The sequence below is a fragment of the Thalassoglobus neptunius genome, assembly GCF_007859735.1.
GTDB classification, from domain to species: Bacteria; Planctomycetota; Planctomycetia; order Planctomycetales; family Planctomycetaceae; genus Thalassoglobus; species Thalassoglobus neptunius.
In genome coordinates this window covers 1-57,671 of sequence record NZ_SIHI01000012.1, presented here as the reverse complement: position 1 = coordinate 57,671, position 57,671 = coordinate 1, and the positions used below count along the sequence as shown (strand labels likewise).

The 57,671-nt window shown below is 52.8% G+C and carries 51 protein-coding genes (1 of these 51 running past the window's edge); 30 read left to right on the top strand and 21 right to left on the bottom strand.

What is annotated here, in order from left to right:
- On the bottom strand, positions 1 to 350 hold the 5' end (the start) of the coding sequence (gene ruvB, locus KOR42_RS16540; RefSeq protein ID WP_146510954.1) for a Holliday junction branch migration DNA helicase RuvB. Its footprint begins 724 nt before the window's first position; only the first 350 of its 1,074 coding nucleotides appear in the window; its start codon is at positions 348 to 350; its stop codon lies beyond the left edge, outside the window.
- Between the two features lie 276 nt (positions 351 to 626).
- Between ruvB and KOR42_RS16535 the strand changes: the two genes are divergently transcribed.
- The 3 genes from KOR42_RS16535 (at position 627) to dapF (ending at position 4,123) form a co-directional block, all read left to right on the top strand.
- Complete coding sequence (locus tag KOR42_RS16535; RefSeq protein WP_146510953.1) at positions 627 to 1,886, top strand: tetratricopeptide repeat protein; 1,260 nt, start codon at positions 627 to 629, stop codon at positions 1,884 to 1,886.
- A 253-nt stretch (positions 1,887 to 2,139) separates the two neighbouring features.
- Positions 2,140 to 3,093, top strand: coding sequence for a hydroxypyruvate isomerase family protein (locus tag KOR42_RS16530; RefSeq protein WP_146510952.1), 954 nt, complete (start codon positions 2,140 to 2,142; stop codon positions 3,091 to 3,093).
- A 190-nt stretch (positions 3,094 to 3,283) separates the two neighbouring features.
- Positions 3,284 to 4,123 carry a diaminopimelate epimerase gene (gene dapF / locus KOR42_RS16525; RefSeq protein ID WP_146510951.1) on the top strand — a complete coding sequence of 280 codons (840 nt, stop codon included), beginning with the start codon at positions 3,284 to 3,286 and terminating at the stop codon, positions 4,121 to 4,123.
- Positions 4,124 to 4,359: 236 nt separating this feature from the next.
- Here dapF and glmS read toward each other — a convergent pair whose 3' ends face one another.
- Positions 4,360 to 6,222: a glutamine--fructose-6-phosphate transaminase (isomerizing) gene (gene glmS / locus KOR42_RS16520; protein WP_146510950.1), complete on the bottom strand. Its 1,863-nt coding sequence runs from the start codon at positions 6,220 to 6,222 to the stop codon at positions 4,360 to 4,362.
- Between the two features lie 586 nt (positions 6,223 to 6,808).
- On the opposite strand from glmS, the gene KOR42_RS16515 reads away from it, so the two are divergent.
- A complete protein-coding gene (locus KOR42_RS16515) occupies positions 6,809 to 8,194 on the top strand; it encodes a hypothetical protein (RefSeq protein ID WP_146510949.1) in 1,386 nt (461 codons plus the stop codon).
- Between the two features lie 143 nt (positions 8,195 to 8,337).
- Here KOR42_RS16515 and scpB read toward each other — a convergent pair whose 3' ends face one another.
- Positions 8,338 to 9,147 carry an SMC-Scp complex subunit ScpB gene (gene scpB, locus KOR42_RS16510; protein ID WP_146510948.1) on the bottom strand — a complete coding sequence of 270 codons (810 nt, stop codon included), beginning with the start codon at positions 9,145 to 9,147 and terminating at the stop codon, positions 8,338 to 8,340.
- A gap of 32 nt (positions 9,148 to 9,179) precedes the next feature.
- The gene (locus KOR42_RS16505) at positions 9,180 to 10,421 is read right to left on the bottom strand and encodes an SGNH/GDSL hydrolase family protein (protein WP_146510947.1); all 1,242 of its coding nucleotides are present in this window, start codon (positions 10,419 to 10,421) and stop codon (positions 9,180 to 9,182) included.
- Between the two features lie 250 nt (positions 10,422 to 10,671).
- Here KOR42_RS16505 and KOR42_RS16500 point away from each other — a divergent pair, with 250 nt between their 5' ends.
- Positions 10,672 to 11,493 carry a hypothetical protein gene (locus tag KOR42_RS16500; protein ID WP_146510946.1) on the top strand — a complete coding sequence of 274 codons (822 nt, stop codon included), beginning with the start codon at positions 10,672 to 10,674 and terminating at the stop codon, positions 11,491 to 11,493.
- Positions 11,494 to 11,674: 181 nt separating this feature from the next.
- On the opposite strand, the gene KOR42_RS16495 is transcribed toward KOR42_RS16500, so the two are convergent.
- Positions 11,675 to 12,169 (bottom strand): hypothetical protein, encoded by a 495-nt coding sequence (locus KOR42_RS16495; RefSeq protein ID WP_146510945.1) that lies wholly within the window; start codon positions 12,167 to 12,169, stop codon positions 11,675 to 11,677.
- Between KOR42_RS16495 and KOR42_RS16490 the strand changes: the two genes are divergently transcribed.
- Complete coding sequence (locus KOR42_RS16490) at positions 12,168 to 12,413, top strand: hypothetical protein (RefSeq protein WP_146510944.1); 246 nt, start codon at positions 12,168 to 12,170, stop codon at positions 12,411 to 12,413. The genes KOR42_RS16495 and KOR42_RS16490 overlap by 2 nt on opposite strands.
- Before the next feature lie 61 nt (positions 12,414 to 12,474).
- Here the strand turns inward: KOR42_RS16490 and KOR42_RS16485 are convergent, their stop codons facing one another.
- Entirely contained in the window at positions 12,475 to 13,209 is a 735-nt protein-coding gene (locus KOR42_RS16485) for a hypothetical protein (protein ID WP_146510943.1), read from the bottom strand.
- Between the two features lie 364 nt (positions 13,210 to 13,573).
- On the opposite strand from KOR42_RS16485, the gene KOR42_RS16480 reads away from it, so the two are divergent.
- From KOR42_RS16480 to aroH, 11 genes are all read left to right on the top strand, one after another.
- Positions 13,574 to 14,380 carry a hypothetical protein gene (locus tag KOR42_RS16480; protein ID WP_146510942.1) on the top strand — a complete coding sequence of 269 codons (807 nt, stop codon included), beginning with the start codon at positions 13,574 to 13,576 and terminating at the stop codon, positions 14,378 to 14,380.
- A 378-nt stretch (positions 14,381 to 14,758) separates the two neighbouring features.
- Positions 14,759 to 15,511 carry a hypothetical protein gene (locus KOR42_RS16475; RefSeq protein ID WP_146510941.1) on the top strand — a complete coding sequence of 251 codons (753 nt, stop codon included), beginning with the start codon at positions 14,759 to 14,761 and terminating at the stop codon, positions 15,509 to 15,511.
- Between the two features lie 187 nt (positions 15,512 to 15,698).
- Positions 15,699 to 17,534: a serine/threonine protein kinase gene (locus tag KOR42_RS16470; RefSeq protein WP_197441276.1), complete on the top strand. Its 1,836-nt coding sequence runs from the start codon at positions 15,699 to 15,701 to the stop codon at positions 17,532 to 17,534.
- Between the two features lie 38 nt (positions 17,535 to 17,572).
- Positions 17,573 to 18,856 carry a hypothetical protein gene (locus KOR42_RS16465; RefSeq protein WP_146510939.1) on the top strand — a complete coding sequence of 428 codons (1,284 nt, stop codon included), beginning with the start codon at positions 17,573 to 17,575 and terminating at the stop codon, positions 18,854 to 18,856.
- Between the two features lie 274 nt (positions 18,857 to 19,130).
- Entirely contained in the window at positions 19,131 to 20,900 is a 1,770-nt protein-coding gene (gene aspS / locus KOR42_RS16460) for an aspartate--tRNA ligase (protein WP_146510938.1), read from the top strand.
- Between the two features lie 321 nt (positions 20,901 to 21,221).
- Positions 21,222 to 22,670, top strand: a complete 1,449-nt coding sequence (locus KOR42_RS16455; protein WP_197441275.1) for a serine/threonine protein kinase — start codon at positions 21,222 to 21,224, stop codon at positions 22,668 to 22,670.
- Positions 22,671 to 23,313: 643 nt separating this feature from the next.
- Positions 23,314 to 25,083 carry a tetratricopeptide repeat protein gene (locus tag KOR42_RS16450; RefSeq protein ID WP_146510936.1) on the top strand — a complete coding sequence of 590 codons (1,770 nt, stop codon included), beginning with the start codon at positions 23,314 to 23,316 and terminating at the stop codon, positions 25,081 to 25,083.
- A 182-nt stretch (positions 25,084 to 25,265) separates the two neighbouring features.
- On the top strand, positions 25,266 to 25,637 hold the full coding sequence (locus KOR42_RS16445; protein ID WP_146510935.1) for a hypothetical protein: 372 nt from the start codon (positions 25,266 to 25,268) through the stop codon (positions 25,635 to 25,637).
- Between the two features lie 230 nt (positions 25,638 to 25,867).
- Positions 25,868 to 26,515, top strand: a complete 648-nt coding sequence (def, locus tag KOR42_RS16440; protein WP_146510982.1) for a peptide deformylase — start codon at positions 25,868 to 25,870, stop codon at positions 26,513 to 26,515.
- A gap of 8 nt (positions 26,516 to 26,523) precedes the next feature.
- Positions 26,524 to 26,985, top strand: a complete 462-nt coding sequence (locus KOR42_RS16435) for a CYTH domain-containing protein (RefSeq protein WP_146510934.1) — start codon at positions 26,524 to 26,526, stop codon at positions 26,983 to 26,985.
- A gap of 216 nt (positions 26,986 to 27,201) precedes the next feature.
- Positions 27,202 to 27,573: a chorismate mutase gene (gene aroH / locus KOR42_RS16430; RefSeq protein ID WP_146510933.1), complete on the top strand. Its 372-nt coding sequence runs from the start codon at positions 27,202 to 27,204 to the stop codon at positions 27,571 to 27,573.
- A gap of 101 nt (positions 27,574 to 27,674) precedes the next feature.
- Here aroH and KOR42_RS16425 read toward each other — a convergent pair whose 3' ends face one another.
- Complete coding sequence (locus tag KOR42_RS16425) at positions 27,675 to 29,096, bottom strand: hypothetical protein (protein WP_146510932.1); 1,422 nt, start codon at positions 29,094 to 29,096, stop codon at positions 27,675 to 27,677.
- A gap of 193 nt (positions 29,097 to 29,289) precedes the next feature.
- Complete coding sequence (locus KOR42_RS16420; protein WP_146510931.1) at positions 29,290 to 30,744, bottom strand: sensor histidine kinase; 1,455 nt, start codon at positions 30,742 to 30,744, stop codon at positions 29,290 to 29,292.
- A gap of 472 nt (positions 30,745 to 31,216) precedes the next feature.
- On the opposite strand from KOR42_RS16420, the gene KOR42_RS16415 reads away from it, so the two are divergent.
- Positions 31,217 to 32,116, top strand: a complete 900-nt coding sequence (locus KOR42_RS16415) for a DUF58 domain-containing protein (RefSeq protein ID WP_146510930.1) — start codon at positions 31,217 to 31,219, stop codon at positions 32,114 to 32,116.
- Positions 32,117 to 32,197: 81 nt separating this feature from the next.
- Here the strand turns inward: KOR42_RS16415 and KOR42_RS16410 are convergent, their stop codons facing one another.
- Both KOR42_RS16410 and glgP read right to left on the bottom strand, forming a co-directional pair.
- A complete protein-coding gene (locus tag KOR42_RS16410; protein WP_197441273.1) occupies positions 32,198 to 33,472 on the bottom strand; it encodes a HEAT repeat domain-containing protein in 1,275 nt (424 codons plus the stop codon).
- 11 nt (positions 33,473 to 33,483) lie between these two features.
- Entirely contained in the window at positions 33,484 to 35,643 is a 2,160-nt protein-coding gene (gene glgP, locus KOR42_RS16405; protein ID WP_146510928.1) for an alpha-glucan family phosphorylase, read from the bottom strand.
- 403 nt (positions 35,644 to 36,046) lie between these two features.
- Between glgP and KOR42_RS16400 the strand changes: the two genes are divergently transcribed.
- Both KOR42_RS16400 and KOR42_RS16395 read left to right on the top strand, forming a co-directional pair.
- On the top strand, positions 36,047 to 37,321 hold the full coding sequence (locus tag KOR42_RS16400; RefSeq protein WP_146510927.1) for an ABC transporter permease: 1,275 nt from the start codon (positions 36,047 to 36,049) through the stop codon (positions 37,319 to 37,321).
- Positions 37,322 to 37,415: 94 nt separating this feature from the next.
- Positions 37,416 to 38,087 (top strand): ABC transporter ATP-binding protein, encoded by a 672-nt coding sequence (locus KOR42_RS16395; protein WP_146510926.1) that lies wholly within the window; start codon positions 37,416 to 37,418, stop codon positions 38,085 to 38,087.
- Positions 38,088 to 38,159: 72 nt separating this feature from the next.
- Here KOR42_RS16395 and KOR42_RS16390 read toward each other — a convergent pair whose 3' ends face one another.
- From KOR42_RS16390 to KOR42_RS16365, 6 genes are all read right to left on the bottom strand, one after another.
- Positions 38,160 to 39,671, bottom strand: coding sequence for a sulfatase-like hydrolase/transferase (locus KOR42_RS16390; RefSeq protein WP_146510925.1), 1,512 nt, complete (start codon positions 39,669 to 39,671; stop codon positions 38,160 to 38,162).
- Between the two features lie 137 nt (positions 39,672 to 39,808).
- Positions 39,809 to 40,501: a hypothetical protein gene (locus KOR42_RS16385; protein ID WP_146510924.1), complete on the bottom strand. Its 693-nt coding sequence runs from the start codon at positions 40,499 to 40,501 to the stop codon at positions 39,809 to 39,811.
- Positions 40,502 to 40,781: 280 nt separating this feature from the next.
- Positions 40,782 to 41,945: a hypothetical protein gene (locus KOR42_RS16380; RefSeq protein ID WP_146510923.1), complete on the bottom strand. Its 1,164-nt coding sequence runs from the start codon at positions 41,943 to 41,945 to the stop codon at positions 40,782 to 40,784.
- Positions 41,946 to 41,950: 5 nt separating this feature from the next.
- A complete protein-coding gene (locus KOR42_RS16375) occupies positions 41,951 to 42,394 on the bottom strand; it encodes an A24 family peptidase (RefSeq protein ID WP_197441272.1) in 444 nt (147 codons plus the stop codon).
- Between the two features lie 297 nt (positions 42,395 to 42,691).
- Positions 42,692 to 43,291 (bottom strand): TadE family protein, encoded by a 600-nt coding sequence (locus KOR42_RS16370; RefSeq protein WP_146510921.1) that lies wholly within the window; start codon positions 43,289 to 43,291, stop codon positions 42,692 to 42,694.
- A 50-nt stretch (positions 43,292 to 43,341) separates the two neighbouring features.
- Positions 43,342 to 43,542, bottom strand: a complete 201-nt coding sequence (locus KOR42_RS16365; protein WP_146510920.1) for a hypothetical protein — start codon at positions 43,540 to 43,542, stop codon at positions 43,342 to 43,344.
- Between the two features lie 699 nt (positions 43,543 to 44,241).
- Here KOR42_RS16365 and KOR42_RS16360 point away from each other — a divergent pair.
- From KOR42_RS16360 to KOR42_RS16350, 3 genes are all read left to right on the top strand, one after another.
- Positions 44,242 to 44,709, top strand: a complete 468-nt coding sequence (locus KOR42_RS16360; RefSeq protein ID WP_146510919.1) for a hypothetical protein — start codon at positions 44,242 to 44,244, stop codon at positions 44,707 to 44,709.
- A 354-nt stretch (positions 44,710 to 45,063) separates the two neighbouring features.
- On the top strand, positions 45,064 to 46,143 hold the full coding sequence (gene serC / locus KOR42_RS16355) for a 3-phosphoserine/phosphohydroxythreonine transaminase (protein WP_146510918.1): 1,080 nt from the start codon (positions 45,064 to 45,066) through the stop codon (positions 46,141 to 46,143).
- Positions 46,144 to 47,552: 1,409 nt separating this feature from the next.
- Positions 47,553 to 48,212 (top strand): PEP-CTERM sorting domain-containing protein, encoded by a 660-nt coding sequence (locus KOR42_RS16350; RefSeq protein WP_197441271.1) that lies wholly within the window; start codon positions 47,553 to 47,555, stop codon positions 48,210 to 48,212.
- On the opposite strand, the gene KOR42_RS26765 is transcribed toward KOR42_RS16350, so the two are convergent.
- Both KOR42_RS26765 and mutM read right to left on the bottom strand, forming a co-directional pair.
- Positions 48,209 to 48,346, bottom strand: a complete 138-nt coding sequence (locus tag KOR42_RS26765) for a hypothetical protein (RefSeq protein WP_197441270.1) — start codon at positions 48,344 to 48,346, stop codon at positions 48,209 to 48,211. The genes KOR42_RS16350 and KOR42_RS26765 overlap by 4 nt on opposite strands.
- A 302-nt stretch (positions 48,347 to 48,648) precedes the next feature.
- Positions 48,649 to 49,491 carry a DNA-formamidopyrimidine glycosylase gene (mutM, locus tag KOR42_RS16345; protein WP_146510916.1) on the bottom strand — a complete coding sequence of 281 codons (843 nt, stop codon included), beginning with the start codon at positions 49,489 to 49,491 and terminating at the stop codon, positions 48,649 to 48,651.
- Positions 49,492 to 49,910: 419 nt separating this feature from the next.
- Between mutM and KOR42_RS16340 the strand changes: the two genes are divergently transcribed.
- From KOR42_RS16340 to KOR42_RS16320, 5 genes are all read left to right on the top strand, one after another.
- Positions 49,911 to 51,536 (top strand): DUF1598 domain-containing protein, encoded by a 1,626-nt coding sequence (locus KOR42_RS16340; RefSeq protein ID WP_146510915.1) that lies wholly within the window; start codon positions 49,911 to 49,913, stop codon positions 51,534 to 51,536.
- Positions 51,537 to 51,560: 24 nt separating this feature from the next.
- Positions 51,561 to 52,394 (top strand): hypothetical protein, encoded by an 834-nt coding sequence (locus KOR42_RS16335; protein ID WP_146510914.1) that lies wholly within the window; start codon positions 51,561 to 51,563, stop codon positions 52,392 to 52,394.
- 245 nt (positions 52,395 to 52,639) lie between these two features.
- The gene (nrdR, locus tag KOR42_RS16330; RefSeq protein ID WP_146510913.1) at positions 52,640 to 53,107 is read left to right on the top strand and encodes a transcriptional regulator NrdR; all 468 of its coding nucleotides are present in this window, start codon (positions 52,640 to 52,642) and stop codon (positions 53,105 to 53,107) included.
- The gene (locus KOR42_RS16325; RefSeq protein WP_146510912.1) at positions 53,100 to 53,531 is read left to right on the top strand and encodes an RNA-binding protein; all 432 of its coding nucleotides are present in this window, start codon (positions 53,100 to 53,102) and stop codon (positions 53,529 to 53,531) included. The genes nrdR and KOR42_RS16325 overlap by 8 nt, the downstream gene beginning before the upstream one ends.
- Before the next feature lie 116 nt (positions 53,532 to 53,647).
- On the top strand, positions 53,648 to 54,412 hold the full coding sequence (locus tag KOR42_RS16320; RefSeq protein WP_146510911.1) for a (Fe-S)-binding protein: 765 nt from the start codon (positions 53,648 to 53,650) through the stop codon (positions 54,410 to 54,412).
- 81 nt (positions 54,413 to 54,493) lie between these two features.
- On the opposite strand, the gene KOR42_RS16315 is transcribed toward KOR42_RS16320, so the two are convergent.
- Positions 54,494 to 54,865, bottom strand: coding sequence for a hypothetical protein (locus tag KOR42_RS16315; protein WP_146510910.1), 372 nt, complete (start codon positions 54,863 to 54,865; stop codon positions 54,494 to 54,496).
- A 251-nt stretch (positions 54,866 to 55,116) separates the two neighbouring features.
- Here KOR42_RS16315 and KOR42_RS16310 point away from each other — a divergent pair, with 251 nt between their 5' ends.
- Together KOR42_RS16310 and ygfZ are read left to right on the top strand one after the other, a co-directional pair.
- On the top strand, positions 55,117 to 55,608 hold the full coding sequence (locus KOR42_RS16310; RefSeq protein WP_146510909.1) for a glutaredoxin family protein: 492 nt from the start codon (positions 55,117 to 55,119) through the stop codon (positions 55,606 to 55,608).
- A gap of 82 nt (positions 55,609 to 55,690) precedes the next feature.
- Complete coding sequence (gene ygfZ, locus KOR42_RS16305) at positions 55,691 to 56,644, top strand: CAF17-like 4Fe-4S cluster assembly/insertion protein YgfZ (protein ID WP_146510908.1); 954 nt, start codon at positions 55,691 to 55,693, stop codon at positions 56,642 to 56,644.
- Between the two features lie 11 nt (positions 56,645 to 56,655).
- Here the strand turns inward: ygfZ and KOR42_RS16300 are convergent, their stop codons facing one another.
- Complete coding sequence (locus KOR42_RS16300; RefSeq protein ID WP_146510907.1) at positions 56,656 to 57,306, bottom strand: YeeE/YedE thiosulfate transporter family protein; 651 nt, start codon at positions 57,304 to 57,306, stop codon at positions 56,656 to 56,658.
- A gap of 145 nt (positions 57,307 to 57,451) precedes the next feature.
- Positions 57,452 to 57,671, bottom strand: a 220-nt coding sequence (locus tag KOR42_RS16295) for a transposase (protein WP_146510906.1), incomplete at its 5' end; no start/stop codon positions are given.

Below are 57,671 nucleotides of genomic sequence, written 5' to 3'. Positions count from 1 at the left end.
AGATACGGAAGCAGGTCCTTGGGGGCATCGAGAGCAGGCCCTGCTGCGATTTGCAGATCGACCCCAAGTTCTTTGGGAATCACAGTGGCCAGCGTCGTTTTGCCGATTCCGGGAGGTCCATCGAAGAGAATATGGCCCAAAGTGTCGTTCCGCTTGCGGGTGGCATACAACATGACACGGACACGTTCGACGACCTGCGACTGGCCGATGACATCGTCAAGGCTTTGCGGACGAAGACGTTCGTCGATTTCTCGGGCGTCGACGTCAAACTCTTGGCGGATATCGATTGCTTCGCCGAGATCGTCTTCGTCGTCGTTGCCATCAGCAGAGAATACTGTCTCCCGAACCATTGGTTCCCTCCATGTTGAGAATAATGGAACGGTACACAAAAGGTGTTCGTCCGTCCATTGGCAATGTTTGCTGAGTTCGAAGTTGATGCGACCAGCGAGATTTGCCGGTGTTGGCCGGTTTCGGGGCGTTCTGTCGGCGATTTCAGCTCGAAACTTCAAATCAATCTGCCGAAGATTGAGAAATTTTCGTAGTTTCTCGCCACCACACCCGGCGAAGCGGTTCTCAATTCGCCATTTGATTTGAAATGTTCAACTCCACTTTGGAAGGGAACGAACATGTCCGACTGTCGCCGAGCGTCGAAAAAATTCACTCCAGCCGCAAAAAACAACACTCATGTGCACGAGCACCTGAGATGGAACCTGTCGCGATTTGGAATCGCGGTGTTGGCGGTCGTGTGGATCACATTGACGTCGGCACTTTCCGGTTGTGGGGCGGCCAATGGGTATCTCATGAATCGCTCAGGGCAGCGATACTATAACAAAGGGAACTACGAGTTCGCCCGCTACGAATTTGAGCGGGCACTTATGGATTCGCCCCACAACGCAAACTATGCATTCAACGTTGCCAAAACGATGGAGCGACAAGGAGAGATTGAGAACGCGGAGGACATGTTCCAGCACGCTCTCACGATCGATCCGAGTCATCAACCGTCCTATCACGGGCTGGCGTCGCTGTTGCAGGAACAGGGGCGGAGCGATGAGGCCAGCCAACTGCTGACAGCATGGGCTGACACTCAACCGTATAATCCTGGAGCACGGCAGTTTGCAGGAGCTGCCTACGGCGGACCCCAACAGGGTTGGTCGGCTCAGCAGGCTCAGTCTTCTCCTCAGCCTCATTCTGCTGGCTATGCTTCGCACCGAAGTCCGATGGGGCAACCGCCTGTCGTCAATCAGCCATATTCGAACAGTCCTCAATTCGCCGGCCAGCCAATGATGAATCAGCAGATGGCGAGTCATCAAGGATTTCAGGGGCAAACTTCCTCTCAGTACCTCAATCAGGTTCCTCCATCTGTTCGGATGGCGAACGTGATGCCTCGAACCGACCCCACCATGATGGGGGGACCGGTTGTTTCCCCACAATATTCCATGGCGAGTACGCCGATGTCCGGGAACTTCTCGGCACCCCAGCCGACGCAAGCTGCCCCTCCAGTCTGGACACCAACTGCGGAGCCGATGCCCACTCAGACAAACGGAGCGTTTCCGGAATTGCGAGTTCCAGAGCCTCAGCTGATTCCTGAAAACGGCAACGCCAGCTATCACCCGCAGTCTGGAAGTGTTCCGGGACAGGACCCGATGGCGGGCCAGAACATGGTCTTCCACTCAACGGGGTACGGTCCGCAGGGTGGTTTCCCAGCTCAGCCGGTTGAACAACCACAGATGTCGGCAGGAGATTGGGCACCTGTCCAGTCCTCTGCTCCTGTTCAGTCATCCGCACCTATTCAATCCGCGACACCGACGCTTCCTGCTTCGGCGAATATCCCACAAGGCACCCCACCATCAGTCGTGCAAGTGGTCCCTGCTGTTCAGGCGTTTTAGTTGAGATTTCGAGGTTTCGGTGGACGCACTTGATCTCCTTTTGATGGTGAGTGTCGGGTTTCGTCGTGCGAATCGCTTTCGTCGCTTGCCAGATAGGTGAGAGATGAAACGAAATCTGTTAGAAGTGACTTTCAATGTGGGAATCGAGCAAGGTCTCGATACTCGCAATCAGTCACGAGCCGTGTTCGGACGAATTCCGTTCCGACGCGGATAACAGAATCGTTTTAGACTTCTCTCATCTGGAAGAACTTTCATGCAACGCCGAGAGTTTCTGGCTGCTGCAGGCGCAGCTTCGACAGTGATCGCAATGACCAATACTTCTGCATCGGCCCAGAATGCTGACAGCTCCGCACCCTTCAATTTGAAATATGCTCCGCACTTCGGCATGTTCAAAAATTCGGCCGGCAACGATTTGGTCGACCAATTGAAGTTCGGCGCTGACCAGGGATTTCGAGCCTGGGAAGACAACGGGATGAAAGGCCGCTCGGTCGACGATCAGAACCGCATCGCCAAAGCGATGGGCGATCTGAATCTCGAAATGGGTGTCTTTGTCGCGTACGCGAACTTCGATGAGCCTGTCTTCGCTGTGAAGAATCAGGATCGATGGGATGAGGTTCTGGGAGAAATCAAAGCTTCTGTCGAAGTCGCAAAACGTGTGAATGCCAAATGGATGACAGTCGTCCCCGGATCGGTCGATCAGCAATCGGCCAACTCCGGAAAATGGAACAAGTACGGCGGCCCGCGTCTCGCCGAGGGCTATCAGACAGCTAACGTGATCGAGCTGCTGAAGCGATGTTCTGAGATTCTCGAACCGCATGGACTGGTCATGGTTCTGGAACCGCTGAACTGGCACGCCAATCACGGTGGAACCTTCCTTCGCGATTCCGATCAGGCATATGCCCTGTGCAAAGCTGTGAACAGTCCGTCGTGCAAAATCTTGTTCGACATCTATCATCAGCAGATCACAGAAGGCAATCTGATTCCCAATATCGATGCCTGCTGGGACGAAATTGCTTACATGCAGTCCGGCGACAATCCTGGTCGAAAAGAGCCCGGAACGGGAGAGATCAATTACCTCAACGTGTTTGGTCATCTCCACAAAAAGGGGTATGAAGGAATCATCGGGATGGAGCACGGCAACTCTCAGAAGGGCAAAGAGGGTGAGCAAGCTGTGATTGATGCTTACCGTCGCGCAGACTCCTATTGATCCGCATTGAGATGACCAGTCGATGCAATTGGCCCCTTGTCGCGTAATCCGCGATGAAGGGGCCACGCGAACTGTTTGGTCGTTGAGTGTGTCATCGTCTTGAGGAAAGTTTGCCGACGCAGCTGTGACGTGTTCGAAGCTCGTAGAACGTTTGGGTAACGGTTGAGGATTGTCTGGAAGAGGTGTGGAATTGAAATTCACGAAGATGCACGGCGCCGGGAATGATTACGTATACGTCAACTGCTTCGAAGAGTCGCTCCCCGAAGATTTGCCGTCCCTTGCGAGGCAAGTCAGCGATCGACATACCGGAATTGGCGGCGACGGGTTAATTCTCATTTGTCCCACGGACGAAGCAGACGTCCAAATGAGAATGTTCAACGCCGATGGAAGTGAATCGGAGATGTGTGGCAACGGAATTCGATGCGTTGCCAAGTACGCCTACGACCACGGGATTGCTCCCCGCGAAGAAATGAAAATTCTGACCGGGAATGGGATTCTCACAGTTCAGCTCACGGTCGAAAATCAGAAAGCGACTCAAGTACGAGTCAATATGGGCAAACCGATCCTGGAAGCTTCCAAAATTCCGACGAAGCTGGAAGGTGCTCCCCCGTTGCGGCAGCCTCTCGACGTTGTTGGCAAAACATTGGAAGTGACGTGCGTCTCGATGGGAAATCCGCACTGTGTCACCTTCGTCGATGAGATCACTGACGAATGGGTTCACGGAGTCGGTCCACAGGTTGAAGTTCACCCGGCATTTCCGAATCGCGTCAATGCAGAGTTCATTCAGATCGTCTCTCCACGTGAAATGATCATGCGGGTTTGGGAGCGTGGAAGCGGTGAAACGCAAGCTTGCGGGACCGGTGCTTGTGCATCTGCCGTGGCGGCGGTTTTGAATGGCTTGACCGAACGAACGGTCCTCTGCCACCTCCCCGGAGGAGACTTAGCCCTCGAATGGGCGGAGTCCGGCGAAGTTTACATGACCGGCCCAGCGACGGAAGTTTTCTCAGGTGAGTGGCCACTCGAAAACTAAAGCAAGTTGCTCTTTCCTGTGCACTCGCTTGCGCTGTTTCATAAGAGAAAAGGCTGTGTTTGCTCGTGCGAGATCGTGCACACCAAATCAAAAAATGCTCTGATTTCGTGAGCTGTCCATAACGCTCAGTTGATCCTCATTCAGAATTCGCGCACTAAATTGGCGCGGTGGGTCTGCGCGTGAATTCTGAAGAACGCACGCGCAGCTTTTCCGCACATTGAAGACGGTGTCGCGATTTACTCGACGGTCACGCTCTTGGCGAGGTTTCGTGGCCGGTCGACATTGCAATCTCGAAGAATGGCAATGTGATACGCGAGTAGCTGCAGCGGAATCGACGCGACGAGTGGTTGCAGGCATTCATCAACATCGGGAACGTAAATGACGTCGTCTGCAAGTTCCGCGACACGATCGTCCCCTTCGCAGGCAATCGCAATGACGGGACCTTTTCGAGCTTTCACTTCCTGCAGGTTGGAAATGACTTTCGGATAAATTCCGCATCGTGGAACGATGAAAACGCTCGGAGTCTGTTCATCAACGAGAGCGATCGGTCCGTGCTTCATTTCGGCAGCTGGGTAACCTTCCGCGTGAATGTAGCTGATTTCCTTCAGCTTGAGAGCACCTTCCAAAGCAACGGGGAAGTTGTAGAGCCGGCCGAGGTATAGGAAGTTGTTCATCGACGCGTATTTTTCGGCGATCGTCTTCACCGCTTCGTGGCACTCAAGAGCCTTTTCGACCTGTTTCGGGATGTCTTTGAGCTTACGAATGATGTTCTGCCCGGCACTGTAGGAGAGATGCCGCATCCGCCCGAGGTAGAGTGCCAGCAGTGTCAGGACTGTCACTTGGGATGTGAAGGCTTTCGTTGAAGCCACTCCGATTTCCGGTCCGGCGTGCAGATAAATTCCGCCGTCCGCTTCACGAGCAATCGTCGAACCGACGACATTACAAATCGCCATCGTTGTGTGGCCTTTGCGTTTGCACTCCTTCATTGCAGCCAGTGTGTCGGCAGTTTCTCCACTCTGCGTGATCGCAAAGACCATTGTCTGATCGCTCATCGGCGGATTGCGATACCGCAGCTCGGAAGCATATTCGACTTCGACGGGAATTCGGGCGAATTCTTCGATGAGGTATTCCCCAACGAGGGCTGCATGCCAACTTGTTCCACAAGCTGTCAGAACGATCCGGTCAATCTGTCGCAGCTGTTGAGAGGAGAGATTGAGTCCACCGAAAATCGCTGTCGCTTCATCGTAATTGAGTCGGCCACGCATGGCGTTCTCAATCGTGGTAGGCTGCTCGAAGATCTCCTTGAGCATGTAGTGTTCGTATTCGCCGAGATCGATATCAGCGGAAACCTGATTCAGCGTCTGGATATTTGGGGCTTGTCGACCGGAATCGCGATGGATGACCTGCATCCCCTCAGCATTGAGAACGGCGATTTCGTGATCAGCGAGATAAACGACTTCGTCGGTGTAGCCAATCAACGGGCTGGAATCACTCGCGATGAAAAACTCGTCGTCGCCGATTCCAAGCACGAGCGGGCTTCCGTTTCGGGCAGCGATCAGGGTGTCTGGGCAATCGCGGAAAAGGACGGCAACCCCGTAAGTTCCCTTCAACTTCTTGAGGGTCAGTTCGATCGCAGCCAGGCATGTTTCCACGTCCGTCGGATCGGACCCGAGTTTGACCTGTTCTGCGAGATGGTGGGCCATCAGGTGAGCGACGACTTCTGTGTCGGTTTCGCTCTCGAAACGATATCCGAGTTGGCTCAACTGCTGCTTCAGCGTGGAATAGTTTTCGATAACGCCATTGTGCACCAGAACGAGAGATCCATCTCCTCCGATGTGAGGATGACTGTTGCTGTCGTTGGGCTCACCATGAGTTGCCCAGCGAGTATGGCCGATTCCCACAGTTCCCGAGACAGGCGAAGTGTCGACCAAAGCTGCCAATTCGCCAACACGACCGGTTTTCTTTCGAACGGAAATCTGCCCATCTTTTCCGACCGCGATCCCGGCGCTGTCGTATCCGCGATACTCAAGTCGATGCAATCCTTCGATCAAGAATCGAGTGACATCACGTTTGCCAAGATAGCCAACAATACCGCACATGTGATTCCTCGGTGTTCACAGGAACTCTCCAGACGAGCGACCTTCGTTTGAAGAGAAAAGGTGATGTGTTTTGAGATGGGTGAGCGTCAGAAAATCTGGGCGTCTGACGTTATACCACGTTATAGGGTACTATGAAGGATTGTTCTGGAGCGGGCTCCGAACTTGATTAGGAACTGGAAAAATCCTCTCTATTTCCGCCATTAGTGTGCACATTGTGCGGACTAGATGCTTGCCTATTTTGCCTGTCTTTCTGATTGTTCGTGAAACGCTCCCGAACGATCGAATTCGTCCGAACATTCGAAACACCCTCAAGTTGAGTATTCCGAAATTGCTGGAGGGAGTCGACAAAATGCTTGACATTCTGCAAAACGTTATCCACTCCACCCCTCGCTTTGGCCGATCTCCAGTGAGTGCTCAACACTTCTCAGGAGGAGGCCCACCAAACCCATCGGACGGGTTTCATGACTTACACAGAGTGTAAACGGTACTAACGTCCGAGGATTGACAGGCTATGTGGATTTTGCAATTGAGAGTGCCGACGGAGAAGTCTGGATTATTTGGGGCAAATGCGGGTGGGATCGTCGGGATGAAGAATGATTCAGCGAGTTCTTGTCTCCGTCAACGGGCGTGGGTTATCTGCGCCTCGTTGGGGCTTATCGGAGCTATTGGAAACCCGACCCTCCAGGCTCAAACGAATGCTCCCGCAGCACTCCCAGCTGCCAGTACAGCTCAGGTTGATCCCCTGAATGCCATGGTCGATCGTACGATCGCGCTGACAAGTCGAAGATATCTCGACGCGAACGCTCACACTCCGTGGCAAGTTCTCCATGGACTTCTCGCTCTCCGAGGGGACTTCATCGTCCGCGATCACGGACAGCAAGTGAGTGCTCTCGATTGGATCGCAGAACGAGGCAAGTTCCGCGGAGTGCCATGGATCGAAGCGACCAAAGATGGCGGCCGCATCCATCCGTACAACGGAACTCCTTACGAATTTGAAGGCCACGTCAATCAGAGCCTCGCCATTATTTCGATGTGCAACTTGCCACTCGATTACGAGTTCAAAACCGCATCGGGTCAGTCGATCACCATGCAGCAGATGGTTGATCACGCGAAAAAGAACGTGAACTCACTCGAAGAGATCACCTGGACGCTCTGGTTCCTGTCGCGATACGTCGATCAGGATGAAGAGTGGATGAACAACGATGATGAGCCCTGGAGCATGGAACGGCTCGTTCGAATGCAAGTCGCTGCTTCTCCATACAATGCTGCTTGCGGCGGGACGCACGGAATGTTTGCACTCGCGTTCGCTCGCAATGCTTACCTGAAAAAGCATGGCCAGTTGCGAGGTGCTTGGCTCGAAGCTGATCAGAAACTTCAACGATACATCGTCACAGCCCAGCGAATGCAGAATCGCGATGGTTCCTTCGCCACGAAATGGTTCAAATCAACCGGCTACAGCACTGACGTGAGTGAACGCCTGACCTATTCCGGACACATGCTTGAATGGTTGATGGTCGCACTTCCGAAAAGTCGGCTCAGCGAACAGTGGATTCGTGTCGGAGTTCAAACGCTTTGCAATGATCTCGTTCAGAGTGCCCGAGTTCCGATCGACGGAAAGAAAGTGGGCGGACTGTATCACGCATTGCATGCTCTCGTGCTCTATCGCGAACAGGTCAATCCAGAATACGCGCCAGGCCCTGCTCCAGAACTGGCGGCCAGCTCGAACGACTCTCAAAGTGACGCGGTCTCTGCGAATCACCCAATGAGAGTTGCTGAAGCTCCACAGAGTGAATCGGCTTCAACCCAGCCACAAATCGTCGGTTCCCGCACTCCTGAGGCAACTCCAGAGACGACGCCAGCTCCGACACCGAATGCGAACGGCGGCTTCGACGTCGCGATGCCGATTCGAATTTCCGAGATGAATGGCGAGCGGACAGCAAAGCGTCGTCGCGAACGTCGAGCATTGCGTTAAGTGGTTTTCAACATCGCTCGCAACTCTTCGAGATGGTCTTCGTTCCGCCTGATCGCGGAACTTTGTGAAGGCCATTTCGAAAGAAGGTTCGATGGAGAACTGAGACGATCCTGCGATCTCAGTCCCGACTGGCCCGCAACTCGTTACTTGAATGAGAAGTCTTCTGCATGGGGAAGATCTTCCGTTGAAGCGAGGCCGAACAAGTCGAGGAATCTCGGTGTTGTGGTGTAAGCGTCTTCGCTGGAATCATTCCCGCGGACCAGTTGAATAAGTTGACGACGGAGAAGCTGGCGGATGAAACCGCCAGCTCTTTCTTTTCCGGTCTCCTCAATCTGCTGACGTGTGACAGGCTGGCGATAGGCGATGAATGCCAGGACTTCCAAAGCATCCTGGTTCAGTTTCACTTCCTTGGGACCCTGCCCATAAACCCGTTCCCGGACCGGTTCGAAGGCTTTTCGCAACGACATGACGTAGCCTCCTTCGACAAGATGGATCTCGTACGGGCGGCCTTCGGATTCGTATTGGGCATTCAGTGAACGGATTTCCTGATCGACTTCTTCCGGGCCGTTCGATCCCCCCAGAGTTTCACCGATTCGCTTCGCCGGGGTTGGGTGATCGCTCACAAACAAGAGCGCCTCGATGACCTGAGAGACTGTTGTCGGCGTCGCAGAATCGGAAGCGACCGGATCGCTGAGATCCGGTGGAGTTTCGACAGGGGCGTCCTGCTGAGTTTCCGTTGCTGTCGGACGATCGGAATTCAGCTCTTCAGCGATGGAGTCGTTCGTGTCCGGTGGGGGAATGTCGTCTCCCAAGGAATCGGGAAACATCGCGTCCGCAGCGTCAGCCGTCTCGAGCGCTCGCAGATAAGCTTCTTCAATTTCGTTAAGTGACAAGACGTCGCTGTCTGCTGGAAACAGTGGATCGTCGTCTTGTTCTTCGTGGCTGGGATTCACTGAGAACTTCCGTGGAAAAATCTGAAACGCTGTTATCGAATAAGTGGACTGAAACCCGGATCGGTCAGTTCGGTCGGAAAACGGGCTGGGGGAGTGGTGTTGCGAGGAGTTGGATTTCGAAGGGCGTCGGAAAAATGGGTCGCGAGAAACGTTCCGAGTCGATGTGTGTAGACGGCCATTTGCTCGGCGGACGTTGGCTCGTCTTTCGAGGGCTCGTCTTTCGAGGGATCGGATAGCGAGGGATCGGATAGCGAGGGATCGGATAGCGAGGGATCGGATAGCGAGGGATCGGATAGCGAGATCGCATCATTTGTCGCACCGCTTTGTGCATCGACGAACAGATTGTGTTCGAGTTGAAGATCCGTAATCGCCTGTTGAAGCCGAGCGGTCAACTCGCGGGCAGGCTCCGGCACTTTTTCTCCGGTCGCCGGTTCAGCAGAATTCTTCGGGAGAATGGAGACGAGAAGCTTGCAGTCAAAGGCTGCAAGCAGGTCTTGCATTTCGAGGAACGCGGAAATCCCGAGTTCCAAATCTTTCGGGACGACGGGACGAGTGCTGCTCTTGGCAGGGGCGTCGAAGCCGGTAATGGCTGCGGAGTTCTCGCTGAGCCAGGACGCAATCACAAACTCTTCAGTCAATGTCGCGAGTAAGTTCTCTTGATCGGCGCTGCAGGTCGGATGGCGAGCGAATGCCGGGTGGCCGTTTTCGCAGAGAGTTAAGCCTCCCGTCAGGTCGCTGTCTTTCGGTAAGTCTGACGGCGAGAGTGTGTAAATCACGAGGTCAGGCTTCAGAATCATCAGCGACTGGCGAAGTCTCAAGTAGTTCGTGAGTGGTCCGCTGCCCGGACAGCCTCCATTCAGGACTTCGACATGATTGAGTCCCGCCTGTTGAAACATCGTTTGTAACTGGCCAGCAACGGTCTCTTCTTCGCGGATTGTGCTTCCAAAAACATCGTCCGCTCCCAGGCAGAGAATCCGATAGACTCCCTCGGGCTTAGGAACAGTGACGGACTCGCCGCGCAGTCCATATTCATTCGTTCGAATTGTGAACTGGTTGGCAGAAGGATCTCCAACTGTTTGCTCGATCAGTGGAATGACTTCGAGATACGTGGTCGTATTCGGTCTTGTCAGCTGAACAGTTGAAGGAGGTTGTTCCGAAAGGGCAGTCCGAACACGTTGGGACCGCAACCAGACTTCGCCCGCGCACAGGATGAGCACCAACAGCACGCATGCTGCCACGAATCGCATGAGGCTTCGGGCAATGGATCGAAACATAGATGACGTCGCAGTTCATCCTGAACAAGCAACTTGAAGAGATGAGGCGGAAGTTTACCGCATCAGGCGTGTTGTCGACAAGATGAGTTGTAGTCGATGGTTACGAAGCGTTCGGCAGCATTTGCAACATCGGTCGCTGTTGAATCGATCTGCGTTGACCGGAGAGACAGATTCTGGGTAGAAACCGGTTCCTGTCCCCCCTGTTCTGAGCGTCTAAATCCCAATGCAGCACTCCACATGGATGTGGACTATGGCTCGTTTCTACTTGCTGGCAGTCATTTTGATCGCTGGTGGTGCGGGGTGCACTGCGCTGTTTCCCGATTCCGCGAAGACACAACATCGTTTGCCGCCGTTAGTTGGGCCGCGAAACGCAATCGAGATTGAAGTCTATTTCGTTGATCGCCGAAAAGGTGATCCGATGATCGGTGACCGGCTTTGGTCGTCGCTTCACTCAGTTCATACTCTCGACCCGGATTCAGCACGGCAGCTTGAGGACGACGGATTTCGAGTCGCTATGAGTGCGTCTCGTCCGCCGAGACCGCTAGCAGTCTTGATGTCATTGTCGGACGAAAACGACCCGACGCGCCGAGTGGTGATGCAGCGATACACCATTCCTGCCGGGCAGGAAACTCTTGTTGTCGCTTCGGAAATCCCCGATGGAACGGTGATTCAACGTCCCGGTCAGGATTCCTCCCGTCCTCTGGAAATGCGTTTGGGGCGGGCAATCTTCCGGATTCAAGCTGACAAAGTTGAGGACGGTTGGACTCGTCTGGTCGTCATTCCGGAAATTCAACACGGCCCAATGGCAGCCCGACCGACTCCAAGAGAGCAGGATTGGATCTATCAGGAGAGCCAACAGCGAGTCACTCTCTATTCCGACCGGATCACCGCCGAACTGAACGAGCAGGAAATTCTCGCTCTCGGATTGGGAAGTCGCGAGGAAGGAGACATCGGCCAGCACTTCTTCGTCGCCGACTCCGAAAACGGCCTGGAACGTCTGATCCTGATCCGCATCTCCGGCATGTCACGAATCGAACCGGTCCGCTCCGATCTGGCCGACAATCTTAAGTGAAACCGCTTTGTGACTTGCCTCTATGTGAGTCGGTCTGTGATTCGGGTCAGCGTGGGCATTGTGCCAGCAACGCAAACGCGATTAAATCGAGCGGTTGTCTGAAATTCGCCACAACCTCTGAGTTTTGGTGTTTCATGGAGTTTTTGCATTCACGACAGATTGGCACCCGCACGACAAGAGCTCACCAAGGTCGAATGTTGTTGAGGCTGAGGTCGTAGAGGTAAATTTTGAACCTGCGGAAGATCGCGAGAGCGGTTTGAACGCGGTCCCAACTGTCACCAAATCGATCAATGTTTTCGAGTTCCCATTCGATTTGCTGCTCCTCCGTCAAGTCTTTTGGTCTGTCGAGAGATGCTCCAGCAAAATCAAGGATGTACGGAGGATTGACCATCTCCATTTCGATAATACCCAGTGAGTCGTCGTATCCTAGAAATGTCGGAATGCGAAAACTCTCTTCTTTAATGAGTTCTCCGATGTTTTTATCGAAGATTCTCATATAAACCTCGCGTTCTTTTTCATACAGGTCCTTGTATTTGAAGACTTTGATCGCGGAATCGTCTGACGTTGCAAAGACTTCTCCATCTTGTCCTCCTCCCAATTTCTCGGTAACTTCCTTGTTCCGCTGGGCGCAATAGTCGAGTGCCCTTTCCAAATGGTTGTCACCGAAGTCTCCCATGAACCGCCTGCTTCGCTCCAATTTTTCGGCCGATGTTCAGATGGAGTTGCACGTGAACGGCGTGCGATACAACGTTGCGAAGACTGGCCCGGGGTATGTTGTCTTGGCGGATCACGCTGAGATACAAGGTGGACCGGGAATGGTGAGAATTGTGATCGATGGTCGCGAATTCCGCAAATCTGTGATCGTCGACGACTATTTTCCATTCGATGAATTCGTGACATACGAAGTCATCGACGAATGATCATTGCCTGAGCGATTTTACCACGAATCGGGGCGCAAGGTGGCGGCAAGCTGAGACCCGATCAATGAGAATGGATCTGCATCGTCCATCCGTTTGAGACCTTCTGGACGGATGCGGAAGAGTGGGCTGTAGGTTTGTCGTTCAGAGCGGGGTGTTTGATGATTTCCTGAACGGGCAAGAGTTCGGGAAGGCTCGCCGTCATCAGTTTTTGTTCGTCTGGGTGCTCTAATTGGGCGGACTGCATGATGGGGGCAGGGAGGTTTGCAAACAGGGTCTGTGGGTTCGATTGAGAGAGTGTGTCGAACGAGCGGTTTCTTTCGTCAGTCGGGCTGAGCGGAGGGGGGGATTCGTCGCTGTGATGATCAGAGTCCGGGAAGCGGGGGAGTTGTTTCAGTCGGGCAACGGCGCGAATTGTCTCGGGGATGCGTTCGGATTCGAGGACGATTTCGCGTCGGAGTTGCTCGAGTTGGCGGACCGTTGCGCGTGCTCGGGCGACTTCTTCGTGTTGTGACTTGAGTTGACTCAACAGGTCATTCGTTTCGGAGAGTGACTGCCGATGATCGGCCACTTTGGAGAGAGTGGAATCGACATCGTGAATCTCGGCCTGAAGACGATCGACACGTTCGACGAGCGGGCGAACGACGAGCAAGTGCATCGTGATGACGCTGATCATGAGAGCGGAGACTCTTAAGGGAGAACTCAATCGAGAAGCGATTGCCAGCAGTTTCGATTGGAAGTTTGGTGAATCTGCGGGTGGAGTCCAAAGCTTCACAATTTTCTCGTCAGTCGATTCCACGTTGTCGGTCCTCTGGTGTATTTGTCGCCCCTGTTTACCTATATCGCCGAAATGTTGATCGTTCTGCCGTGAGAATATGGGTAGAGGGGGCGATTTTTGAGGAGGCGTTGGAGAATGCGTCTGATGTGGGAATCAGGAGAAATGCATTTGAGATGCGCACATGTTGCGATGCGAATAATCCGAGTATTTTGATGCGTGTTGCGGCAAGTTGTTTTGAGTTCAGGAGTTACGGGTTGGGAAAGATTTCAGAAAATGTCGGTGGTTTCTTCTAATGTTCTGGCGTTCTCAGCGAATTACTTCTTGTAAAAGGGGACGACTGGTGAGTTGGCCCTGATTCGAGAGTTGACCAAACAAGGAGATACACATGCTTAAGAAACTCGCACTCGGAACAATGACAGCCGCCGCGATCGGTGGACTGGTTTTTGGAGGATCAGCCTTCAGCTACCTTCGCACCGGAATGCATACCGCTCAGAAGCGGATTCGCAACGAAGTGCCGCTGGAGTTTGAAATTGAGCGAGCACGCCAGGAAGTTGCGCAGCTCGTTCCGGAAGTTCGTCGCTCGATGCACCTGATTGCAGAAGAGCAGGTGGAAGTGGCTTCGCTTCAGGAATCGATTGCCAAGCGAGAAGAATCACTCGCCAACCAGGAAGAAGCCATCTTGTCGCTTTCCGCAGACTTGAAGTCCGGCGACTCGCACTTTGTTTATGCTGGAAGAGCTTACAAGCAACGAGAAGTTGAGAAGGACCTCGCAGAACGATTCGACCGGTTTAAGATCGCCCAGGAAACTCTCGACCGGGAAAAAGACCTGTTGAGAACCAAGGAACAGGCTCTTTATGCTCATCGGGAAACTCTCGAGGGAATGCTTTCAGAACGAAAAAGTCTGGAAGTCGAGCTGGAGCGACTGGAAGCACGTTTGCGAACGATCAACTCACGTAAGCAGATCGCCAGCATTCAGGTTGATGACTCAAAATTGAATCGGGTCAAGTCGTTGATCAGTACAATTGACAAGCGACTCGATGTGGAAGATGCCGTTCTCGCAGCTGACGGAGAATTCTCTGGATTGATTCCGGTTGAGACTGAGATCGAAGTCGAGAACGAGAACATTGCGAACGCTGTGGAAGATTACTTCGGAAATCGCCACGAAAAGGACTTTGTTCAAGTCTCCGACTAAAGCGGATTGCTCTGACTTGTGTACTCAACTGAGGAAGTTTGAAAGGCGAGTTCCCAACGAATTGACTCAGTAAAGAGTACCAACAGTACGAGAGCAGGATGCTCGCGGTTCAAGACGGTTTTTGGTCAGCTCAACATCCGCTCGATCACTTTGATCGAGCGGATTCTTCCGCAGGATGAGTTGGCATTCGCTGAATCGATGATTGGTTGAGATGGATTTGAAACAGACACGATTGTTGATTTGTTCGACGCTTGATGAAGCGTCTCGTTGAATGAAGCGTAGTAGTTGGTTCCGAGTACCGTGGCTGAAACTGTGGCTGAAACAGTGCCTTAAAGTCGAGAGTGCCTGGAGTGGTGTTGGAATGACGGCGGTGTTGACGTGACGGCGAGAACAGGATGGTCGAGTGGCAGGCAGATTGATTCGGGAGAAGCTTGTCGATGGCGAAACGGAGAGACGGGGAATGGTGAACTGATGCAGAACGATCGTCCGGCCGTTCGCTTATGGATTGATGGAGTCGGGTGCTGGTTGATCAGTCGATCACAGCGCTTAACAGTGGGAAGTATGCAGCCAGCCAGTAGCGCCATTCGAAGCGGTGGGGAAGCTTCGTCCTCAGAACACATTGGGATTTTTTCCGACCTGCGATCGAGACACGCGAGTTTTTCGCGAGAGGACGGATCGTTCATATTGGAGCCACGCGGGCGCGTGCGAATCGGGAACGTCGATCGAAACTCAGCAATGCCTCTTTCGAATGAGGCAGCGATTCAACTGGGTGATGAAGTTGTGATGAAATACTGCCTTCCTTCTCCCTTGAGCGGCTCAGCCCGGCTGACGTTGGAAAGTGGTCATCGGTTTGCAAACAGCCTCAACGGGATCATTCTTCTGGAGAAGACTTGCCTGCTGGGAGCGGGGAGTCAGAGCCACATTGTTTGCAAGAACTGGCAGCGAGACATCGTCATTTTTGAACGTGCGAACAATCTCTTCTGTAAGGTGTCTTCGCGCGAATCATCGACGGAAAATGGTTCAGGTGAACAGCAGGAAGCTCCGCAAGTTCTGGAGTGTCGTCCCGGTGAAATCCTCAGTGGGGAAGACTGGTCGTTTCATGTGGAGGCGATTGACCTTCCTGCAGTTTAAAACAACACATTGCCACGAAGGCAGGACGCAAAAGAATGATCCAGGGAGCCTGATAAAACGTATTAAACTAATGACACAGTTGTATTGTTGAGCACAGCCTCAAACCGGTGAGTCCGGTCAGATGAGTTCGTCCCGGATTGCGAACGGTCACCCCTCGAGTCGGCGAGCGGAAAGAGCGAGCAAGAATATGAAATTCACTTTTGCACCAGAGTCAAGACCCCTCGAAGGATACACGATCAAACGTGCGATCTATCGAGGTGGATTCGGAGAGGTGTACTACGCGCTTTCGGATGCCGGGCGGGAAGTGGCATTGAAGTTGTTACAGCACAATTCGGATGTTGAACTCCGGGGTGTCCAGCAATGTTTGAACCTTTCGCATCCGAATCTCGTCACCATCTTTGATGTCCGTCAGGATGGAGATGGCGATCATTGGATTATCATGGAGTACATCGCGGGTGAAACTCTCGATGCAACTCTGCGACGCCAGTCTTCCGGGATGCCCGTTGAATCTGTTCGCAGTTGGCTGCGAGGATTGACGGACGGGATGGCTTATCTCCACAGTCGCGGGCTCGTCCATCGAGACTTAAAGCCGGCCAACATGTTTATGGAGAACGGGGTCGTCAAAATCGGGGATGTCGGGCTGTCAAAGTTTATCGCTCCGAGTCGGCATAGTGCTCAAACGCAAAGCGTCGGGACAGTTCACTACATGGCTCCTGAAGTCGCTAAAGGGCGATACGGACGCGAAGTCGATATCTATGCTATTGGAATTATTCTCTACGAGATGCTCACGGGGAAGCTTCCGTTTGATGGCGAATCGACCGGCGAAATCCTGATGAAACACCTCAGCGAGCCGCCGGATCTCTCGCCGCTTCCTCCGAGGCTGCAACCAGTCATCGAGATGGCGCTGCGGAAAGATCCGAAAGAACGATTTTCTCGGGTTGAAGCATTGCAGCGAGCATTCGAAGAAGCTGTCCTCGGTGTCTCTCCGCCCAAATCGACGGAAGAGGTTCCAGCTGCTCCGGGACATGCCCGTGTTCCAGATCGTGACGGGAAACAAGATGCTGGATTCGTTCAGCTGCCTGAAGGTCGACCCTCAGCGAAAAAGGGGCAAAAGGGGTGTGCGACGTCGTGCGGTCCGGCTCCTGGCTGGATGAAAGGAGTTGCCTTTGGAGGATTGGGACTCCTCGTTATGGGAACCGTTTTTGGGTGGGATCTTAGTTTTCCGATGGTCGTTTCCATTCTTTTCACCTCTGGACTGATTACTTATTCCCGAAGCAAGAAGGCGAACAGGAAGACCAAGCTGAATCAGGCTCGACGAGCAGCAGCAGTGAATGTTTCTGCTCCTCAACCTCCGCCGCAGAATTTGCGACGTTCATGGGGAACGACGGGTGACTTGCTCGGTTCGATGTTTCTCACGGTTCCAATCGCAGCGATGCTCATTACGTGTCTTGCAGCTCTGAAACCTTCGTTGTTGGGAGGGGCCAGTTCGCTCAGTGACATTGACCCAGCGAATCTCGGACTGTTCGCATCGATGACGATCCTTTCGAGTTGGGCGCTGATTACGATTCCGTTTTCAGTTCTCCGTGCACCGGAACATCGGTTTCGCAGTATTTCGCGATACCACTATGGCCTCGCGGGGCTGTTTGTGGGTGTGGTGGCCTATCTGATTGAGCAGTACCTGATGGTTTCGGATCTCGGCACTCCTTCGCGAGCGATCTTCAGTCGTTTGGGAGATCAGTCACTGTTCATCGACGGTGTTCCTTCCTGGATCGGATTCATGGCGTTCTTTGCCACGTTGTTTTCGTTCGCGAACTGGCAGGAAATGTCTTCGCCTCGCCGGAAGGACCGCTTCAGCATCTCGTCAGTCGTTGGAGTTGGATTCGTCGCCTGGCTGACCACAACTGTCTTTGCATTCCCGACTCAGTTCGGATTGGCTCTGGCAGTGATTATCGCTTGTGTGACACAACTTTCGAGCCCGTTCGACGACTGGCGCTCGAAGCAGAAGTCTCGCAAAGTTGCGTAAAAATCAATGCCTCTTGAGGGGACATTCCGGTGTTTTCGATGATTGAATTTCTCATTGTTATGGCTGTCGTGAGCGGTGTCATCGCCTGGCTCGTCAAGTCCGTCAATACGACTGGTGAGTCTCGTTGGGTCGGGCTGATTGTCACGCTGTTTGGCATCCAGGTGGTCATCGGTATCGGTGCGCTGGTGTTTTATGCACGTTCTCAATCCGTCAATGCAGCAAGAGTAGAAGCCGAGCATCAACGAGCCTTGGCGGCGGAGCAGTTGTCTCTTGAGATGAGCCAGCTGACGACCGGTTTTCCAGGAGATGAATCGTTCGACGCGTCGAATCCGCCCACTCCACCGATGCCCGAGACGCCTCAACCTCCCGAAGACGTGGCTGCTGCTGCCGAAGGGAGTATGGCTTCTAGCTCAACAGGAGATCATCCTGCCACAATCATTTATCAGGATGTTTCGGTGACGCGGCTCGGTTTGCTCATGACTTTGGGACTCTTTTCGATTGGCGTGTGGGTCGTTGTCTGGGGAGCAAAAAAGTCACCATCGCTGATGTTTGCGGCTGTTGTCGGACTGCTGTTGTCCGGCGCAATGTTTGGGATTTCCAGTACGGCCGTTCACCAGAATGTGGCAATGCATGAAATGCACGAGATGTCGTCGGATGATGGCAGCGTGCAGCTTGCGACGACAGGCGGGGCTGTTCAAGCTGAAGCGGTGTCATCAGATCCGGTGATCGATGGAAGTTTCGTCAGGAGTCAAATTCCCGTCACTGACGATGAAGTTGCCTCGCTCGAAAGAAAACTGGAGCCGAAAAAGATCGTGCGAATTGAGTATACGGGGCTCACCGGTCACTCTGAGATCCTTGACGAAATGCCCGAATGGACCGCGAATACGAGTCGAAACCGACAGGTGGTTCCCGTCGACGATGAAATTCTGCTCACGTCCAAGCGTTATTCAACCGTCGATGAAGCGGAAAGAGAACTCTGGCCGAAGGCGACGTCGCTGGTACAGAAATATGTGCGGGAAAACTCTCCGGAAATGGATCAAACGATCGTCACGAAGAACGCGCTCCTGGATGCAGCCGCACTCAAGGAAGTCATCATTGTGACCTGGCCTTTCGAAGTGGATGGACTCTCGTCAGAAGTCTATCAGGTTCACTGGAAGCTCAACTTCGATGAAGGTGTGCGAGAAACGCTTCATCAGCATTGGTCGCGTCACGAAGTGGCTGAACGGCTGTGGCTGTTGGGAGGAGGCGTCGGAGTCCTGACATTGCTGCTCGGGACAGGAGCGACGATTGCCCGGTTCCGTGAACGCCGGCACGTGGCGTAATTGATCGCTCTCTGTTTGGTGTCTCTTCGATTGTTCTGGCTTGAGCGGTTCCGCTGGAATCGGCAGGGGCTGAGGAAATCGAATTCAGCGCCTTCTGATCGAGACGCAGGGCAATGAGTTTCCAAAGATTCTATTCAGAATCTGGTTCTCACGCTTAGACCAACATTGAGTGAGTCTTCTGGTCCCCTATAATGCCCGCTTCCCCGGGAAAGATCAGTGTTCGGTTGAACACTGTGGTCCGGGATGAGTGGGAATTTCAAAGGATACCAGTTTCGTGCTACGAACAGCGACTTGCGGACAACTTCGGGCCGATCAGATCGGACAAACTGTGACCCTCTGTGGATGGGCGGATAAGTATCGCGACCACGGCGGTGTTGTCTTCATCGACCTGCGTGATCGATACGGAATCACTCAAATTGCCTTCCGGATGGAAGAGTCGAGTGAGATTCAGCAGCTGTCATCAACGATTCGCCATGAAGACGTCATTCAGGTGACCGGCGAAGTTGTGAGCCGCGGGGAAGATAACAAGAATCCCAAGCTCGCCACTGGAGAAATCGAGCTGCGAGCGAATCATCTTGTCGTTCTGAACAAGAGCAAGACGCCCCCGTTCGAACCACGCGGAGAATCGCTGGCCAACGAAGAGTTGCGATTGCAGTACCGGTTTATCGATCTGCGACGACCGGCCTTGCAGAACAAAATGTTCCTTCGTCACCAGCTGACCCGGTCAGTTCGGAACTACTTCGATGAACTCGATTTCATCGAGATCGAAACTCCGATTCTCGGCCGCAGCTCGCCTGAAGGGGCTCGAGACTATCTGGTTCCCTCACGAGTCCACGAAGGTGCATTTTACGCGCTTCCACAGTCTCCTCAGTTATTCAAACAGATTCTGATGGTCTCCGGATACGACCGGTACTATCAAATTGCGAAGTGCTTCCGGGACGAAGACCTGCGGGCCGATCGCCAGCCTGAGTTCTCGCAAATCGATATTGAGATGTCATTTGTCGAGCAGGAAGACATTCTCTCTGCGATCGATGGTCTTCTCGCACGCATGGTCAAAGATGTTCGCGGGGAAAAGCTTCCCACGCCATTGCCTCGCTATACGCACGCCGAAGTGATGGAGCGGTTCGGAACGGACAAACCGGACCTTCGTTTCGGAATGGAATTGACGGACATCTCTGATCTCGTCGAAGAGTCGGGATTCGGTGTCTTCAAGAATACTGTGGGAAGTGGCGGGAAAGTGCGCGGGTTGTGTGTGCCTGGCGGAGCAGAGAAATACTCCCGAAGAGTCCTCGACAACGATCTGAAGAACCTTGTCGGAGAATACGGAGCGAAAGGTCTCGCTTACTTCAAAGTCGCGAACGGCGGGCTCGATTCGTCGATTGCCAAATTCTTTGACGAGAAAGAACAGGCTGCCATCGTCGAACGCATGGGAGGCAACGACGGCGACCTTCTCGTTTTCGTGGCCGATACCTATCCCGTCACCTGTGCGGCTCTGGCGGCGCTTCGAAATCACCTTGCCAAGGACCTGGAGCTTTACGATCCCAAAGAATTGAATTGCTTGTGGGTTGTTGAATTCCCGCTCGTCACGTGGAACGAAGACGAAAATCGCTGGGATGCCGAACATCACCCGTTCTGTGCTGTTCATCCCGACGATGTGGAGTACTTCGAAAGCGATCCATCCAAGATTCGGGCGTTGTCTTACGATCTTGTCTGCAACGGATACGAAGCAGCCAGTGGAAGTATTCGTATTCACGATCCAGCCATTCAGCAGAAGATCTTCGACCTGCTCAACATCGACGCAGAAGAAGCTGAAGAACGCTTTGGCTTCCTTCTTCAGGCGTTGCGATATGGAGCTCCGCCACATGGAGGAATCGCCCTTGGTCTTGATCGATGGGTGATGTTGATGACCGGAACCGACAACATTCGTGACGTCATCGCGTTTCCGAAAACTCAGAAGGCTTCCGACCTGATGATGGGTGCGCCATCTGAAGTCGATCAACGACAGCTGCGCGATCTCAACATCAAGATCGATCTCCCTGAGTGACTCTCATCAGGGGTGTCTTCCGGAAACCCTTAATTGCTTCGCGAGCATCATTCCGAACGATCGGAGGATTGTGTTGACGGGAAGGCGCTCGATTTCTGAAGAATTGAGGGAAGTTTTTCACGATTCATGACGCGGTTATGGATTGATCGGTTGATCCTGCGCATAATCCGGCTTGGATGGAGAGAAGAATCATTGCCGAGATGGATTTCATGGTCCAAGATTGAGTGAGCCAACGGACAGGTTAGGCAAACCTCAATCTCGACCAATTGAAATCCTATGACTGTTGCATCTAATTCGATTCAACTAAACGGAACCACCGGAATGTCAGGTGACAGGAAATCGACGGTGCTCGGGGACTTCCTCCTGAAAAGGAAGCTTGGCAAAGGTGGGATGGGGACTGTCTATCTTGGGCATCAGATCAGTCTCGATCGTGACTGTGCGGTGAAAGTGCTTTCCAAAGAGTTTGCACAAAAGCCGGGGTTTGTTGAACGCTTTATCCGCGAAGCGCGAGCCATGGCCCGGATCGATCATCCAAATGTCGTGACTTGCTACGCTGTTGGAGAGGAAAAGGGCTACAACTATGTCGCCATGGAACTCATGGACGGACAGAGCATGCAGGATTGGGTGGATCAACTCGGTCGCTTGAGTGTGCCGGATGCCATTCTCACCGCACTTATCTGTGCAGACGCCCTGGAACATGCCCACGAGATGGGAATGATTCACCGTGATGTGAAGCCAGATAACATTCTTGTCACCAAAAAAGGTGTGATCAAGGTCTCGGATCTCGGTCTCGCCAAAGCGGTTGATGACGACGAAGAACTTGGACTGACGCAAAGTGGAACTGGTCTCGGGACGCCCCATTACATGGCTCCCGAACAAGCCCGGAACGCCAAATACGTCGACCGCCGTGTCGACGTCTATGCCCTCGGAGGGACGCTTTATTTTCTGTTGACCGGAGAAAACCCATTCACTGGGGAATCGGTGCTTGAACTGATCATGAACAAAGAGAAGGGCCAGTTCATTTCCGCCCGGAGACACAATCCGGAGATCCCTGAACGGCTCGATTTAATCATCGACAAGGCATTGGCAGCGAAACGCGAACATCGGTATCAGACGTGTGCGCATATGATTTCGGATCTGGAATCGCTTGGTTTAGCGGGGGAATCGCTGTCGTTCATTGAGGACGCACAACGAATCGTCCCACAGAGGGCGGGGGGAGCTGTATCGACGAGCAAAGCGAGCTCAGCCAAAATTCCGCAGACGAAGCCGAAGAAAAAAACTGCCCGAGCCAGTAATACGTCAGAGTTTGCCAAGTCCCAGACGATGGTCAATTCGTCGGGGCAGTGGTATGTCAAACGAATCGGTTCAGACGGTCGCGTGAAAGTCGGAAAGATGACTGCTCCGCAGATTGTCACAGCGATGAAAACCGACAAGCTGAACGGCAAAACGACAGCGGCGACGAGTTCGAAAGGACCGTTCCTTCCGCTGGCCCAATTCCGCGAGTTTGAAGAAGAAGCTAAGCGGATGCTGACTCGACAGGTGTCGAAAGAACGAGACAACAATCTGGCGGCCGAGTATCAGAAACTGGCGAAACAGTATGAACGGCGAAAGTTGTGGCGTTCGCTGTGGAAGCTGACGAATAGCGCCGTCGGCTTTGTTGGTCTGCTCGTGTGGATCGCCCTCATTGCGGGTGTGATCATCGGGTTGTATTACATCATTCCCTGGGCGTTCGATCAGGTTGCTTCACAGGTCGGAGTTCAGGAGTCGTAGCGTCGGGAGTGAGACGCCAGCTATAGAAAAACCAAACCCGTCGGCAACGCGCCAACGGGCTTGTCTCGCCGGTTTGCGGGCATGCTGATGGCGAGTGACGGATGCGACCGTCACGACTTAATTCGTCTGAAAGAGACCGCTTCTAGCTGGTCATTCGTGATTCGAACTGGATTGGCGAGAGAGTCGGCAGATCTGCCGAGATCCCGCATCGAATCAGCTTCTTCCTGAACGCTTCTCGCAGCAATTCGGGTGTTGTTGCGTGAAGGACGAGCTGTCCAACTTTCGAAATCCCTTCAAATTGCTGTTGCAAGCTTTGCAACTTTGGTCTTGTGCAGCGAGTTTTGGTGCACGCCGAACCGGCGAGTCTTGCCGGTTTGTCCGGTTGCGATTGTCGGTTCAACGAGGGCAGGAAGGTTGGGCAAACTCTGCGGGGGCCTCAAGCTTTTCGTAATCACTACTTCGCAATGAATTCATGGTTTGGGCACGGCTTCTGCCTGAAGAACTCAACATCTGCTTGCTGGCGACCTGTATTGTGGAACTCAGAAGGGTTCAGGGAATCAAACCTGGAATTCGAGTAAGAGCTATGACCAATCAGACACCTATGAGATCGACCATTCTTGCTTTGATAATTTTGTCAGGGGGGATGACATTCTCTCGCGAATGCATCTCTGGCGAGGAAACTGTTTCTGCAGAGAAACCAGTCGCTGCAACAGAAGCCGAGACCGCCGCTCCAGTGGAAGCGCCGACCGGAATTCTTTCGGGGGAGAAAGATGAAATCGCGGAAGCTCTCAAGAACGAAGAAGCATTGAAAACTGCAGTCGCGTTGAACTACTGCCGCGCAGCATTTCATCGCATTCGAAAAAATCCAACAGAAGAAGTGCTTCGGGAAGAGGAAGCCAAGATCCTCAACAACCTCAACCTGACGCGTGTCGAGGACAAAGAAGTCGTCTCTCTGTATTCAGCCGTGCTTGATGAGATTTCGCAGATCGGTTTGACGGAAACGGAAGAAGATCTTGTCAGTTCCCATCACGGTCGATCCGTGCGGCGTCAATTGACTTGGGATGCTTTGGCATTTGGAACTGAATTGGCGACCGCTCAGTTCGGGAGTGCGATCCGCACCGGAGCCAACAGCTGGTGGGACTACCGGAGCAAGGGCTACCAGCGAGATATGGATCTCTTGAAGCTGGAAAAGTCTCGCATTGCGGGAATCCTCAAGAGGTCGAACCAGCTGCTGGATACTTTCTGGGAAATGGCTCGGCGGAAAGAAATTCCGGATCGATGGCTGGTCCGTGGGGACGATCTTGATCACCTCGAAGAAGCAGCGAACCAGGAAGATGCCGAACGTCGTTTGCGAATTCTTCAGCGGATGAAGTCTTACATGATTGCCTATCCGCCGTACTGGTATTATCTGAGCCGCACACAGCAGGAACTCGGACAACTCGATGAAGCGCTCGAAACCTATGATTACCTCGATAAAATCGGTCGCGATCACTTTCGCAAAGACGATATGCTGGCAACGGCAATGGCGAATTGTGCAGCGATTCAAGACTATCGAGGGGACTCTTCAGCGGTCCTCTATGCACAGAAGGCATTGAATTATTCGCCGGATGTCTGGGAAGCCAATCTTGTCGCTGCGAGAGTGCTCCAGCGTCATGGACAGATCGCGATGGCCGAAGATGCCATTTTGCGAAATCTGGACGTTGGACTTGAAGAACCTCGTAGCCATGTCTTTCTGGCGTCTCTTTACTACTTCGCTCGTGATGAAGAAAAGCTGGCGAAATTGATCCAGGATCCCCGAGTCGTGGCGCATCTTCCCGCGCCTGTGTTGCTGCGTTGTTCGGCTCTCGTCGGACCGGACCGAACTCCCGAGTTCGTGATGCGAAGCATTCATGCTTCACTTGCCGCGTTTCCACAGAGTTCATTCGGGCGCGACCAGTTGACGCTCCGAGTGGGATATGCATGGCAGCTCCATTTGGCGAGCTTCGAAGTCCGGCAGGGTGGAACCAAGCTTGCCGATCCGAGTGTTCAACCCGGAAACGGTTTTTACGACCTGCGATTTGCAGAAAACGTCAATTGGGGGTCTCCACTCGGTTCGAATACCCCAGCCCCGGAAGTCGAAATCGCACTCACCTATCCGGATACAACAGTCGTCCGCGTGCAATTGATCGGCCAGAACCGAACATTCGGCCGGGGTGCTGTGGCTGTTTCGAGTCCTTCCGCAATGACAATTTCGTCGGTGCAGGTCGGTGATGATCAAATTGCATTCCGTATGCGGGAAGCCTATTTGAATGATCCGGTGACGGTCACAACCGCACGACCTGTTTCCATGGAATCGTCGGACGGAGGAGACGCCCCATCATTCACGGATGACGTGAACTATGCAGATCGTAATGTCGAGGAAATCAGCTACTAGAGCATTTCAATTGCTTCGAACCGACGGAAAATGATCGATCTTGCGATGACGGCGCACCCGGTAAAACCGCCCCCTGTCGATTGACTCAGGGGGCTGGCTTGGTTTCAATGGCGTTCCGTCAATTGACACCGTCGTCAATTGTGGTCAGGACACGACGCGCCGTCGGAACGCAGGAGAGTCACATGTTTGGGTTGTTCGGTGGAAAAGACTGGAACATCATTGCCGTTATCTTTGAACGGCGTGATCTGTATACAGTCAGCGGACAACGAGTAAAGGGAGGCGGCGCAGAGAAGGCTCGGGATGGCGCGAAACGTCATCCGAGAACCATTTACTGGGCTGTCTTCGATCAAAAGGGAAGTTATCTCGAGGGCGGAGAAGGAGCTGGCTCGATCAATATTCCTGGCGATGTGCTCAAGAAGTTGAAAGCTCAGCTCGCCAAAACCGGGACAGTGCTCGAGATTCTGAAAAGCCTTGAAACGAAACAGGCAGACAAACTGGCCAAACCTCTTGTCTGGGCTGGTTATCCTCCGCGCGAAATGCACGGTCAGGACTGATCGTTTCGAAGATGTTGCCTCGTGGCGAAACGCAGTGGTCACACGTATCGAACGAGTTTCATCCGGTGGGTGGTGAACACGGTTCTGCGGTGTGGCAACAACTGTTGAAATGGCCTGTCGAATAAGACGAACCACAGAATTCCCGGTGCACGCCGCTTGTCCGTTTCACTGAAATTGACAACACTGGTGGTTGATTGCCTTATTTCACACAGGGAAACGCAAAGTCGACTATGGAGATCATTCACTTCCCCCATCCAGCATTACGATTCCAGTCAGTCGACGTGCAGCGGATCGACAGTTCGTTGAGGAAAACAATTCAACGGATGTTCGAGTTGATGTACGAAGCGAATGGAATTGGTCTGGCCGCCAATCAGGTGGGGCTTCCGTTTCGTTTCTTTATCGTCAATCTTGCAGCACGTGCTGACGAACCGGATGAAGAACTCGTTTTCATCAATCCTGTGATCCGAAAACGTCGCGGAAGTGTTGTGGGTGAGGAGGGGTGCTTGAGTCTGCCTGGGCTGTATGGCGATGTCACGCGGTCCGAGCAGGTGACAATCGAGGCATTCGATCTGTCCGGTCAAGGGTTCTCTATGGATCTGAGTGAGCTTCCTTCCCGAGTTGTGCAGCACGAATCGGATCATCTCGATGGTGTGATGTTCACCGATCGAATGCGTGAAGAAGCAAACAGCGAAGACGTTGACCTGATCCTTCCCGAATTCGAAGCCAATTTTCGAGACGCTCAACAGGCGGGGCATTTCCAGTCGGATCAAGAGCTCGAAAAGAACCTCAAAGAAATGGCAGCGGGTGGAGGGGTTCCTTCAGGATATGTCGACACATCCGTCTATCGCATGACCCCTCCGAAACTGGATACCGAGTAACAAGCGGCATGGGCATCGAAATTGAACGTAAGTTTCTGGTTGCTGGAGACTTTCGCACTGGACGGTCTGTTCCGTTCCGACAAGGGTATCTTTCTCGCGATCCCGAGCGGACTGTGCGGGTGCGCATCGCTGGCGATCGCGCATGGCTCACGATTAAGTCATTGACAAACGACACGACTCGACAGGAGTTCGAGTACGAAGTTCCGGTGAGCGACGCAGAAGAGATGCTGGCCCTTTGTGATGGGCCGTTGATCGAGAAGTATCGCTGGTTTGTCGATTACGAGGGAATGCTTTGGGAAGTTGACGAGTTCCTTGGCGACAACGCTGGTCTAATCGTGGCTGAAATTGAACTTACAGCAGAAGATCAACCTTTCGAGAAGCCTCCCTGGCTCGGGGACGAAGTGACTGGTGACCGCCGTTATCACAACTCCAGCCTCGTCAAAATGCCGTTCAAAAGCTGGCCTCAGTAAATTCAATGACGTGTTTCTGTTCACTGTCATTGAGTTTTTGAGGGTACTTCCGCTATTTTCCGCGTTGGGACACATTTTCTAGAGCAACTTTTGATTTGGTTTGCACTCACTCGCACGAGCAGAATCAGCCTTTGATCTGATGAACCAGCGCAAGCGAGTGCACAGGAAAGAGCAACGTGCTCTAAGTCATTCATCTTCTGTCAGAGAGAATCGGTAATGCCCGTACGAGGGGTGAGAGGCGCCATTACAGTTGAGACAAATTCCAAGGAAGAAATTCTGCAGGCGACGTGGGAACTTCTCGAACAGGTCATCGCGCGAAACGATCTGCAGGATTTCTCGGAGATCGTTTCAGCTATCTTCACAACGACATCAGATTTGAATGCAGCCTTTCCGGCGGAATCAGCCCGGGAAATCGGAATGGGGGCAGTTCCTCTCTTGTGTGCTTCGGAAATCAACGTGGACGGAGCACTTCCACGAGTGATTCGTATCCTTCTGCATGTGAACACCGAAAAGAAGCAATCAGAGATGGTTCATGTCTATCTCCGAGAAGCGATGAAGCTTCGGAAAGACATTAGCAGCGCCCAATGAAGGACGGGAGGCGGTTTTCAATCGTTTGATTGAAACGTGACCCTCGAGCAATACTTCACAGCGCGAAAGAGCATCTTCGTGAATGGCCCCGGCGACGATTCTCAGCTCTCGGGAGAAGTCGTTTCCTGCGCAGACCACAGGTCGATCTTCGATTGAATCCGTTCCGCGTCGCCCGCATCGGGGTTTTGTTCCATCGCTTTTTGCAGCGTCTGGATTGCCAGATCGCGACGGCCTTCGCTTTCCAATGTGATGGCCCATTGGATTTGAACCACGGGCAGGCTTGGCGTGGTTTGTCGCGCGTAATTCCATAACGTCACTGGATTGGTCCACACGCTGAGATATTCGAGTGTGCGGAACGTATACAGGCCACACAGCACGACGCCGAACGTCACGGCAATGGCTGAATTCGGGATTCGGCGAACAGCTGAACTCCATTCGGTGCTGCGGAACTTGGTCCAGCAGACTTCCGCAACATTGAAGACTCCCACAAAGAATGGAATCAGTGGCAAATAGAGATACCGGTCATTCATCAGCGTGGTGATGGGGAAGAAGTTCAAGACTGGAAAGAGAAGCAGAAGCCACGTCACCAGACAAAACAGGGGGACGGGATTGGAATGGCGAATTCGGTACGTCCAGAGACCGACGCCGCCCCAACCGAGGAGAGAAAGGGCAATCCAGTGGGCGATGCCGGTCGTGGCGGGATCGTAAAGAACACAGAGATTCGTCGGATACAATGACATCGCGACATAACGCCAGAGAATGGTGGAATCGATCGCGAGAATCCACAGTTTGCTGGCTCCGATGTGACCGCGCACGCCGCCGACGATGGTCGTCTGGGCGGACATTGTCACAAGAATGAGTAGAACTGAGAAGAACATCGGAACGACTTGCTTCGCAAAGCTTTCCGCGAAGGACCGCCGGGCGATGAGAACATCGTAAGCAATCACAATTGGTGGGACGACAACAGCCGACGCTTTGCTCAAGAGACCGAGGATCAGCCAGAGAGTTCCGAATCCTTCGTGGCGCGACGTTCGATCGGGACGAAGCCAACAAAGACAGCTTGCGAGCATAAACGTTGCGGAAAGAAGTGATTTGCGGGAAGAAACCCAGGCGACTGTTTCCACTTGAACCGGATGCATCGCAAAAATCAGACTGACCGTCCAGGCGAGAAGCGAGCTTCCGGTGAGGCGTCGCAGGAGAGCATAAGCGAAGACCGCATTGATCGTGTGAAGGGCGAGGTTGGTGAGGTGATATCCTCCCGACCACATTCCCCAGAGTGTATGCTCAATGAGAAATGTGAAAATCGTCAGCGGGGCAAAATTGCGAGCGACTGGTTCTGTCGCAATGCCGTAAAGCCCCTGAAAGCTCCATGACTGGATGAGTTCGTTGTTGATGATATACCAGGTGTCATCCCAGTTTAAGAATTCGAATCGGATCACCGGAGAGTAAACAGCGAAGATCCCGCAGAGCAATCCGAGAACTTCCCAGCGGTTGACCTTCAGCCAACTTACAAACGACTGCATTGTGCTTGGAGACCCAGCGCTCTCAGAATTAGCGCTGTCAGAATTGGTCGAAAGGTTCGGGGAAGATGTCGACGTAGATTGGTCTGGGGTGAGACGCGGTTGCACGAGAACTTTCCTGATGGGAACTGATCGATCGCGCAACCTTAGCCCGTAAATGATTGATGCCGAAAAGCAACAAACCGGAATCGATGACTCAAGTCGATCCCTTAACGGTTTCGATGAGTTGTGCCGATTGTTCCGATACGGGAAGCAGAATCCGGATGAGTGTTCCGCGACCGGTTTCGCTCTCGACTTCGATTTCGCCTCCGAAGACACCCATGCAGTGCTTGACGATGGCCAGTCCGAGCCCAGTTCCTCCCATTCCCCGTGAACGTGCTTTGTCGACGCGGTAGAACCTTTCGAAGATACGGGACTGATGTTCCTGAGGAATCCCGATTCCGTTGTCTTCCACTTCGACGATGGCTTTTCCGTCGTGGCAGAAGCCGCGAACGCTCACTGCTCCCTGATCCGCGGTGTAATTCAATGCATTGTTGATCAGATTGTCGAAGACTGTGCGAAGTCCTTCGCGATCCGCGACGACCGAGATTTCATCGGTGGGGGGATCGTACGTTAAGTTGACGTTTCTTGAACGCGCGACGGCCTGTCGTGCGTCGACGCAGCTTTCGAGAACTTCAGAAAGCGAGATGGTTTGCAGCTGGAAAGCGTCCGCCTGAGATTCAATTCTCGCGAGGCGAAGCATGTCTTGGATCAGCGTTTGAAGTCGCCCCGCCTGATCGAGGATTCGTTCGACGAACATCTGACTGTTCTCAACGTCTTCAAGTCCCCCTTCGATGAGCGTATCAGCGTATGCCTGAATGGCTGTGAGTGGTGTTTTCAGCTCGTGGGAGACATTGGAAACGAACTCTCGCCGCATTTTTTCGAGTCGCCGGAGTTCGGTGACATCATGAAGGACGATCAGAAGCCCCTGTCCGTCGTTGACTTCAATCGGAACGGCACTCGTGCCGATGATGCTTTTTGTGCGAGGATGTTCGAACTCATGCCGAACGATTCCTTCGCTTTCAAATGCGATTTCGATGGTTGACTGAAGATCGGTATTTCGGACGACTTCCCACAGGTGTCGCCCTTCGATCATTTTCCAGTCGCGGTCGAGGAGTTTTCCTGCGGACGAGTTTCCGAAGGAGATCTTTCCGTCGCAATCGATGAGCAGAACGCCTTCCGACATTGCTTCGAGGATCGACTGGTATCTCGCGTCGCTTTTCCCGAGTTGTGAATTCTCCTGATGAAGCGAATTCATGAATTCGACAACTTCATCACTCGTTTTTTGGAAGAGCTGAATCGTGGAAGATGATGGGGAATTCGAGTTCCGGACAAACGAGGAAAGGCCTTCTCCAGTTGAGTTTGGAGGTGGCGTGCCGCTTTCCAAGGACCGGAGGGTTTGTGAGAGTCGGCGACATTCCGTTTCGAACTCCTGTTCCTGTTTGATACTGGAGCGAATGAGAAGCCAGGCGGACAGAGCCGATAAGAGGATGGCCATTGTCACCATCCCGAGCCCAATTCCGGATGTCGCCACAGCATCGACGATCACCACTCCCATGGCGGGAAGTCCGACAAGGACGAAGACGCGCAGGATTTCGGACAGTTTTTGCATCTCGATCCTTCTCCGCAATCAATATGAGCCACCGCATTTATGCATGGCATTCTGATGCATCTGGAAGCGATTTGTGTACTTAGGCCACTTTCATGGTTCCTCTGCACTCGCTTCAACACGTTTCTTCAGTGGAAAGCTGCGTTTGCTCGTACAAAGTCGCGAAGTCCGTTTCGAAAAATGCTCTAAGAGTCGCCAGTTGTTCAATTCATGTGATCAATCACTTGAACCGATCATATCTCATCCATGAAACTGCACTCAATCGACCTGATCAAGTTCGTGTTACCAGATTGCTGTCAAATTTCGTTGAAACCCCAGTGAAGAAATCGTTTAGAGGACGCTGATCTTCGCTGTTTGCTTGCTTGAACCGCATCGGTGACGATCTTCGAACGAAGCGATTCCGATGAGTGCAGAACGCTGGGGAATTCGTTTCACGACAAGCTGTGTTTCCAGAAACCCGAGATAAGAACCCTCAATGCCATCTCACGAAGTCAGTGACGATCCCAGCGCTCTCGCCAAGTTCGGACGGCTTGAGGTGGTGGCCAAACTCGTAGTCGAAGGTTATATGATCGGCCAACACAAGAGCCCATTCAAAGGCTCCAGTGTTGAGTTCATTGAGCATCGGCAATACTACCCCGGCGATGAAGTTCGTCACATCGACTGGAGGGCATTCGGAAAGACCGGGAAGTATTACATCAAGGAGTTCGAGGAAGAAACGAATCTTCGAGCTTACCTGATCGTCGACTGTTCCGGCAGCATGGGATACGGTTCGAGCACGATTTCCAAATTTGCCTACGGAACGCAGTTGGCTGCGTGTTTTACCTATTTACTGCATCGACAACGCGACGCGGTGGGGCTGACGACATTCGACACCAAAATTCGCCACCGGATCGAACCGTCGTCGAGTCCGAAGATTGTGCAGCATATCAATCAGGTTCTTGAGTCGAGCAAAACCGGAAGCGAGACGAGCCTCTCTGCGGTCTTCGAAAAGCTGATTCCGACTCTCAAGAGGCGGAGTATCGTCATTCTTATCAGTGACTTCTTCGATGATCTGAAAGCACTGCGTACGGCGCTGAGTTCTTTTCAGCGGCATCAACACGAAGTGTTGCTCTGTCAGGTTCTGGCTCCAGAAGAGCGGGATTTTCCGTTCAGCAAGCCAACCCAATTTCGCAACCTCGAAGACCTGCAAGACAAGCTTCTGGTCGATCCCCACCGGCTGCGGACGATTTACATGGAACAATTCGAAAAGTTTGAGCAGGAACTCATCGACCTGAGTGCGCACACCGGATTCGATCTGTTGACGATGACGACGTCGGACCCGTATCAAAAGGCACTCGGAGCATACCTTTCGTCACGATCTCGCCGGACCCGCTGAGTTCTGTGACTGCCCTCGCCAATCGACGTGAAACACTCACGAAGATGCTCGCGTGCTGATCACCTGTGAGTGATTTCTACGTTAGAACGTGGACTCTTCGGACGAATTTGCGTCCATCATTTCCAGTTTCCGTAGGAGCCTTTGGGCTGCGGAGCGAGACTGAGCAGGTGTTTCGGGTGAGTTGATGTGGTCGATCAGAAGATTTCGTTTCTTATCGAGTGAACCGAGATTCTTAAGCAATGCCGAGTACGCGGTGACTCGAACGCGACGTTCTTCGTTTCCAAGTTCGACTGCGAGCACACCAATCGCTTTTTCATGGCCGGGCTGATTGAGCAGCAATGCCTCCGCAGCGAGAACGCGCGTGAGTGGATTCTCGGAGGAGAATTGTTGTTCGAGCAGGGTTGTGAGAACCGGGGACGACTGAAGATTTCGGATGGCTCGGATGGCGAGTTTCTGAACTTCCGGGTCGGGATCGTCGATCAATTGATTCAGGGCTGAAATGCTCGCCTGACCGATGTTGCCCATCGCGTCGGCGGCCGCTTCGCGAACTTCGCCAGCTTCGTCGAAGAGAACGATATCCACCAGAATGGAAATTGCGATTTCCGACTGAGGTCCGATTTCTCCAATGGTCGTCACCGCTGCCAACCGTAAAGGCGACCACGGAGCACGTGTTGCCTGAATCAAATCCGGTAATGCGACGGCTGCGTCCGGTCCCAGATACCACAATGCTTCAGCGACAGCCATTCGGAGCTGTTTGGCTGACGTGGAGTCAGATTTTGGTTGTGATCGCAAGACTCTCAGAAGCGTTGGAATCGTCTGCTGATGCTGTCGTCCGACGCGTCCGAGCGCATCCATCGCATTGACGCGAATCTGAAACGGCATGGTCTCATCCAGCACGATGCCGGCAATTGTCGGAGTCGCCTCTTCTGCGACGATTCCAAACAGCGAGAGAGCCTTCAGCGCCCACAAACGCGTCACCAGATCATTCTCTCCCGGATTTTGAACGATCTCGATCAAATCGGGAATGACGACCGCAGCTGGCTCGCCCACACGACCGAGGGTATGAGCGGCCATCCTGCGAGTGGATGCCGGAGCACTTTCGTCAATGACAATCGAATGCATTCCCTGAACGTAACGCCGATCGGCGAGCGTTGTGAAGTCGAGCGACTTCATCACATCGAGCCATTGTTCATCCGTTAACTGCCCGTCGTTTTGCTGAGCAGACTTTTGGGCTGCTTCAACTGCGGCTGCGGACGTCGCGAAGACTCCAGCAAGGGGGACCCACAGACACCACGCTAGTACGAGGTCTCTCCAGGTCACCTGGCGAATTTGATTCGACGAGCCGGAAGTCTGCACACAGGGCGTCGTTAAGGAATGATTCTCATATCGCATGACTCGCTGCCAGATGCTGGAAGGTATGCACTCTTGACGTAATCCATCACCATTCGATCCGCGTTAAACCGCCAGCCCAACGTTCTGACAGCTCGCTTCATTTTGTTGATCCATTCCAGCGGCAGGTCATCGTCGTTTCGCGTGTAGTACAGTGGGATCACTTCTTTACGGAGGGTCTCCATCAGGGAATCAGCATCTCGCTGATCCTGAACCTCCTGATTCGCGTGAATCTGACCATCGCCGATGGCGAATCCGTTCTGTCCATCATACGCTTCTGCCCACCAACCATCCAGAACGGAAAGATTAAGTCCTCCATTCAGAACCACTTTCTGACCGCTGGTTCCGGAAGCTTCGTAAGGGCGGCGCGGGTTGTTTAGCCAGACGTCGACACCTTGGACGAGCCGTCGACCGAGCTTCATGTCGTAGTCTTCGAGAAACACGACTCGTCCCCGAAATCGGCTCTCCTGAGTCATTTTGAAGATGCGTTGCATGATCTGTTTTCCCTGTTCATCAGCCGGGTGTGCTTTCCCGGCAAAGATGAATTGGACGGGGCGATCATCGTCGCAAACAAGTTGCTCGAACAGCTCAAGATCACGCAAAACGAGATCGGCTCGTTTGTAAGGGGCGAACCGACGAGCGAACCCGATCAGCAAGTGTTGCGGATCGAGCGTCGACTGAGTCGCCTGAATTTGTTCGTCGCTCAGGCCGTTTCGTTTTGCCTGGACCAGCAACCGATGACGGGCGAAGAGAATCAATCGACTCTTCAACGACTGGTGAGTTTCCCAAAGTTCGGTCGGACGAACTTCGTCGAATTTCGAGAAGACGATCGGGTCGCCACTGCGTCGAGACCAATTCTCGGGAAGGACACGATCATAGAAGACACGCATGGGCTGCGCGAGCCAGGTTGAAACGTGAACGCCGTTCGTGATATGTCCGACAGGGACTTCTTCTTCGCTTCGCCAGGGCCAAAGGCTTTGCCACATTCGTCGGCTGACAATGCCATGCAGATTCGACACCCCGTTTGCTCGCCTTGCGGTCTTGAAGGCAAGGACTGTCATACAAAACGATTCACTGTGATTCTGTGGATCCACTCTTCCGAGTGCGAGGAGGTCGTTGTACTCCAGTCCGAGTGAATCGCGAATCGGTCCGAGGTGCTCTTCCACGAGTTCCCCATCGAAGCGGTCATGCCCAGCTGGAACCGGAGTATGAGTTGTGAAGACTCCCGATGCTTGTGTTTCCCGATGCGCGTCGTGAAACGAGAGACCATCGTTCACCATGCGTGAGCGGATGATCTCGAGTCCAGCGAACGCCGAGTGTCCTTCGTTCATATGAACGACACGGGGAAGAATTCCGACCGCGTTCAGAGCACGGACTCCGCCGATTCCGAGCAACAGCTCCTGACGAATTCGCATTCGCTGATCGCCACCGTAAAGACGAGAGGTCAGTTTTCGGTCTTCTTCGTTGTTTTCGTCGATGTTTTCGTCGATGTTTGTGTCGAGCAGATACAACGGGATGCGGCCGACATCCATCTGCCAGACTTTCGCATGAATCACGCCGGTTCGAGTTTCCAGTTGAATGCGAAGCTCTGAGCCGTCCGGGTTGGAGACTTCATTCATCGGCAAGTCGGCTGGATTGGCGTGGATATATTCTTCGCTCTGCCAGCCATCCTCTTTCACGACCTGCTTGAAATATCCCTCGTTGTAAAAGAGGCCGACTGCGACGAGGGGAATTCCCAGATCGGACGCACTTTTCAAGTGGTCTCCTGCCAGAACCCCCAAACCCCCGGAATAGATTCGGAACGATTCGTGAAGCCCGAATTCTGCAGAGAAATACGCGACCGGGCGGAATCCCAGAACCCCAGCATGGATATCTCCCCACGTGTTCGACGAGGACATATAGTCCTGCCAGTCTCGATATGCGGCATTAATTCGGGAGTGCAGCATCTCTTCGCGTGCCCGTTCTTCCAGTCTCTCTGGAGGATATTCGCGAAGGAGCAGGATGGGATTGTGGGACAGTTCACTCCATCGAATCGGGTCGATTTCTCGAAAGATGGCGGTCACGTCGGGCTGCCAACTCCACCACAAATTCCCGGCCAGTTCACTGAGTTTGTCGTGAATATCTTTTTTGGGGGACATGACTCACACTTTCTCGATCAATCCAATATGTAGACCACTCGAAATGCGCTTTCGAGGTGATGCATCATAAACAGTTTTCTGGAAAAGTAATCTGACTCGCAAACTTTGCATGATCTCAATTAAGAATTTCTGAAGGTGAAGTGGATTCTCGACGATCGCGCCGTTCTCAGCATCTGCGTCTCTCAACTCGCTTCGCTGCCTTGTTCGCACTTTTCGTTTCAATACGTCACAATTCCGTATCAGTCGACGCTGATCCGGTGAACTCTGCAATCAGCAAACGGTTGTTATGTGAGGCGGAAAATCATCGTCTCGGGTGTGACGGCAAGGTGTTACGAGATTTTCCGAACGGAACGAAACGAGCGGTGATGACTGTGAAGTTAGCCCAAGTGAGAACAGCCACGGCATGATTGGTTTTGCATTTCGAAATCTCGCAAGTCGACCGATGCGGACGCTGCTCTCTGTATTGGGACTTGCGGTGGCGATTGGCGGAATGGTCGGGCTGTTTTCAATCGCTGGCGGGTTGGACTCCATCGTCCGACGCACCTTCGAGCAAATTCCGGGGCTTCTGGTTCAACAGGCTGGGGCGCCGATTCCTTTGTTCTCGAGCCTCCCGGCTCATTGGGCTGACGACCTGAAAGAACTTCCGGGAGTCAGGACCGTTGACTCTCAGGCTTACTTCCGCGTGAATCAACTCGACGGAGAAGTGATCATCAATCCGCCGCGACTCGGTGTCGGAATTGATATCGAGCCGAATCTTCGACTGGAGCGAGGGGCCTATCGAGAAAATCTGATCGACGGGCGTTTTCTCGATCTCACGGACATCGCAAAGAATCGCTGCCTGATCAGTCAAGAAGTTTCCGATCAACTCGCCAAAGGTGTCGGAGAGCGGTTTACATTGAATGGGGCCGAGTTTGAGATCGTCGGAATTTACTCGACAGGATCGATACTCTTGGACGTGAACATTCTGATGAGTCTCGAAACATGCCGGGCAGTGGGTCGCATCAGTCCGGATACGGTGGCCTGCTTTTATGTTGAGAGCAACGGGACACTGACCGACGATGAACTCAAGCAATCGATTGAAGACGTTCTGGCCGGGCGCTCCCTCTCGGAAGGGGGCAACTCAGGCGGAACAGGGCTCGGAAATCTCTATCGTGCGCTCGGGCAAACACTTTCGGGGCAATCGCAAGGCTCCGAAGGATCAGAAACCGACAGCGAACGGTCTCCGGTTGAAATTCGAACAGCCGACGACTGGGGAACACGCGTCCGCGAATTTAGTCAGGACCTCAACTTGTTTTTGATGATCATGACAGCGATTGGGGTTTCGATCGCCACGCTCAGCATCGTCAACACCATGATGATGAGTGTCTCCGAGAGAACGACAGAGTTCGGAGTTCTCAGAGCCAATGGCTGGTCACAGACAAACATCGTTCAGTTGATGACCATTGAAAGTGGATTGATTGGCCTGCTTGGAGGAGCTTTGGGGGCGTCTTGCGGTTGGATTGGAACACTGATTGTAAATAGCGTCTGGCCAGACCGCTTACAGCTTCATGCCGGGCTGGGGCTGCTTGTGTCGAGTGTTGTGTTCAGCGTTGTTCTCGGGCTCATTGGCGGACTGTTCCCGGCCTGGTCGGCAGCGAAGCTCTCGCCGATGCAGTCGATTCGACGGGGAGGAGCTTGACAGTGAGTCGGTTGGAACATCACTTCGTTCAATTTTATACAGGCGGAAAAGTCGGGCTCGTCCTGGGAAGAACAGCTCGAAGGAGTTCGCGAATATGATCGCTGTGAAAGGAGTGAACAAGTCGTATGGAAGTGCCGCCACGACGGTTCACGTTCTGCATGATCTCGAACTGACGATCTCGCATGGAGAATTCGCTTTCATCCTCGGACCGTCCGGAAGTGGGAAGAGTACGCTTCTTTATTTACTCGGAGGACTTGAGCAAACGACGTCCGGAGAAATTTCGATCGACGGAAACTCGTTGAGTGAACTGTCTGCTTCCCAAATGAATCAGCTGCGGCGGGCAGAGATTGGATTTATCTTCCAGAGTTTCAATCTTCTTCGGACTCTCGAATGTCTCGACAATGTTCTCGTGCCGTTTCTCCCGACCGGACAAGCGTACAAGTATCGTTCTGCAGCGAGGCAACTTCTGATCGACGTCGGGCTGGGAGATCGAATTCATCACCGCCCCAGTGAACTCTCAGGAGGAGAACAGCAGCGTGTCGCGATCGCCCGCGCTCTCTTAAAGAAACCGAAATTAATTCTTGCGGATGAGCCGACCGGAGAGCTCGACTCGGAAACCGGAGAGCGGATCTTTTCGATGCTTCGCGATCTTAATCAGAACGAAGGAGTGACCGTGGTGACAGTGACTCACGATCACCGATATCTCCGAGATGACGATCGAGTTCTCAGAATGGAAGACGGCAGACTCGTTAACTCTTCGGATTAATGAGCACACAGCTACTTAAAGAATACTTAAAGAAGATACAGTCACTCGGAGCTAATGAGTATTTGCGATCTCTTAAAACAGCTCTTCCACGAGTTCCTGTTGAGCTGGCGGAGCAAGGAACTGTTTCAGAATACTCGGGTACTCTGCCGAAACATCAACCACTTCTGCGGGATCATCCGGGAGGTGAAACAACATCATCTGATTCTCTCCGGCAGGAACGATCACTTTCCATGGCCCTCGTCGGGCTGCCTGTCCGCCATCGGAGTTTCGCCAGTAGAAGAGTCGCTGTGCTCCGATCGTCTCGTTGCGAAGTGCCGGGAGGAGAGACTGTCCGGAGAGTCCGTTTGGACGTCGTTTCGCAACACCAATTTCAGCAAGCGTCGGAAGCAGATCGACGACGGAGCAGGGCGAAGAATTAACTGAGCCGCGAGCGACGGCTGTTCCCCAGAACACAATCATCGGTGTTCGAAGATTCCCCTCGTTCAGCCCACTCGCAGACGATGTCAATGTCCCAACGGATTCGAATTCGTCTTCCATATCTTCACGGTTGGAAGTCATTCCCGTCACGATAAGGCATGTCTTCCCGGAAAAGCCCGTTTCATTGAGCGAATCGACGATCTCGCCAATCGACGAGTTGTATTCGATCAGCATCTCATCGCGCTCGAGTCCTTCGAGAGTCGGCAGGGCGATGTGAACGAATAGGGGACGTGCGGAGTTCTTCTGTTGATTGAAGAACGCGACAGCTTCATCGGTCAGGATTTGAATTCCGTTGATTCTCTCTTGGCCATCGTTTCCATCTCTTCGGTTGGAGATAATCTCTGCTCGGGTCAGCTGAGTGAAGAGTGCCTCCGGGAACTCGGGGATCAAACCGTTAGGAGATGCAAAGCCGGTCCACTGATCAAACCCCGATTCCAATGGATGGCTTTCGAATGGCCAAACACCGATCAATGATGTTTCGTATCCCGATTGCCAGATCGTTTCGGCAAGGTTCATTTCGTTTTGATAAGCGGAGCTGTTGGCCGAGAATCGACCGGTAAGCAGTTCCGACCTTGCGACTGAGTAATTTGCTGCCGAGACATAGCAGTCAGTCAGCAGCATTCCGCTGTTTCGGATCCCTGCCAGTCGCGGCATCCGCTCCAACTCCGAAAAGTGAAGCGTCGGAAGTGTGACCAGAACCAGATTCGGGCTGTGTTGTGCGCGTCCAATCCGAATTTGTCGACTGGCGTTTGCAATCGCTCGGCGATCCGAGGCGCGGATGTCTCGAAGATCTTGTTCTGCCTGTTCGAGTCGCTGGATGAGACCGTCTCGAACGTCTTCGTCTTCATAGACCGGACTGCCTTCGACGAGACTCTTCAGGCTGTTGATGAAACCACCTCGACTCGCTTCAGTTGGCTGGGGAGTCGTCTCTTGTGAAGCTGCGACTGGATATGAGTCGCCGAATGCAGCTTGTGCGTCTTCCCGGTAAGACACATCGATTCTGTCTGCGACTGACTGTTGCGCGACCGGTGCCAATGAATGATCGGAGAATTCTCCGCCGCATCCAAAGATCCAGAGCAGGGGCCAACAGTAGAACAATCGATTCATGAGTCACTCGGTGACAGAAAAGGCGTTGTGGACTTTTTGAGTCTGACAACACTATGTCGCCGAAAGAGCGAATCGAATGTGACTTGCGGGAATTGCGAAGAATTCACCCTTCCAATTCCGAACAATCAGTTCGAAAGCTACTCGCCGTAGAGAAGTTCTTCGAGATTGGGAAGTTGGTCCGAATCCGGGAGCCAATCGGTTTCAGAGAGAGGCGCGGAGGGGGAAGCATCGGCGTACCATTCCCCATAGATCCGGTCGAATACCTCTATCGAGTAGGGATGATTGCGATTCTCGCCGAGTCGCACACCGATCTCTTGTTGCTCAAGGACGGTGACATAATTGTAGGGACGAAAATAATAGTACCCGTGATGTTCCGGTTTATATGCATAGTGCGGGTACATATCACCGGTCGTCCAGACGCGACACCATTTCAGTTTCCCGTTCGCTTTCCGCTTGTGAATGCCGGGCATTGTGCAGCATTCGTGTCCGCAGCAACAGCAGCGATACGGGATGGCAAACCCATCGCAACAGGTTGCACCGGGAGAATATGGAACTTCAACAGCTTCGACTTCCGGAGTCAGAACGGGATCGTCACTCGTGTGAGAAGAAAACAGCTCTTCTGAGTGAATTTCCTGGTTCGTATCCAACGGCGCGGAAATCGGTGCAGAAGGTATGAGCACCGGGGCTGGAACAAGTGGTTGGGTTGATTCGAAGTCATCATTCAGCTCAGGGCTGGGCGGAAGAGGCGCCAGTTCCTCACCGAACAACTCCGTGGAGATGAAACAAGCAAAGAGCATCAGGGGAAGGCAATAGGTCGAACTAATTCGCATGGCTGGCCTGAACAGTCGTTGTTCGCACGGAAGGTCGAAATTGAGAACCGGTTCCCGATCTGTTTGTGCGACCGCTCGCACAAGAGTTTCGAGATCGCCTTGTCAAAACCGCTAAAGATGTGATCGGCCGTCATGACTGGAAACGTGTGCTCTTCTGCTGAATGTCGAATGAGCGCTTTAACCGGCACAACGAGTAAGGTTGTCCCGAATGACCCACATTGCCATCAGTTCCGTTTCGGTTGCCATTGCGGAAGTCATCGAGGGAGCAATTGTTATTCAATTATTGGGTGGGAGAAGAGAAGCTGACATTGCACAGTTCGACAGCGATGTAATCCGCCTCAACCCGCCCGCGTCGATCGACCGTCGATCCAGCGATCGCGTTGAGAGTCGACCAGTCAGCATCAAAACTCTTCCGGTCACAGTTCGTGGAATCGACCGGTAATTGTTCCTGTATTCGCAGCAATTGATCTCGGAGAACCAGAGAGCGGAGTAATTGTGGCAACGTGTGGCGGACTTGAGTTCCGGAGTTCAGGACTTCAGAAAACTGCTCCTCTGCCACTTTGCAAGCGGTCGTACAAATGCGGTTGATGTCCGCGACGTCCTCCGATTCGAGAGCGTTCTCTAAGACGAGTTCATCCATCGAGAGTCGAGCGGTTGAGGAAGCGTCGATTGGTTCCGATTGATCAGCGACTGGAGAAGCCGCTTGCCAGGCAAGGTATCTCTTCCATGGTTTGAGTTGCTCATCAAGCGGCTGTTGACGGGATTTCGCGAACCTCGCTTCCGCAGATGCGAGTTCGAAGGGACTCGCCAATCCGAAATTCATGTTCCTCCGAACGGCAGAAACCAACTGCTCTGCCTCGCTGATTTCCCATTGACGCGCAGCACTGATACGGGCAGAGTCGTCCGTAAGTTGCGCAAGACGAACAGCGGACTCGGCAATTGCGAAGCGGACAGCACAGGATTCTTGTTCGAAGTTGGATCGTCCAGACAAACCGGAAGCAGTGTTGAGGGCAGCGGCGATTTCGCGAATCTGCGACTGGTAATGTCGCCAAACGAGTTGCTCATCGCTTCGTGAGCAGTTCTGGTGACACAATCGAGCGTCTCTCGCCAGAGATTGATAAAAAAGGAAGTCGCTGACGGACATCAGTCCCCGCGAACACGCGGACAGGCTGGTTTGTTCCAGGCGATCCGGCAGCATGCTCGGAGTAATCGCGTTTCGAGTCAGCTTGGGGACTTCGGTGGGAAGCTGCGTTGATGTGGGATGATAAGCCGCTGTGCGGGACCGTGTGGAGAAACGCGATTGCGCCTGACACGATGAGGAATTCCCACTCATCAAGAAGATCAGAAGCGCGATGAACAGCCCGAAGAGTCTCGGCCAATGCCTCTTATTCCGCGACACTTTCGGCGGTTGCTGTCGGTCAGGCTTCTCAATCGATTGCGTCATTCGGCTCACATCTTTGCAACGAGAATCAGCAACAGTGCGACGCAGACAGGTGGCGCGAATGCGACCGTGTGTGGCTCTTTCTTACGCGACGGGTCCGTGATTCTGCGGAGAAGGCTCACAATCAACAGGAAGAGAACAACGACTGCCGACATCACAATCACGGAGATGATCGTTTGCGCTCCGAGCCATGTCCCGAGTCCGCCCATCAGCTTCACGTCTCCGCCTCCGCTGCCTCCTGTCGCAAAGAGGAGAAAGAACAGGCCGAATCCAATGGCGAAGCCCAGGAGTGAAGATTGTGTCCCCGCCCATCCGAACATCAGAGTTTGGCACAGAACGCCGAGCGGAATGGCCGGCAGCGTGAGCCAGTTGGGGATTCGTCTCTCCCGAAAGTCCCAGATCGTCGCTGTGATAACGATTGAGAGGGCCATGATCGTGAAGAACATCGTCATGTGGAATTCGCCTTGTCGGACGAGATACGTGAAGTTTCGGTTTGATCCGATGCCGAGTCGGATTTCGAGCGACGGCTTCTTAAGAATCGAGCAGCGAGAAGGGTGGCGAAAAGAATGACTGCCGAGACGAAGAGGAATCTGAGAAACCACTCGAAGAACCGTTGAAAGACCTCTTCCATGCATGCATTCCTTCCAAACCAGAAAATGTCCGCGACGGTTTTATTCTCGACAGTCACACTTGATTTCGATCACCCTCCACGAAAACGACGGAATCGGATCAAGTATCCGGTGACGTAATTATTCAAGACGACCACGGGTTGTCATCTGAAAATGACTTCCCTCGAGGTCAAATCCGATGGGAGCCAACCAGTTCGGAACTGGTCCGCACGACTTGATCGAGTCATTGTTTTCTGTGAGATAAAACCCGAGTGTGATCACAACATCGTTGGCATCGGCAGGGGGAGGAGTTGTCCGCTCCGGGACGAATTGAGCATCGACCGGGCGAACGATGGGAGTTTGCTGAAAAAACTCCACGACGATGGTCACATTTGCGAGATCAGAGTGATCGGTGAACCCGTTGGCCTCATCGGCGATCTCAAGGCGATGAACTCTGAGTTGTTCGTTGAGAGTTGCCACGATCGTGTCAACGCGATCGTTCTCCGCGCCGACAGAATCGAAAACCAGTCCGCTCGATTGAACGAGCGTTGCCTGTCGTGTCCCTTCGATCAGCGACGACGTTGCTGCAAATTGAGCAAGGCAATAGAACCAGAAAGTGACGATTCCGAGGAGCAGGATGAAGACAATCGGGACAGACACAATGAACTCAAGCGTCACCGATCCCGATCGCATCGACGCGGAAGGTTTGAGCAGATTCTGGTCTGAATGCCATATTCTCATTGCGGTTGATGCACCTTCCTGCGGAAGTTCTCTGCAAGCATTCACCAGCTTCAGCAGTTAATGGCTTCGATCGCATTCGCAAGATCAATCAACTCATTGACGAGTGCTGTTCGGATGCACGCCAGCCCGACGAGTACACCAATTCCGACGATTGTGAGCAGAAGAACGTATTCAACAAAGATTGTCCCGCGAAGAGACTTCTTCGACTTCTTCTTCGCAACGACATTTCTAAGCGATGTGAGTTGTTTCATGGCGTGTTGATCCGATTCCGATGGCTTCGACGAGTTTGTTTCTCGGATTTGTTTCGAACTGGTTCTGATAGCTACTCGAATGATCGGCGCTGATTCATGACCAGGATGCGATGGCTCAAGCGGTCAGGAAGTGCAATTCCCAATCCGAACTGACTCGCGTTGAGACTTGAAACGAAGAGAACTCGGTGACTGGCTGTTGGGAAAGTGATTGAAGCGCTTGCTCGTTCAAGATCTGGTGAACCTTTCGAATTCGCTGACGTGTGGGGAGAATTGACTCAAGTAAGACACTCGCAGTTGCTGGGATTGTCTGTTGTCGTGTTTCGCTGACTCACAGGAATCCGTTCAGCCGTCTGCACTGCACTTTTCTCTCGTTCAGCGAAACGTGAAATTCCCGCGTTCTCTGTTTCCTGTTGGACTCAATTGTGAACCGGGGTTAACAACTGTCTCTTCAGTGAATGGTAAGAAGCACAGATCGGCGTAAACCCTTGGCATTTTTCGAAACAGGAATCGATTTCGTGCCGTTGTGAATTCGATAAGGAAGACAAGTCTGCAGATATCAGGAGATGACTCGGGGCCGCCGCACGTAAAACGATGGACGTCTTTGGTCATCTCTTCGAATGACGAGTGGAGATTGCCAGCTGCAGTCTCAGCAAGCGGGTTTAGATGATTTCTGGACGAAAGTCCGAGAGAGTGAATTTCATGATGAGACATTCGAGCAATTCCGAACGTCAGAGCCTGATCGTGTGGATGAGTCGGTCGGTTTTCGCGGTAACTTTGGCACTGACCCTTTGTGGATGTGCCAAGTCATCGGAAGAGTTGCTCATCGGTCGCTGGTACTCAGGCGAAATGACAATTCGCTTCCGTCCAGATCGCTCGGTCGCTTGGAACAGTTCGGCGGGAATGGCTATTGGGCGATACCAGTTCCTGGGAGAAAACCGGCAGGCACAGAATTCTGCTGGCTCGCCGAATCTCGTCCTGGATGTGATCCGAAAAGGGGAGTCAGGGCGATATCAGTTTCAGGCGACTCTTCTCGGAAAGAACCGGTTGCAACTGAAAACGGTCGATCGGAACAGCGATTCGTTGAATGGGATCTCACGAACTGCAATGGTTCTGCGTCGTGCTTCCGACGATAAACTCGGAGGGGGGGTGGCGAACGTGTCTCGGTAAAACGCAGATCGACTCTGGGGAATCCGTCTCGCGAATTTCGCCACTCGAGATTTCAATAGTGACTGGGAAGAGCCTTTTGGGGTCAGTTTTCACACAAAAGGGCTCGCACGCGAACTGACTCGGTGAATTGATTGTCATCTCAGTCAGTTAGAGTGCGTTCACGAAGGATTGAGAAGCTGCCCGCCTTTCTCAGTCTCTGGATTCGAATCCCCGGAGGATTGAGTCTGCACCCTCCGATTCGTTAAACCACAATCTTCGGCGTCGGAGAATTTTTGCTGATTCTTCTCGACAACGCCGGGCGTGAACGAAAATCTCGTCCGCGTACAGTTTTCAAAAACATCGAACGAGTCCGAAATGTCAGAGCGAATTTTCAATTTCTCCGCCGGTCCTGCGATTCTTCCTGTTGAGGTGCTTGAAGAGGCTCGTGAAAGCCTTCTGAACTTCCAGGGCACGGGAATCGGAATCATGGAGCATTCGCATCGCGGGAAGGCGTTTAGCGGTGTTCTCGCTCAGACCATCGCCGATTGCAGAAAAGTTGCTCAAATTCCTGATGATTATCAAGTTTTGTTCATGCAGGGAGGAGCATCGTCGCAGTTCTTCACCATCCCCATGAATCTGCTGTCTTCAGACGACACTGCGGATTATCTGGTGACCGGATCATGGTCCAAGAAAGCCGTCGCTCAAGTTAAACGCTTCGGAACCGCTCACAAGGCGGCTTCGAGTGAAGATCGCAATTTCTGCTACATCCCGACGGAGACGAACTACTCGGAGGCTCCCAAGTATGTTCACATGACCTCCAACAACACCATCTTCGGGACGCAGTTCGCGACGGAACCTTCTGTTCCGCATGGAGTTCCACTGATTTGCGACGCCAGCAGCGACATTTTCTCCCGGCCCCTCGACATTCGCAAATACGGAATGGTGTACGCCGGGGCTCAGAAGAACCTTGGGCCATCCGGGGTCACTCTCGTCATCGTCCGCAATGATCTCGTCGAGCAGGCAAATACCGAGATCCCGGAAATGCTTCAGTACCGGACATTTGCCGAAAACGACTCGTGCTACAACACCCCGCCGACCTTTGGCATTTTCATCATGGGGCTCGTGTTTCAGTGGATTCTGAAGAATGGCGGTCTCGAAGAGATGGGGCGCAGCAACGAGAAGAAGGCTTCCATCCTTTACGATTATCTGAAAACAAGCGAGCTTTTCAGTGCGACAGCCGATTCTGACAGCCAGTCGATGATGAATGTCACCTTTGTGACAGGTAACGAATTGACGGATAAGAAGTTCATCGAAGCAGCGACTGCTGCCGGTTTTGACGGGCTGAAGGGACACCGCAGCGTCGGCGGGATGCGAGCGAGTATCTACAATGCGTTCCCTGAGGAAGGAGTCGTCGAGCTCGTTCGATTCATGAAAGACTTCGAATCGAAAGCCTAATAACGTTTGCGTGGCTTCCAGGCACTCAAGTCTTCTTGTGAGTGCTGCGTTTGATTCTGCAAAATCGCGGAAGCCACTTTGGGCGAAACGGTCATCTGTGCGGTTAATTACGTTGAGGCGGTGCGGGAGAGATCCCGTTCACCGCCTCAACTTGTTCTGAGGATCTCTTGAGTGTTTTTTTGCGGAATTGCGAGGAAACCCCGAGAACTCCGGGCCTTGGGGGCATTTTGACTTGGCATGCGATTCAAGCATCCGGGCGGAGATTAGAGAGGCGGATTCCGATCAGGAAGTTGAGGAATCGCACGCGGCAGAGGCGGATTTCTCTTTCTATTCGTCCCATGTGTGGAGCATGATGGGTTCTTGAGGGATTGCAATTCCTTCTCAGAATCAGTCGCGCTGATCGACTTGATTACAAAAGACATCGAGTGTGTCGCGCGCGGTCAACAGCGGTTGCGCGTGCCTCTTTCTTCTGAAACTGAGCACAAGTGGAATTCTACACGGCGTTTAAGTCATTCTGCGCTGATTCGGCCCATCTGCGATCGTCGTGTGGCATGACTTGTGCGTCTCCATCTCGCAATGAAACGCTTTTGCATCAAACCCAGCCATCGAAGAGTTTTCATTCTTTGTGGCTCTGATGCGAAACCGCTTCAAGATCGAAGAACGGACGACACAACATGTCTCAGAACTCTCCCACATCATTCTGAGCGATTGAAACGGTGTTGTCGGTTCTCTCGAAAGGTCTTCTTCTAAGGATGGAGAAGAAGTCACCCCTTTGAGAACGCAGGTTCGGCAAACGGATTCCGATCACCGCGTCACTAAGGAAAAGGCAAGCAGAATTTGAGCAATCTGGATGAGGTTTTCTGCAATCTTCCGAACAGGCACCTTTTGAATGGTGCGACTGCACTTTTCGATTCGGACTCCAGCGATTCAGCAGACATCGTTGGTGAAGACTGAATCTGAGTCCTCGTCAGGACCGAATCCCTAAGTGGGTCTTTCAGTCAACACGTACGTACTGAGCCTTTGCGCTCCCGTTACGCGCGGTTGATGAGGTGGAACTTTAACCAAAAGTTTGAAGTTGAGTTCCGGTTGTATCGGAAACTCCGATTGTATCGATCATTTAGCAGAATGCGCCCGAGATGTTACCACTGTTTATCAGGGTGATAACAAATCTTAGCGCTTGTTCATCAAGTGAAATGTTTGGTTCAGATTTGTTGGTTTTCCCGTTTTTTATGCTGTTAAAGGCTAGTCGTTGTAATCCGGATAATCTGCAAAATCTGACTGAAAAGTAGTTGAGTGTTGTGGAGAGCGTCCTTTAAAAGAGTCGCGTGGCACAAGTGAGTCAAGCGGCTAAGTCAATACAGGTTTAGCTGCTAAGTCGAAACACAAAAGATTTAAGAATGGAGAAAGTTATGTTGCGTCGTTTTGGTTTTGCTGCCCTGTTTGCAGCGTTTGTCGGAGCTGGTTTCTGCAATCAAAGTGAAGCTGGTTTCATCATCTTCACTGATCGGGCAGCATTTGATGCTGCGATTGCCGGTGGAATCACAACTGATAGCTTCGAAGATGGGTTCGTGACTGGTGACAGCGTGAACCGCGTTGGTTTCTCGATGAGTGAAACTGGCGGATTGACGAACTCGATCATGGCATCCGATGCAGCAATGCTCGGATTCCTGGGTCTCGGTGGTGCAAACACTGAAGGAAATCTTGCTGGAACATTTGCCGATGACGGAAACAGTGTTCTGTCATTCAATTTCGACAGCCCAATCAATGCTTTCGGCGTTGATCTCACCAGCAACGTTGGCGGAACAATCGCCATCGGTGGCGAAGTGGCATCTTCAGTTGCTGTCGGTGCTGGAAATTCCCAGTTCTTCGGTGTGATCAACACAACTGGAACGTTTGACGAACTGACCGTTGCGTTCAACGGAGAAGCGAACATCGGATTCGATGATCTCGACTTCGGAAACGCAGATCTGAACAGCGTTCCAGAACCTGGAACAATGGCTCTCTTCGCATTCGGAGCCTTGATGATGGCTGGTGGATACGTCTACCGACAGAAGGGATTCAGCCTTTAATCGCTGAGTCGGTCCGGTCGATCGTGAAGAAATCGTTGATTGTGAGTGATCTTCACTGATCGTTGGCCTTCAACTGTTTGAAGCCTGGTCGAGAAGAGACGTTTCGCAGCTTTCTCGACCGTATGGCGATGCATAGAGTTTCTCCCCTCGAAACAACATTGCCACTACAAAGGTTTGCTTTGGTCGAAGCACTAAGTTGCTGAGGTCAGGCAACGATCTGTTCAGACGTAACATGAAACTCCTCGATCAGAATCTCTGGTCGAGGAGTTTTTTGATTGATGTCAGTGAATTGGGGACAGCGCTCCAGTGAAGCAACGAACCAATAATCAACGGGATTGAGAACATCGCTCCCGAATTCGATTCTTGAAGATGTCCCTCGCGATTCACTTCAACGAGGCGTGCGTTCGGTTGGAAGGCGATGTTTGTTCGACCAGTTTCAACGGCGTTGGCACCGACGACAGTAAAACGTTGCTCGTTGTGCCTGAACGATTCGAGTAATCGTCGTGCGCTGGCAGGAATGGCACATTTCCCCTTCTCGGGCGTACACTTGGTGTTTGTTCTGATATCCCCCATCTTTGTTCAGGGCATTTCGATAGGTTCCGTCGTTGAGGGTTGATCCTTCATAAGCGATTGCTTCGTTGAGAATCCGATTCATCGCGGTGTGAATTCTCAATATTCGCTGGTTGGAAAGTGTCGAGCTGATCTTTTCGGGATTCACAGCGGCCTCGTGAAGGATTTCGCTCGCGTAAAGATTCCCAACCCCGGCAACCAGGCGTTGGTCGAGAAGTGCGACTTTGATGGGGCGTTGGGTCGCTTTCAGCTTTTGAGTGAATTCCGGGACGGAAATTTCGAGGGCATCCGTCCCCAGCAAGTTCGGGCCGAGATCGTGTTCAAATTGGTCGGGTGTGTACAGGCGTAGCGTTCCCAAGCCGCGGCGATCCCAAATGAAGAGGGATTTTCGCTGTCGCTTGTTCGACAACTGGAACTGAAACCGAAGGTGCTCCACAGAGGGCGGATCTTCCAGCAGCACGAGGCCGGTCATTCTTGGTTCGAAGACAATATGACATTCGCTATCAAGATCGATGACGACCCGTTTGGCTTTTCTCCACACGTTGACAATTGTCGATTGCTCAATGTTTTCCGAGAACTCTTCAATCGGTGGCGAGAGTGTCATTGGTCGACAAGAATTGGGGCACGCATTGAATTGCAGAATGCGGCTTTCGACAACTGTTTGCCGGATTCCTCGGACCATTGTTTCGACTTCGGGAAGTTCTGGCATAAAAGCGAAAAAGAGTGTTGTTGGCTGAAGAAGAGATGGGAATCGACCGTGACAAACGCCGATGAAATGCGTTCTCGTCGGAGATCCGGAAGAACTGTCAGAACCGGCACGGCCAAGAGAACTTAAGAATTTTCTCTCAGTGTTGTAGCGACTGTTCTTATTCTTTTGCCATCGACGAGTGAGGTTTCGGAGATCAGGAACATTTCAACGAAAGTTCTTGACGCTCAACCCGCGTCAGACGATCCTAGATCTGAGACTCCAGCGTCGTCACTCGAAATTTGGATTCGGTAGCAAATCAATTGACTGGACGATTACGACTGGGCTGGATTCGAGAGCACATCTTCCGTAGTTAATGAAAGTGCCATCAGGCATTGATCTAATTGATTATCGTGACAAACATCCCCGTTGGAGTGACGTAGATGATGATTTTGGAAACGTGGAATCGACGCAACCGCACAATGCGGGTGAAATGCGTCCTTGTCGCGGCGATGGCGTTCACGTGCATGACACTGACGCAGGTCTCTGCCGCAGAACCCAATGACGTAGCAGGGCTTCTTGCTGCCGGTGAACTCGATGCGTCGAGCCAGATGGTTTCCGATCGAGCCACCAATCTCGAGAGTGCACTCGATAGTGCCTTGCAAGGGGGAACGGGAGCCGACCCGGATGCGTTGATCAATCTGATTCTCAATCAGACCGAAGGCCCCTGGCAGTCTGTTCAAGGTGAAGGTGCAGCGGATCCTGAGTTCTTCGAAAGTGGAGTGCGAGTCGATCCGAATGGCGTTCTGACTCTCTCGTCACACAAAGACCTGTCCGGGAACTTGGCTGCAATGGGAGTGACTTCCCGAGTGGCTGCTCTCAACGAAGACATGGCACAGAGCGCACCACTTCGACTGGTTTCGCTCACCCGTCTGGAAAAAGCCGTTGCTCAACGACTTGCAGAAGGAAAGCCGATCGTTGAGTCGATGAAGCGTCTGGCTGGACTTTCAAAGATTGAATACGTCTTCGTGTATCCTGAGAGTGGCGAAATTGTTCTCGGCGGACCGGCTGAAGGCTGGCAATACGACGAATTCGGAATGGCTGTCGGAACAGATTCCGGCCGCCCGATTCTTCATCTCGACGATTTCGTGACTGTCCTCCGGACCTTCAGCGAAGACGGAACACGAATCTTTGGCTGCTCGATTGATCCACGACAGGAAAACTTGAAAGCTGTTCAAGAGTTTGCGACCGCAAGCCAGCAGCAAGGCTCACTCTCTCCTTCGAGAGTGAATCGTTGGGCACAGCAGATTCGAGATTTGCTCGGACTTCAAGACATCACCGTCTACGGAGTTCCTGTCGACAGTCGCGTCGCACGGGTTCTGGTTGAAGCAGACTACCGAATGAAACTCATCGGAATCGGTGAACTCGAAGGGGGAGCTGAGATCCCTGACTACTTCGAACTCCTTCGTGAGAACCCACAATTCGTCAGCGGTGGGCTCGATGCTCTTCGCTGGTGGATGAGCATGCAGTACGAATCAGTTCTCCATTCTGAAGATCACGACGTTTACCAGGTTTCAGGTTCAGCTGTGAAATGTCAGTCTGAGAATCAGTTTCTGGCCGATTCTGGAAAACGAGTCAGCACTGGCCAATCTGAGCCAGTGAACCGACAGTTCGCTGAGAATTTCACCGAGCACTATTCTCAGCTTGCACAGCAGGATCGGATTTTCGCTGATCTTCAGGGAATCTTCGACCTCGCCCTCATCGCCGCTTTGATCGATCGGGACGAACTCGATCACAAAGCTGGCTGGGATCGTGGAGTGTTTGCTTCCGGAGGAGAGTATCAGCCAGAAGTTTATGCGGTTCCTCGGCAAACCGAATCGGTCGTCAACCACAAAGTCTTCAACGGTCGTGATATCGTCCTGCAGGTCGCAGGGGGAGTTCGAGCCGATGTCGTGGCAGCCCTTGATTCAACTCAGGTTGCTCAGGACACAACTTCTCTTGACACGACAGCTGAAAACGCGAAGGCTGTTGATCTTCCTGAGAATCGATGGTGGTGGGACGCCAAGTAACAGCACTCGCCCACGGAGGGATCCATGCTGAGTCCATCTGCGAGGAGGGGAACCTCCTCGCTTTTTCTATTTCTGGTTTTCGTTCTTTTCCCTGAAGAACATCTCGGGGCCGGGCCGCCTCCGTTGCTTGTTCCTGACGGGCCGCAGCTTCCGGAATTGCCTCAGTCGCAGGCGGAAGGAACCGTCCACGAGACCACGCTTTCTGGGTTGATCCGTGACATTGTCATCGAGGCCGCCGATGAAGAGGTCGTTGACAAAAAGCACTGGAACAAGGAAACCGATCGCTTCGACGGGCTGAAAGTTCGGGGACTCAAGATCTCAAAACGGAAGAAGTCCGTTCCGCACGGGTTTTGTCGCCGGTACAAGGCTCATCTCGTGAAACCGGATGAGACGTTCTCTCTCGAAATCGAGCAACAGGAGTCATCTCCCTCCGACGATGGCATCCGCTTCTTAATCTCGACACGATTGAAAGTTCGAAGCGAGGCAACGTTCGCGCACTACGTTTACGGCGTAAAAGGGGTGAACGGGACCGCAATCGCGGATGCGGTTGTTCGTGCCCAAGTTGTGCTCACGATCTCTCCACAAGCTTCGTTCGACTGGAATTCCCCGCTTCCGAAATTGCATCTCAATGCCGAGGTGAAACGTGTCGACCTTGATCTCGAAAAGTTTCGACTGCAGAAGTTGGGACCTCTCGGAGGAGACTTCGCGAAAATACTCGGGCAGGGGACTCGTGAAATCGTCGCTGTGTTGATTGATTCTCAAGAGCGACAGATGCATCGGAAGCTTCAGAAGAAACTCGATGAGGTCCAGGGGATTCCGTCTCGAAAAGAGGATGGACCGACGAATCGAGAATCGTGAAAACTCGGATTCTTATTCTTTCGTCTTTCGGCTAATCTCTTGGTGAGGCGAACGCGAACGAGTGATCGCCAGCGACACACTTTTCATACAGGTAGACAAACTCAGGCGAGTGCTCTGGGCCCAGACAACTCCCTGGGGATCGATAAGCTATCATTTATTGATTCCGTCGCCGGTGAATTGAAATGTCTCCGGAGAGACGAATCGGTTTCGCGTCCATTTGAGACGAACATCAGTCGAGAATTTCCATGCGTTGCCCATTTTGCCGTGAAGGAGAAAGCAAGGTCGTTGACTCCCGCGGGAGTCAGGATTTCGTGATTCGCCGCCGGCGGGAATGCCTTGCTTGCGGACGTCGGTTTACGACTTATGAGAAGATGGAAGAGTCACCACTCAAGGTGATCAAAAAAGATGGGTCGCGCGTTCCCTTCGATCGTGAGAAAATACGCTCCGGGCTTGAAAAGGCGTGCTACAAACGCCCCGTCAGCCCCGATCAGGTCGAGCAGATTCTGGATCGCGTCGAGCACTCAGTCTACGAAACGTTCGAACGAGAAGTTCCCTCGCGGTATATCGGTGAGCAAGTCTGCGAAGCGCTTCGGCTTGTCGATCAGGTGGCGTTTGTACGGTTTGCCTCCGTCTATCGGTCGTTTCAGGATGTGAATGATTTCGTCGAAGAGTTGCAGACTCTCAGGGAACGGAGTTCACGCCGCGATGATTGAATCGACGGCAATCGTCGGTGATGCGCGCTCGATGGAGTCGGTCGTTGCTGAAGCATTGGCTGTCTCCCGGAGTGCCGTGTACTTCTCGACGCTGCGAGATCTTCTGGACAGCGACTCGTCGAATCCGAATTTCATCCTGGTGTTGCAGCAATGGCCGGATGAATATCAGTCGAATGAGATCAACGAATTGTTTCGGAGGTTTCCCCTCAGTCGGATTCTCTGCTGCTATGGCGTCTGGTGCTCTTCGATGCGGCGAACTCGATCGATCTGGCCGGGTGTGGTTTCTGTTTCAGAGTCGGAATTTCTTCCGCGTCTCAGGCTTGAGACGCGTGTGATTCAAGAAGAAATTCCTCCTCTCCCGCTGACGGCTGGGCTCGACGAACTGTTCGGGTATCTGAGTGCTTACACAGAACCGGAAAGTTGATCCGGCGACCCACTCGCCCGCATTGATACATCTGACTATTATTCGCGTACGCGAAGGGACGAGGCAGTGCGATCGTGTGACGCGATGGCTTTCAATTCAGCGAGATCAATGATTCCATGAGAGTTGGACTTTTCATTCCATGCTACATCGACCAGTTCTTCCCACAGGTTGGGCTGGCGACAGTTGAGTTGTTGGAGCAGTTTGGTTGCGAAGTCGAGTATCCAGAGAGCCAGACCTGCTGTGGTCAACCGATGGCGAATACTGGATTACTCGAACAGGCGAAGCCACTCGCCAAGTCGTACGTCTCGATGTTTGCCGACTTCGAGTATGTCGTCTGCCCATCTGGAAGCTGTACAGCGATGGTCACCCATCACTATGGCGACCTTTTCCCGCCGGAAGATGCTGGATTGAAGAAGGTTCAAGAGAACACATTTGAGTTGACCGAGTTTCTTACCGACGTCCTGAAAGTTGAGAACATCAGTGCGAAGTTTCCCTATCGTGTGGGGCTTCACAACAGTTGTCACGGTCTCCGCGAACTTCGACTCGGCTCTGCTTCGGAACTGATGCAGAATCGTTTCAGTAAAGCCCGGCAACTCCTTGAGCAGGTTGAGGGCATCGAGCTTGTGGAACTCTCGCGAATCGATGAGTGTTGCGGTTTTGGAGGGACGTTTGCCGTCAGCGAAGAAGCTGTCTCCTGCATGATGGGCAACGACCGAATTCACGATCACGAAGAAGCCGGAGCACAGATCATCACGGCCGGGGACATGTCTTGCTTAATGCATTTGGACGGGCTCCTGCGGCGACAGAAGAAGCCGATTCAAGTGATGCACATCGCTGAGATTTTAACCGGAGCCACACCGTCTCATCTGGTGACTGGCTGATCTCTGAGTGAATCGCAAGAACAGTCGCAGCAATGATCGAAGACACGATTCAGAAGTGTCTCGAACAACGATCGGAATCGTTTAGGCAGCTCTCTTTTGAGAATTGCGTCGTCGAAGAATTTCGATGAACGGATCGGCTTCGGCGGACGCTTCTGAAGTTCTCGGATCTGCAGAATCCGGAAGAGAAGATTTCTCAATGGAATGAATTTCCGCGAACTGTTCATCCGTGAAGAATTGTTGCTGATTGAGTGCGGACTGGACGAGCAGCATCCCGATGAGGCTTCCGCCGAAGACAAAAATTGTCTCCACGGAAAACAGGACGACTCCCTGAATCGTGATGTGATCGAAATAAGAGAGGCAGCCCAGAAGCAGCCCCAGCGTCGCGACGCCGGTCAACACTTGGCCTCGCCAGTCTCGGTGCCAGGAGGTGCTTTGACTCACTTTGCCTTGCATGACATCACTCTTCCATGATATTGCGGACGCCGTTGCGACGTGGAATAAACAAATTGGCAATTTGCGACAACCCCAATCGCTGCCAAAGCGACGGCTCCTTCCTCCCGGTTTCGGGCTGGACAGGTTGGCCCGACTCCGTATTCTTTTGCTGTCAATTCCCTCATCTCGTTCTTGATCGCAACGCTCATGGAATCATGGGCAAACCAGTCTGCTGGCTGAGAGAGCGATTCTGATCAACCTGCGTCGTTCCCATGTCCCCTCATCGAACTCCCGTTGCTGTTTCAAGTTGCCTGGTTCTTTGCAGTGCCTTCGGTCTGTTGCTTGTCATTCAGGCACAGGCGGGTCTATTTACGGGAGCACTGAGCTATCCGCTTCGAGAGCACCCCCAACTTTGGATGTTCTGTTTCGTTGGAGGGCTGGCACTCGGGATTTGGCTGCTTTGGAATCGTTCGCATTCCCTCACGAACTGGAGTCCGGAATACGGCGGTCGCCGATTCGGGAGTGTCGTTCTTTACACGCGAGATGGCTGTCCATTATGCGACGAAGCAGCCGAGATCCTCGCTCGATATCGCCAGTGGCTACCGCCGACAACAGAGGTGGATATCGATCTCGATGCAGATCTCAAGATGCGGCTGGGTGAAGAGATTCCGGTGATTCAATTCGACGGACAGACGCGATTCAAAGGACACGTCAGCGAGGTTCTGTTGCGACGCCTCATTGATGGGACGCCACCTGTTGCGTAATCTTGAAGCGAGATCAAACTCGATTGACCGCAACGATGACGATGTTCGACCTTGTGCGGGCAATGACCGGAAAGTGTGACACGTGAATAAAATTCAACCTCTGAAGTGCTTCAACCTTTCAGGCTGGACGCAGGTTCTGCTCTCAGGACCGGATTGCAAATCGTTTCTTCAGAGTTTCTGTACGAACGAAATTTCCAAGCTTTGCTCAGGGGACGTCTGCGAAGCATTTGTTCCTGATATCAAGGGACGCATTCTTGCGCATGTGATCGTTCTCGCAAGTGACGATTCCCTCCGCCTGATCTCTGGTCCGGGTGCTGGTGAGGTGCTGGTTCCGCATCTGACGAAATACCTGTTGGGGCTGAATGCCGAGGTCAATGACGCCACTGCCACGAGTCGACTTCTCGTCGTCGTTGGAGAGAACGGACTTCAGGCGATTGATGAGGAAAGCGATCTCGACACCAATCGTTGGACAACTCTCACCAGCAGCGACGATCAAGAAAATTCGGCACAAGTTGCGTCCCTCGATGTGCTCGCAGAACCATCGATCTGGATCGCGGGAGGAGTGGAACAAGTCGAGGAAATTGAGTCCAGGTTACAGGCGCGAGGAGTGTCAGAGGGGGCAGACGAAGAATTTGAGCGTCTTCGAATCACTGCCGGTTTTCCGCTGGTCGGTCGCGATCTGAGTGATGCAAACATCGCCCAGGAAGCAGCTCGAACAGACCGAGCAATCAGCTTCACTAAAGGCTGTTATCTCGGACAGGAACCGATTACCCGACTCGATGCCATGGGCCACACGAACAAAGAGCTTCGCGGCCTTCTCATTGAGAATGAAGATACTCCGGTCGACAGTGCAGTTCTGGCAGAAGAAAAAGAAGTCGGACGAATTTCCTCGGTCGCTTCATTGGGTGACGGCCGTTCGGTCGCACTCGCTCTCATTCGCACAAAGTTCGCAGCCCCCGGAACACAACTCGCCGTCACCACCAAAGACGGAACATTCCCGGCAAAAGTCTATTGGCCAAACTTAGAACAATCGTGAAGTCAGCGGTTCTACTTCCCGGCGAGTTCGAGCATCGCAAGAATGGCGATGAGGAACGGAGCTGCGATTGCGATGAAAGCTCCTTCGGAGACTTTCAACAGATTGGGAATGGTGAGTTTTCCACGTTCTCCCCAGCGGCTGATCGTTCCGTCTGTGAATTTGGATGTCAGGGCGAAGATATAAGATCCAAGGACAAGACCAGCGATTCCAACCAGTGCATCGAGATTTCCTTGGCCGACAGCAGCTGCGTCAGTTCCGGGGCAGTAGGGTAAAAGTCCGAAGCCAACACCAAAGATGAGCCCTCCAGTAATATTGGCTCCGTATTTTGTTTCATTAATCTGACGTTCGATGACTCCCGTTCGTCTGAGGAAGTAGCTTCCGACCATTCCCACGATAATGGCTGAAAGCATCACTTTTACGACGACAAAATTCTCCAGCAGAAGGGCTCCGATGAGGATGTCGAATTTGGCAACTCCTCCTTTCTGGAGCAGGAATCCAAAGATGATTCCGAACCCAAGTCCGGCGGCAAGTTTTCCGTTCGAGGCACCTTTCCATCCCGATATCTGCGGTTTGGTTTGGTCAGGGGCTTGCTCTGTCTTATCGTCGATGTTCACATCATTCAGATCTGTGTGAGCCCTTTGTTCTTCTGTTGTCGTCGCCATCATTATCTCCCGGAAACGTTGAAACTCTTGAATATGTTGAAGAGCGTCTTCGCCAGCTCAATGTTTTAAGTCGCTCTCGTAATTAAATGACATCGATATGCCGTGTGCTGATATTCGACAACTAAGAGCCTATCCGGAATCCTCTTCATGCTGTAAGTCGGTATTTGAACGGAGCTTGGTTGGGTGAAGGAGCTAAGCGGCGGAGCATGCGACCAATGGAAGCCACATAGATCATGGGTTCGCTCGATTTGGTGTGATGTTCATAGTCACGACTCAAGCGTCGCCAGCGACCTAGCCAACTGAACGTTCTCTCAGCAACCCAGCGTTTCGGCAGTAAAACGAAACCTCGGACGCCGGCCGGTCGG

Coding starts and splice junctions, on each gene's coding strand:
- KOR42_RS16535 (WP_146510953.1), top strand. CDS start 627: ATGTCCGACTGTCGCCGAGCGTCGAAAAAATTCACTCCAGCCGCAAAA.
- KOR42_RS16530 (WP_146510952.1), top strand. CDS start 2,140: ATGCAACGCCGAGAGTTTCTGGCTGCTGCAGGCGCAGCTTCGACAGTG.
- glmS (WP_146510950.1), bottom strand. CDS start 6,222: ATGTGCGGTATTGTTGGCTATCTTGGCAAACGTGATGTCACTCGATTC.
- KOR42_RS16515 (WP_146510949.1), top strand. CDS start 6,809: ATGAAGAATGATTCAGCGAGTTCTTGTCTCCGTCAACGGGCGTGGGTT.
- KOR42_RS16505 (WP_146510947.1), bottom strand. CDS start 10,421: ATGTTTCGATCCATTGCCCGAAGCCTCATGCGATTCGTGGCAGCATGC.
- KOR42_RS16500 (WP_146510946.1), top strand. CDS start 10,672: ATGGCTCGTTTCTACTTGCTGGCAGTCATTTTGATCGCTGGTGGTGCG.
- KOR42_RS16490 (WP_146510944.1), top strand. CDS start 12,168: ATGAACCGCCTGCTTCGCTCCAATTTTTCGGCCGATGTTCAGATGGAG.
- KOR42_RS16495 (WP_146510945.1), bottom strand. CDS start 12,169: ATGGGAGACTTCGGTGACAACCATTTGGAAAGGGCACTCGACTATTGC.
- KOR42_RS16480 (WP_146510942.1), top strand. CDS start 13,574: ATGCTTAAGAAACTCGCACTCGGAACAATGACAGCCGCCGCGATCGGT.
- KOR42_RS16470 (WP_197441276.1), top strand. CDS start 15,699: ATGAAATTCACTTTTGCACCAGAGTCAAGACCCCTCGAAGGATACACG.
- KOR42_RS16465 (WP_146510939.1), top strand. CDS start 17,573: ATGATTGAATTTCTCATTGTTATGGCTGTCGTGAGCGGTGTCATCGCC.
- KOR42_RS16455 (WP_197441275.1), top strand. CDS start 21,222: ATGTCAGGTGACAGGAAATCGACGGTGCTCGGGGACTTCCTCCTGAAA.
- KOR42_RS16450 (WP_146510936.1), top strand. CDS start 23,314: ATGACATTCTCTCGCGAATGCATCTCTGGCGAGGAAACTGTTTCTGCA.
- KOR42_RS16445 (WP_146510935.1), top strand. CDS start 25,266: ATGTTTGGGTTGTTCGGTGGAAAAGACTGGAACATCATTGCCGTTATC.
- def (WP_146510982.1), top strand. CDS start 25,868: ATGGAGATCATTCACTTCCCCCATCCAGCATTACGATTCCAGTCAGTC.
- KOR42_RS16435 (WP_146510934.1), top strand. CDS start 26,524: ATGGGCATCGAAATTGAACGTAAGTTTCTGGTTGCTGGAGACTTTCGC.
- aroH (WP_146510933.1), top strand. CDS start 27,202: ATGCCCGTACGAGGGGTGAGAGGCGCCATTACAGTTGAGACAAATTCC.
- KOR42_RS16425 (WP_146510932.1), bottom strand. CDS start 29,096: ATGCAGTCGTTTGTAAGTTGGCTGAAGGTCAACCGCTGGGAAGTTCTC.
- KOR42_RS16420 (WP_146510931.1), bottom strand. CDS start 30,744: ATGCAAAAACTGTCCGAAATCCTGCGCGTCTTCGTCCTTGTCGGACTT.
- KOR42_RS16415 (WP_146510930.1), top strand. CDS start 31,217: ATGCCATCTCACGAAGTCAGTGACGATCCCAGCGCTCTCGCCAAGTTC.
- glgP (WP_146510928.1), bottom strand. CDS start 35,643: ATGTCCCCCAAAAAAGATATTCACGACAAACTCAGTGAACTGGCCGGG.
- KOR42_RS16400 (WP_146510927.1), top strand. CDS start 36,047: ATGATTGGTTTTGCATTTCGAAATCTCGCAAGTCGACCGATGCGGACG.
- KOR42_RS16395 (WP_146510926.1), top strand. CDS start 37,416: ATGATCGCTGTGAAAGGAGTGAACAAGTCGTATGGAAGTGCCGCCACG.
- KOR42_RS16390 (WP_146510925.1), bottom strand. CDS start 39,671: ATGAATCGATTGTTCTACTGTTGGCCCCTGCTCTGGATCTTTGGATGC.
- KOR42_RS16385 (WP_146510924.1), bottom strand. CDS start 40,501: ATGCGAATTAGTTCGACCTATTGCCTTCCCCTGATGCTCTTTGCTTGT.
- KOR42_RS16380 (WP_146510923.1), bottom strand. CDS start 41,945: ATGACGCAATCGATTGAGAAGCCTGACCGACAGCAACCGCCGAAAGTG.
- KOR42_RS16375 (WP_197441272.1), bottom strand. CDS start 42,394: ATGACGATGTTCTTCACGATCATGGCCCTCTCAATCGTTATCACAGCG.
- KOR42_RS16370 (WP_146510921.1), bottom strand. CDS start 43,291: ATGAGAATATGGCATTCAGACCAGAATCTGCTCAAACCTTCCGCGTCG.
- KOR42_RS16365 (WP_146510920.1), bottom strand. CDS start 43,542: ATGAAACAACTCACATCGCTTAGAAATGTCGTTGCGAAGAAGAAGTCG.
- KOR42_RS16360 (WP_146510919.1), top strand. CDS start 44,242: ATGATGAGACATTCGAGCAATTCCGAACGTCAGAGCCTGATCGTGTGG.
- serC (WP_146510918.1), top strand. CDS start 45,064: ATGTCAGAGCGAATTTTCAATTTCTCCGCCGGTCCTGCGATTCTTCCT.
- KOR42_RS16350 (WP_197441271.1), top strand. CDS start 47,553: ATGTTGCGTCGTTTTGGTTTTGCTGCCCTGTTTGCAGCGTTTGTCGGA.
- KOR42_RS26765 (WP_197441270.1), bottom strand. CDS start 48,346: ATGCATCGCCATACGGTCGAGAAAGCTGCGAAACGTCTCTTCTCGACC.
- mutM (WP_146510916.1), bottom strand. CDS start 49,491: ATGCCAGAACTTCCCGAAGTCGAAACAATGGTCCGAGGAATCCGGCAA.
- KOR42_RS16340 (WP_146510915.1), top strand. CDS start 49,911: ATGATGATTTTGGAAACGTGGAATCGACGCAACCGCACAATGCGGGTG.
- KOR42_RS16335 (WP_146510914.1), top strand. CDS start 51,561: ATGCTGAGTCCATCTGCGAGGAGGGGAACCTCCTCGCTTTTTCTATTT.
- nrdR (WP_146510913.1), top strand. CDS start 52,640: ATGCGTTGCCCATTTTGCCGTGAAGGAGAAAGCAAGGTCGTTGACTCC.
- KOR42_RS16325 (WP_146510912.1), top strand. CDS start 53,100: ATGATTGAATCGACGGCAATCGTCGGTGATGCGCGCTCGATGGAGTCG.
- KOR42_RS16320 (WP_146510911.1), top strand. CDS start 53,648: ATGAGAGTTGGACTTTTCATTCCATGCTACATCGACCAGTTCTTCCCA.
- KOR42_RS16315 (WP_146510910.1), bottom strand. CDS start 54,865: ATGCAAGGCAAAGTGAGTCAAAGCACCTCCTGGCACCGAGACTGGCGA.
- KOR42_RS16310 (WP_146510909.1), top strand. CDS start 55,117: ATGTCCCCTCATCGAACTCCCGTTGCTGTTTCAAGTTGCCTGGTTCTT.
- KOR42_RS16300 (WP_146510907.1), bottom strand. CDS start 57,306: ATGGCGACGACAACAGAAGAACAAAGGGCTCACACAGATCTGAATGAT.